Consider the following 57671-nt stretch of genomic DNA (forward strand, 5'->3'; position numbering starts at 1 on the left):
AATGAATAGTAAATTGATATTTTTGAAAAATTTTAAGGAAAACGGAAACAGATAAAGTTCCGACAAGCGTATAAATAAATGATTTTTTCCCAAGTAAGCGATAACCAATAATAAACATTGGAATATTTAATAGTAAATTCATTAAGGCAGGGTCCCAGCCTAGTGTAAAGTAAAGTATGAGTGTAATCCCACTTAAGCCACCTTCACCAAGTTGATTTTGCATGTTGAAGTGGACAAATCCAAAGCTAAAAATGGCAGCACCGAGCATTATTGCGATGATATTGCGGATTTTAATCTGTTTTAGCATATGACCTCCTGAAGTTTCAAACAAATGAAGTAGTGATATCTATTATCTGACATTTTATTGTTTTTGACAACAATGGTGTAAATTTTATACGATGGTATGTAGGAGTGTGATTTTGATGACTGAACAAGTGACAATGCAAGCTTTACAACAGCGTGTTGATGATTATATTGGACAATTTAAGGAAGGCTATTTCCCACCATTCGAGTTACTGGCACGTTTAACCGAAGAGCTTGGTGAATTGTCTCGCGAAGTGCAGGACGTTTACGGGCAAAAGAAGAAAAAGAGCACAGAGGAAGCGAATAGTATCGAAGAAGAATTGGGTGACTTTTTCTTTGTTTTAGTTTGCTTTGCAAATGCACAAGGTATTAAATTAGATGAAGCACTTTTACGTGTCATACATAAATTCGAAACAAGGGATAAAGGTCGCTGGACTAGAAAGGATGAAGAATAATGTCGATTCGTGTAGCAATAGCAGGACCTAGAGGTAAAATGGGAGCTGAAGCTGTACATACGATCATGAAACATGACAAAATGGAATTAGTAGCTGTACTTGATTATAAGGAAGTAGGAAAAACATTAGCTGATTTAGAAATGTTTCCAGCAAGTTATACAGCACCAATTTTTACAGATATGCATGATCTTGTAGAAGCAACTGCACCAGACGTATTAGTGGATTTAACGAACCCGCATGCAGTCTATAAGCATACTAAAGAGGCCTTGAATTTAAATGTACGACCTGTAATTGGTACAACAGGCTTTACAGATGCACAACTAGAAGAATTATCAGCAATTGCTAAAGAAAAAGACTTAGGCTGCATTATTGCACCAAACTTTGCAATCGGAGCAATTCTAATGATGAAATTTGCCAAGGAAGCAGCAAAATATTTACCTGATGTTGAAATTATTGAATTGCACCATGATCAAAAGTTAGATGCACCATCTGGGACAGCTGTTAAAACAGCACAATTGATTCAAGAGGTGCGAGCAACAAAAATGCAAGGACATCCAGAAGAAAAAGAAACAATTGAAGGTGCAAGAGGGGCAGAATTTGATGGCATGCGCATTCACTCTGTTCGCTTACCTGGTTTAGTAGCACACCAGCAAGTGCTATTTGGTGGAGACGGGCAACTATTAACAATTCGCCATGATTCATTAAATCGTAATTCTTTTATGTCCGGTGTTGCTTTTTGTGTAGAAGAGGTCATGAAAATGGATCAACTAGTATATGGTTTAGAAAACATCATCTAAAGATTGGGATGGAAGCATTATGAAAATCGCATTAATTGCACATGATCGCAAAAAAGATAATTTAGTACAGTTTGCTATTGCTTACCGAGATATACTAAATGAGCATACGCTGTTTGCTACAGGTACAACGGGGCAGCGTGTGATTGAAGCTACAGGTTTAGCAGTAACACGTTTTTGCTCAGGTCCACTTGGTGGCGACCAACAAATTGGCGCAATGATTGCCAATAATGATATGGACATGGTCATTTTTTTCCGTGATCCTTTAACAGCACAACCACATGAGCCAGATGTTTCTGCACTTATTCGTCTTTGTGATGTTTACCAAGTGCCACTGGCCACAAATATGGGAACGGCAGAAATATTACTTAAGGGCCTACAGGAAGGCTTTGTGGATTGGAGATTGATTCAAGAAAGACGAAATTAACAAAAGACGTGATTTAGAAAGGATGATAATCGAATGAGAAAGCTAAAAATCGGCATTACCTGTTATCCAACAGTTGGAGGCTCTGGTGTAATTGCAACAGAATTAGGAAAAATGCTTGCAGAGAGAGGACACGAAATTCATTTCATCACCTCAAGCGTACCATTTCGATTGAACAAAATTTATCCAACCGTCTTTTTCCATGAAGTAGAAGTTAATAATTATTCAGTATTTCAATATTCGCCATATGATATAGCATTAGCGAGTAAAATGGCGGACGTGATTAAGGATGAAGAACTAGATGTGCTTCATGTACATTATGCAATACCACATGCTGTTTGTGCGGTTTTAGCACGAGAAATGAGTGGTCGTGACATTGGTATTGTCACAACGTTACATGGTACAGATATTTCGGTGCTTGGGCAGGATTCTACCCTTTCACAGGCGATTAAGTATGGCATTAACAAATCTGATATTGTTACGACAGTGTCAGAGGCATTAAAGCAACAAACATACGAGCTTATTGATACAGTAAAACCAATAACTACGATTTACAACTTTGTTGATGAACGTGAATACTTCCCACGCAATCCAGGAATCTTAAAGGAACAATTTGGAATTGAGGAAGATGAAAAAGTGATTATTCACGTATCTAACTTCCGTAAAATTAAGAATCTTCCGCATATTATTGACGCCTTTATGAAAATTCGTGAAAACATGAAGGTAAAGCTATTGCTTGTAGGTGATGGTCCAGAAAAGCATCGTGTCATGGATCAAGTAAAGGAAAGTCCCTATATGAAAGATGTTCTATTTTTAGGTAAACAAGAAAACTTGGCTGAATTGTATGCTATAAGTGACCTTAAATTACTACTTTCACAGCAGGAATCATTCGGGCTAGTCTTACTTGAAGCAATGGCTTGTGGTGTACCTTGTATTGGAGCAGCTGTTGGCGGTATTCCAGAAGTCATTGATCACGAAGTAGACGGCTATATTGTGGAATTAGGAGATACAGATGCAGTGGCAGAATATGCAGTGAATCTATTGAATGATGAAGAGAAATTGCAACGGTTCCGAGAAGCGGCTATCCGTGCTGTTGATGAAAAATTCCACTCATCTAAAATTGTAGAACAATATGAAAAATTGTACGAAAAGGTTGCTGAAAGAAATCATGCAAAACAATAAAGAATGGCAAGCAGCCTATTCAGTTATTGAACAACTTGAAAACGCAGGCTTTGAAGCCGTGGTCGTTGGTGGTGCGGTACGAGATGCGATACTCGGTCGTCCTGCCCACGATGTAGATGTTGCAACAAATGCCATGCCAGAAGAGGTAAAGTCTGTTTTTAATCATACGGTTGATGTAGGAATTCAGCATGGAACGGTACTTGTAATCGTGCCAGCTGGACCTGTGGAGGTCACGACATATCGCACAGATGGAGATTATATTGATCATCGTAGACCAGAGGAAGTGCAATTTGTACGTTCGCTGAAAGAAGATTTACAGCGCCGTGATTTTACGATGAACGCCATAGCGATGCGCCGTGATGGTACTTTTATTGATTATTACGGAGGGCGCCAAGATATTGAGGCTGGTGTCATCCGTGCTGTTGGAAATGCACAGAGACGCTTTACAGAAGACGCTTTACGAATGCTACGAGCTGTGCGTTTTTCAGCACAGCTTGGTTTTGTGATTGAATCAGAAACGTTGGCAGCAATGCAGATCAAGGCTGCGGATATTTCTTGGATTGCGAAAGAGCGCATAAAGGCAGAGCTCGATAAGCTATGGATAGGGAAAGATGTTTTTAATGGCATTCAAAAGTTAGAGGAAAGTGGTTTAGCAGCCTATTTGAATGGTCATTTTCAAGCTGATCACTGGCGTGAGTTTAACGTTCAGGACAAGCTATTAGGCTGGGCATATTTTGCATTGTTACAGGGTGAGCAATGGCGAGAGGTGCTAGGCAGCTATCGTTTATCGAATAAGGAAATGGCGTTTGTAAAAGCTGTTTTAGCTGCTTTAGAAGCTTTAAAAAATGGCTGGACGAATATGGATTACTTTTTGTATGCACAACAGGAACTAGAGGTAGCTTGTTATTTTGCAGAGCTTAGACAGTTAGATGTTCAAATGCCACAGCAAAGTATTCAGGAAATACAGACAAATCTTCCAATTAGGCATAAGCAGGCGTTACTTGTAAACGGTACGGACTTGTTAAAATGGTCTGGAAAAAAGGGTGGACCTTGGGTAAAAGAAGCGTTGCAGGCAATGCTTGAAGCGGTTGTGAATGGCGAGCTTCAAAATGACCGACAAGCGATAAAGAATTGGATCGCACATGAATATTTCAACAAAGAATGAAAATTTCTGTATGACAAGGAGCCGTCTCAAAAAATGCATGAGACGGCTCCTTATTAATGGATGCTCTATTTTTTCGCCAAATATAAACAGCACAACATGTTAGTAGATGGAACAAAACTAACTAAGAGTAAAAACAAATACACTTCTCTCTGTGCATTTAACCTTAGTAACAAAGTTGGTTCTACTCAGCGAGCCTTTAACGGAACTTTATCTTTCGATGTAATGTTAAAATAGAGTTGAAAGTCTGGTGATTATATGAAATATCCTTGTCCGTGTTGTGGATATAAAACAATTGATAGCGATGGCCATTACGACATCTGTCCAATTTGTTTTTGGGAGGATGATCCTTTTCAGAAAGTAAATATAGATGAAGAAGGGGCTAATAAAATCTCTTTGGTAGAGGCACAAGCAAATTATTTTCGTTTGGGTGTCTCAGAAGAGCAATTTAGTCATCATGTTAGAAAGCCCAGAATTGAAGATAAAAGAAATCCTGATTGGAAACCGATTAAAGAATCTTTATGGGGGTTGTTATGAAGTACTTTGAAGAAGCTAAATATATTTGGGGAAATTATGTTCCAAATAGTGAGCAGGCAGATACAGTTGAAGGTGAACTAATAAGGGCGATTGAAAGACTTCAGTGCGAAATTGATTTGACAGAATAACCGACCATATTATTGAGTGGACTTTTACGCATAAAGGACCTAATAAAAGAGAAAACGATCTGACGCAATATAGGTGAAAAGTGAATAATTGGTAGCTGAAAGATATTTGATGATAGCTTGTAGTCAATTGTCATAATTTACAGTATGATTATTACTAATAAGAGGATGAGAATAGTAGAACTTACTAAAGGATTGATTTGAGCATGAGTATTTCCATGAAGGATGAAATTTTAAAAAGAATATTAGCTGCTAATGGTGAAGCAGTTTCAGGTCAGGAGCTAGCAGATTCTCTTGGCGTATCACGAACAGCTGTATGGAAACATATGCAGACGTTACAGGAGGAAGGCTATACATTTGAAACCGTAAAGAAAAAAGGCTATGTACTTACGGGTGTGCCAAATAGCTTAAGTCCAACACAAATTGAGCTTTTTTTAAATACAGAACGATTTGGGCGTGAAATTCACTATTTTGATGTTGTTGATTCAACACAAACAATTGCCCATAAGCTTGCACAGGAAGGTGCACCACATGGCACGATCATCATCGGTGAGGAGCAAACTGCTGGTCGTGGTCGTATGGCGCGTCCTTGGGAGTCTGCAAAAGGTACAGGTATTTGGATGACCATTATCGTGAGGCCGGATGTGAGTCCTCAGCAAGCTTCATCGTATACGCTTGTCGTAGCAGTTGCGGTTACAATGGCTATTAAAACATTATATAAACATGTTGAGCCAGCCATTAAATGGCCCAATGATTTACTCATTAAAGGCAAGAAATGCACAGGTATTTTAACGGAGATGCAGGCTGAGGCAGATCTTGTTCAAGCACTACTAGTAGGCATCGGTATTAATGCAAACCAAGTCGAATCAGATTTCTCACCTGAGATTGCGAATATTGCAACATCTTTACGCTTAGAAGCGGGTGAAGAAATTAATCGCGCAGCCCTTGTCGCATCTATTTTACAATACTTAGAACAATTTACGGAACTATACGTGAAAGAGGGCTTTGCTAGCATTAAAAAGCTATGGGAACAAATGTCATGTACCATTGGGCAACGTGTTGAAGTGACAACTTTACGTGGACGCTTTGAAGGCATTGCCAATGGAGTTACGGATGAAGGTGTACTACAGCTGATTCAAGATGATGGCACAGTCCGAACAATTTACGCTGGAGATATAAAAATTTTATAAACCAAAAGCTGCAAGAATCATTATGAATCTTGCAGCTTTCTTTTGTGTTCGATGCAATTTATAGTAAGAGTTTTTAGCGGCGCAAAAGCGAGCACAACCGGCGGAGCAACGGTTTTTAGCGGCGCAAAAGCGGGTCCAAGCGGCGGAGCAACGGTTTTTAGCGGCGCAAAAGCGGGTCCAAGCGGCGGAGCAACGGTTTTTAGCGGCGCAAAAGCGAGTCCAAGCGGCGGAAACCCCGACTTTAGCGGCGCAAATAAGAGTCCAACCGACGAACAACCGCTACTATCATCTAAATTGCCGATGCTCATTTTATTTCAACGTTAACTCTAAGTCACCATGTGAAATTGTTGCTTTTAGTTGGTGATCCCCTTTATATTCTTGTGATACATTGCCGTCTTGTTCTTTCTTATCAACTGTAAGATCCCCAAAGTCCGTGTTTAATTCATAGCCAATTTCACTTTTTTTGTTTTGCAAGTCAAGTGTAGTATCTCCAAAGTTAGACGTAATAGAAGATTGTCCATTTAATGTACCATCGATGTTAATATCACCATTCTCACTTTCGACAACGAAGCCATTACTTGAAAATTGCTGTAGCTTCATATCACCAAACGATTGAGTAATCTCTGTTTTATCACCAGTAGTGTTTTTAAGTATTATATCTCCATAATCTCCTGTCAGATTTAATTGCTGATAATTCAGATCATGAATGGTAGTATCCCCAAAATTACTATTAAGGACAACGGTATTCAATTTTACATCTGCAGGTACGTAGATTGTGATGGAAGGAGTATTAAAGCTACCAAACCCTAATTGTAGTTCATTTTTTTTCTTACCCTTCGTTTCGATAGTTAATGTTTTATCTTTAATACTGTACGTAATATCATCATCTTCCACAACATTCATTTCTAATGCATAACGATCGCTAGTAACAATTTCAACATCTCCATAGTCATTGACAATATTGATGCTAGTAAAATCATCTAGTTCATAAGAATTTTTTACTAGATTATTGTTCTTGGGTACCTGGATGCCTTCATCAGTTAACACAAAACTCCATTTTCCACCAGAGAAATAACCAACTAGCGCTAACAGTATGCCAAAAGCAATCATAGTCATAGCGATATGTGTATGTCGAGACATCATTAGTAACCCTCCTTCCGCTTTTTCGTTATTTTATGGAATAGTCTAGCTAGTGCTTCAACACAAATAACGACTATTTTTTTAATAAAACGAGCAACGACTGGGAACAGTAAGATGCCTAAACCTGTAACAATAAAGCCAACACCCATAAAGAGTAATGCTGTCGGCCAGTCCTCCGTTAAAATGAAGATGCCTGAAATAAGTGCAACGATTCCACCGAAAATGATACTAAGTACAGTTGCAATAATAGCAAAGACAACGCTGAAAATGACTACACCAAATGAAAAAATAAGTGCTATAGCAACTGCCAATAACGGTATTGAAAGTGGGGCAGATAATATTGCTAGAATGATGAGCCAAATAGCAGTCACATTCTTCTTAGTCGAAGTCGAGGTTTCATCTAAATCCCTTAATGCAGAGTCCGCCATTATTTGTGATGCAACATGAGAAGGGGAGCCTAGTTGTTGAATGACCTGCTGCTCGTTTTCTTCCCCTGCTTCATCGAAATATTCCTCATAATAGGCAAGCGCAGCATCAATCTCATGCGCTGGAAGACGTTGTAATTTCCCCCGTAGCTTTTTCAAATAGCTTGCTCTATTCATTATATTTCCCTCCTAAAAGTACACAATCAATATTTTCTTTATACAGTTGCCACTCTTTTAATAGCTCCAATAATCGAATTCGACCTTGCTCGGTAATTTGGTAATAGCGTCTATTTCTGCCTTGATAGGGCTGATCGTAAGTTGCTAAGTAGTTTGCTTTTTGTAAACGACGTAATACTGGATACAGCGTAGATTCTGATATATCCATCACAGATTGTACTTGCTGTGTTAATGAGTAGCCATAAGCATCCTCTTTTTCGACGATGGCGAGCACACAAGCGTCAAGTAAAGCTGAGCCAAGCTGAAATGTCATCTTTTCTCACCTCACATTTCATTACCTATACAAGAGTTCATATTATATGCTGTATAGTATGGTGATAGTATACGACGTATAGTATTGATTGTCAAATTTTATCAATAAGTACGCGCCGGAAATTAAACGTGACGATAATGTCTTTAAAATAGTAACAAAAACCAATTTTTTGATACTTTTTTAATGAACAATAAAATAATAGGCGTCATTTATTAGAAAATAATATTTGAAGATTAGTAGAGGAATCTGTTATAGTATGTGCTGAAGGGCAGTATCCTTTTGTGAACGGCACCTTCAAAAACGTAAGACCATTTACAATAAATATCTGCCTTGATCTTTTAAAGACAGGGACGGAAGAAAACAAGCGTTCAAAAATAGTACTTGATTCAATGGAATAGGCTATGCTCTCAAAGATATTGGATTGTGTATGCCTATGAAAAATCAAGATACGGCCTCTTATCAAAATTCAAGACAAGAGGTATTTTTGATGACGAACGAAACACTACCCTTCTGTCCATTTTAGGTGCAGAGGGGTTTTTCTGTTTTCTTCCCTTAAAAAAGGAGGACTACACAATGAAAACAACTTCAGATTTTTTAAAGATGAAGGCAGCAGGTGAGAAAATCGTTATGCTCACTGCCTATGATTACCCTGCTGCAAAATTTGCCGAGGATGCAGGCGTCGATATGATTCTAGTGGGAGATTCACTAGGGATGGTTGTACTAGGTTATGACTCTACAATGCCAGTAACAGTAGCGGACATGGTTCATCATGCAAAAGCAGTAAGGCGCGGAGCAAAGGACACATTTGTTGTTGTTGATATGCCATTTGGTTCGTATCACGGTGATGTAAACGAAACGTTGAAAACGGCTGTAACCATGATGCAAGAAACAGGAGCAGATGCACTAAAGTTAGAGGGTGCAGACGATGTTCTATCAGCAATTCGTAAATTAACGTCAGCTGGTATTCCCGTGGTAGCACATTTAGGTTTATTACCACAATCGGCAGGTGTGCTCGGTGGCTACAAAGTACAGGGCAAAACAGCTGAGCAGGCAACGAAGCTTATCGAAGATGCGAAACAATGCCAAGAGGCTGGTGCTTGTGCAGTTGTTTTAGAATGTATTCCACATCAGTTAACAGAAATGGTATCTGCTAATCTTATCATTCCAACGATTGGCATTGGTGCCGGTGTTGAGGCTGATGGACAAGTATTGGTTTATCATGACATGCTAAGCTACGGTTCACACCATGTACCGAAATTTGTGGAACAGTTTGCTAATATGGGCCGAGAAGCAAGCAGTGGAATTGCTAGTTACGTAGAAGCGGTAAAAGCAGGCACATTCCCAGCACCGAAGCATTCCTTCACGATGAAAGAGGAAGCATTGGATCAGCTATATGGGGGCGTAAAATAATGCAAGTCGTAACTACAATACAAGCATTACATGTGGAAATCCAAGCAGCGAAGCAAGCTCAAAAAACAATTGGACTCGTGCCAACAATGGGCTATTTACATGAGGGCCATTTAACGCTAGCAAAAACAGCTCGTTCTGAAAATGACTTAGTCGTTATGAGTATCTTTGTAAACCCAACACAATTTGGGCCAAATGAAGACTTTGAAAGCTATCCGCGTGATTTGCCACGAGATACTGCTTTGGCAGAGTCTGTTGGTGTAGATATTGTTTTCGCACCATGTGTTGAAGAAATGTATCCTCACGATGGCGGTATTCGTATCCATGCGGGTGAACAAGCAACAATCCTTTGCGGGGCGAGCCGTCCAGGCCATTTTGATGGCGTTTTACAGGTTGTATCAAAATTATTTCATCTAACACAGCCGACACGAGCTTATTTCGGCCAAAAGGATGCACAACAAGTTGCTATTATTGCTACGATGGTACGCGATTTTAATTTCCCTTTGGACATGCGAGTAGTGCCAATTGTGCGTGAAGAGGACGGCTTAGCCAAATCTTCTCGTAATGTCTATTTAAGTGAAGTAGAGCGTAAAGAGGCACCAGCAATTAATGAAGCACTGCAGCTTGCTCGTCACAGCTTTTTAGCGAATGGTGATGCAGTGAATGCACTTGCTAAAGCAAAGAATCACATTGCAGCACGTACACACGGAGAAATAGATTATTTTGAGCTATTAGCGTATCCAGACTTAACACCAATAACGGCTGAAACGGAGCAAGTACTGTTAGCAGCGGCTGTATATATGGGTAAAACTCGTTTAATTGATAATTGTATCTTTAATGTGAAAGAAGGATTATAATATGTTGCGAATGATGATGAATAGTAAAATCCACCGTGCTACAGTGACACAAGCAGATTTAAATTACGTTGGATCGATCACGATAGATGAGGATATTTTAGATGCAATAGGTATGCTCCCGAATGAAAAGGTGCATATCGTCAATAACAACAATGGGGCACGCTTTGAAACCTACATTATTGCAGGGGAGCGTGGATCAGGCGTTATTTGTGTGAACGGTGCAGCAGCACGTCTAGTACAATGTGGAGATATTGTGATTATTATATCTTATGTGTATGTAGACAACGAAGAGGCAAAAGATCATAAGCCTACGGTTGCAATTATGGGAGAAGGTAATACGATTAAAGAAATGATATCCTATGAGCCAGAAGCAACGGTGATGTAATAATGAGAAAGCATGTACAAATTGTACATGCTTTTTTTTATGTGCTGTCTAAAAGGCGAAGGGGTGCCGCTAAGCCAAATATATGTTAAAATTCATCTATCTAATGTGAACTGTGAGTTGAGATGTATGATGGAAAGTCAAAAGTATGCAATTGTAGATTTGGAGACGACTGGTCATTCACCGGCAAATGGGGACCGAATGATTCAAATAGCAATTGTTATTATGAAAGATTGGAAAATTGAGCGCACCTTTACGAAGTTTATTTATCCAGGTAAATCCATTCCAACTTTTATTCAGGATTTAACGCATATTACGGATGAGGATGTAAAGGATGCCTTGCCGTTCGAGGCACATGCCGACTACATATATGAATTACTTGCTGACTGTGTATTTGTCGCGCATAATGCGGATTTCGACTTATCTTTTTTACAAGCAGAATTCAAGCGTGCTGGTTTACCGAAATGGCAGGGTAATAAGATGGACACGGTTGAGCTTGCCAAAATATTGTTCCCGATGTCACTCAGCTTTAAGCTAGGTGATTTAGCGGCTGATTTAAATATAGAGCTAACAAATGCACACCGAGCAGACGATGATGCCCGTGCAACAGCTGAGCTCTTTATACGTTGCTGGAAGGAGCTACTCAGTCTCCCACAGCTAACGCTTGAACAAATGCATAAACGTTCATTCAGATTAAAATCAAATTTATCCCAGCTGTTCTTCGAGGCGCTTCAAATTAAACGACAGCATGTCACTACTAATGAAAATGTCTCCTATTACCGCAATTTGGCTGTTTGTGATGGACGAAAAAAGTATACAAATAATGCAGAGATTGTAGCGTACCCACAAACGGCAGCTGACAAAGTATCATTAATGACAAAGGCGATGCCGAATTTTGAGCAACGACCTGCACAATTCGAGATGATGGACACTATTTGGCAGGCGTTAAATGACAAAAGAGAGTGCGTTATTGAGGCTTCAACAGGTATTGGTAAAACAGCAGGCTATTTACTTCCTGCGATTTTGTATGCTCGAGCAGTCGATAAAAAAATTGCGATTAGCACATATACGTCACACTTGCAGGAGCAGCTTGTTGAAGAAGAGCTACCCAAGATCGAAAAAATCCTTGGCACTAAAGTAAATATTGCTGTTCTAAAGGGCATGCAGCACTATATTGACCTTACACGTTTTGAGCAATGTATGGCATATGCAGATGAATCCTATGACGATACCTTTACGATTTTACAGATTCTCGTTTGGCTTACTAAAACAGAAACAGGTGTGTTAAGTGAGCTCAATGTTTCTGGTGGCGGACAGTTATTTTTAGAGAAAATCCGCAAAATGCCTGATGAAAAACCTTCAAGGGGCTTTGATTTCTATGAGCAAGCGTTAAAAAATAGTGAATTTGCCGATTGTATTGTGACCAATCATTCTATGGTGCTCAGTGATTTAGTCCGCCAAACTCCGATTTTTACACAAATCGATGGATGGATTATTGATGAAGCACATCAATTTGTACAATCCGCCATGCAACAAGACGAAATTGTATTCTCTTATACGCAGTGGAAGTATATTTTCGGCCAAATCGGAACGATGGAGGAAACGGCTTTATTCCAACAATTCAGTCAGGCAGCTAAGAAAAAACAACGTGTTCCTATGCAAAGTTTACAACGACTAGATGCACAATTGATACGCCTACAACGGACATTCGATGAAACAATTCAGCGAGCTGTGCAAAAAATGCAGCAACAAATAAAAGGGAAACAAGCTAGTAGCAAAAGGACTTTGTTTTTAGAGGATGTATCGTTAGCAAAAGAACCGCTTTTGCAAGTGAGTAAGCTCACACAGCAGTGGCTTGATCTTGCGACAGAGGTAGGTCATACCTTTGAAAATAATATTGAGCAATTAGATAAAAACGAGCTCTATATATTATCAGAATGGCATTATTGGATCCGTGAATTGAAGGTGAAAATCGCTGAGTGGGAGGAAATTTTCCTATCGCAACAAGATGATAATTCAGTGTGGCTAGAATTTGATTTACGGAGTGTTCCTGGAAGCTTGCATGTCTTTAAAAAGCCTGTTTATGTCACGCCTATTATCGAAAAAGTACTTGCACCACTTCGTAAGCAGGCAAGTATTGTTTGGACTTCAGGGACTTTAACTGTGCCGGGCAATGAACGTTTTGTGACCCGTCAGCTTGGTATTTCTGATCGTGTGCAAGTAATAAAGCTTCAAGCACCACCAGCCTATTATGCAGGAGCGAAAGCATTTATTGTCACGGACATGCCTGATATTCAACATGTGTCACAGGATGAATATATTGAAGCGGTTGCCCAAGCCATTACCCGTACGGTGCGGATGACTGAAGGACGTTGTTTCGTATTATTTACGGCGCAGGACATGCTTCGCAAAACTGTAGAGCTTATTCAAGATAGTGAACTCCTGGATGACTATATGCTTTTTGCACAAGGCGTTACGGGTGGTAGCCGTATGCGAATTCTGAAATCATTCCAAAAGTTTAGCCATTCGGTACTCTTTGGTACAAACAGCTTTTGGGAAGGTGTGGACGTTCCAGGTGACGCACTGGCATCGGTTATTGTTGTTCGTTTACCGTTTTCTTCGCCAGAAGAGCCTGTATTTAAGGCGCGAGCGAAACATCTTACTGCTCAAGGTCTTAATTCCTTCAATGAGTTATCATTACCGGAAGCCATCATGCGTTTTAAACAAGGCTTTGGTCGTTTGATCCGTTCATCACAAGATAAAGGAGCCTTTATAGTTTTAGACCGCCGCATTTCAACAAAGTCGTACGGTAAGGAGTTTATCAAGGCATTACCACCGATTGCTGTAAAGAAATTGCAGCTACCTGAGTTGTTAAAGGAACTGAATAATTGGCAGAAATAGATGGAACCCCTTTTGGCAAAACTGCTAAAAGGGGTTTTTCGTAGAATAGAATCTAGCTAAAAAGTAACGGTTGGCCAAAGAGTGCAGGGAGAGGAGCGAAAAGCAAAAAGCGTCAAGACAAAATTACTGTCTTTGACGCGTCTTTATTTGATAGAGACAGGGACATCATCTATTAAAAATTCAACACAATTTCTGCCTTGTTCTTTTGCTTGATATAAAGCTTTATCACATCTAAATAATAAAGTATTTAGTGTATCACCATCTACATAGCTAGTTACACCAAAGCTACTAGTTTTTCGGTGCACGACAGGGAATTGATGATTTTCTAATTGTTGACGAAGCTTTTCAGAAAGCTTAACAGCATCATCTAGTGTAGTTTGTGGGCAAATAACTAAAAATTCCTCACCACCCCATCTTCCAATTGTATCTTGCGGTCGAATCGTATTTTGCAGGATCTCGGCTACGTTTATTAAAACTAAGTCGCCTACTTGATGGCCGAACTCATCATTTACTTCTTTAAAATAATCAATATCTAGTAGAATTATAGAGAACGGAGCGTCATGATGTTGGGCATGTTCTATAGCTTCCGCTAACACATAGTCTAACCTTACACGATTAGGGATTTGAGTAAGACGATCTGTATTTGCTAATTTTTCAAGGTCAAGTTTTGCACTTTCTAGCTCTTGTGTTCGTTCTTTGACTTTATGTTCGAGCGTTTCAGTGAGCAATTGTTGCATTTCCTGATGCTCTTTTTTTATTATATTGATTTTATCGCCTAAGGCTAATGACAAAAATATAGCTTCGACAATAGCACCCACTGCAGGAACAGCCTCAAATATAATTGGATGGAAAGGAATAATACTTAAAAAAGCGAATGCTTGTACAATGATGGAACCAAGCAGAACAGTCCAACCGACTATATAAAATCTAGCCATTTTGTGGCCTTTTAACCACACAAATATTCCTGATAACCAAAGGAAAATAAAGACAACTACAGCAAAAATACTTGTGAAATTATTTACAATCGTAACATCAGGGATGATAAATGAAGTAATTAAAGAAAATATAGTGATCCCTAATAGTATATTTCCTATTTTGTGGAATCGAGGTAAGTATTTTTTTAGTTCTAGAAACTCTTTACTAAATAGAATCATAAATAAAAATAATATATGGCCACTTATGGCTGCGGATTTGATAAACAACCATTTAGGCAAAAGTTGTCCTACTAGTTCAATATCTAAAGAATTCAAAGTAGCTTGATAGAGAATAAAACTAAACATATACAAAACATAGTAAAAGTAAGCTTTTTCTTTTAACGAAAAAAATAGAAATAAATTGTAGATTAATAATGCGGTTAAGAATCCATAAAAAATCCCTGTTAAAAATTTATAGTCAATAATCTTATTGGCAAAGCTATCCGTTGTGAAAAGATAAGAAATTGTATTTAATGGTAATTGTCCATCTAATTTTATATAAATTTCTTTGGCGGTTGGATCTTCGATTTCAAATAAATTAGAACGAAAATGAATTTTTTGTTCATCAATATTTGATATGCCTCGCTTTTGAACACTATAGGAGCCATCTTCTTTCACTAAAAACATTTCAATGCTATCTAATTTGTCTGTTACCTCTATCCAGTAAGACTCCTGTTTATCCTTTAATATTTCATCGGCATCTAAGCGTAGCCAAATCGTATCATTCGTATGCCCAAAAGATAAATAGTTGTCTTTACTAGCGACAAAGGAATTGTCATATGTACCACTTAATATATCTTCTATCGTAATTTTTTTTGACGGGTCACGAAAAATATCATAATGCTTACCCAATATTATAGGTTCTGATTGTTCTGCAGCATGACATGTTAAGTTGAATTGTGTAAAAGTAAATATAAGTACGATAAAAAAATAAAATAACAAGTTGATTTTTTTAATTTTATTTTTCATCATTCATTCTTTCTCCTATCCTACTCCCTCTCCTTCAGTTTTTAGTAAGCGTGTTGATGGAAAGGTTTAATAAGGTACTCTAAAAATAGGGCTCATCACCATAACGTGTGGTTGATTTCCGTTCCGACTGGGCGCTTTGTTGTTGCTGTCGTTGCACTTTCGCACAGATAAAACATTTGTTGCTGTCGCTACGCTTTCGCACAGATAAAACATTTGCTGACGCTTCGCTTTCGCACAGAGCAAAGCTTCCTGGGGGCGTCCGATGAGCCGCTTGGGCCAACACGATGTTGGTCACGAAGGTGTTATCACAGGATGTGATGCTCTTAGCCTTCGTTCCTCTGACGCTGATCCCCAAGGAGTCGCCCAGTCTCCACTCCAATCAACTTATATACAAGGCATACGTCTTAACAAATGTCACCCACAACTTTCGGCGATGAGCCAAAAATAGAGTATTATGTAAATATATCACACTTATATTCTATAATTAGGGTTTTTTCTGATAATATAAATAATATTTGAAAAAATTACGATAGTTGTTAACAAAAGAATTCGCAAAGACCATAAGAACAAGAATGAGGACGAAATGGATGTTTATTTCTTAAAATATGATGGCTCATCAACAATATGGAGGCATCATCATGTCAAAAATAAAGGAATTTAATGAACTATATTTAGCGGAAAAGCGATAGTCTATAGGAAATGTGCCAAGTCGGAACGGCAATCAGCTAATGCTACGGTGATGAGTCATTAAAGAGCGGCTCAATATCTGTGATTCACTAACATTTCCTTTGTTTGTAGTAAGACTTAGCCTAGTCAGCCTTTTGTATAAAAAAGCGGTTATTGCAAAAAATAAGACCGTCAAAATGGGCAATTTAATTACAATAAGTGTTTGTAGTTTTATCACTTGTTATGACAGGTTTTTCTGCAAATCGAACGCTTTATACATGTGAAAAATGGACCTGTATACTGGCTTCGTATTTACAAATGAAGGAGGTGTAAACATGAGCGTAGTTTATAGAATCGCTTTAGTGTTGGTCATCATTGGAGCAATCAACTGGGGATTCATTGGATTCTTTGGATTTGATATAGTCGCCTATTTGTTTGGTGGACAAACCGCGGTATTGTCGCGATGGATTTATGCATTCATTGGGTTAGCTGGACTAATATCGTTACCGATTCTTGTTATGCGATTTGATGAGGATGAAGATCTTGATACAACTGACCTGGATCCTTATACTCGTATAGACCGAAATCCTAGCTATGGTATGGAGGCTGGGGAAGAAGCGGATTTTATTGAAATAAAAACAACTGAAGTGAAAAAAGTGGAAAAAAAGGATTCACAAAACAAGAACGATTACTGATTTTCCCTCAAAAAAACGGGTGACCATTGATCTGACCCAAAAAAGTTAGACATATTTATTAAGCAACTTCTAAGGCCTGCGTTTACCCGATTGGTGAAGGCTAATAATCAGTGGGGAAGAAAAAACCCCACTGATTATTAGTTCATTTTATGGCTGTTGTAGAAGTGTGTTTAACGCAGTCGTAAATTTCTCCACAATAAAATCTTTTTCATCCGAAGAGATAATCAGTGGAGGAGACAGTGTTAGGATATTGTTAAAGCCCGCAACAGTGACTCCATTTTTGCCGATAATTAATCCCTGATCTTTACATAAGCTAATCACCTTGTTGACATCAGCTATATCAAGTGGCGCCTTACTATTTTTATCGCTTACAAGCTCAACGCCTATTAATAAGCCCTTGCCACGAATGTTACCTACATATGGGTGATCTTTTAACTGCGCTTGTAATTCAGATAGAAGAAGAGATCCCACTTCCGCAGAGCGTGTAAATAGATTTTCCCGTTCCATAATTTCAATGTTTTTCAATGCAACCGCACAGGCTGCTGGAGAGCCACCAAACGTGTTGACATGACGGAAAAAGTCATACTCCTCGCTACCTGCAAACGCCTCATAAAGTTCACGTCGTACAGCTGTGGCAGATAGAGGCATATAAGCGCTCGTTAAGCCTTTTGCCATTGTCACAATATCCGGTTGAATCCCATAGTTTTGGAAGCCAAATGCCTTTCCAGTACGTCCAAAACCACAAATTACCTCATCGACAATTAGCAAGGCACCATGTTTTTCACAGACAGCTTTTACTCCTCGTAAATAATTTTCATGTGGCATAATGACACCACCGCCTGTAATAATAGGTTCCATAATAACAGCGGCAATAGTATCTGCCATCTCCCAAGTCATCACATTGTCGATGGCCTGCACAGATGGTAATGAAGTCGGATTGTTATTTTTGATATGATCTTCATTAGCACGATAAGAGTCAGGTGGCGAAACATGAATAAATCCTGGAGCAAATGGTTCATATTTATATTTGCGCTGAGCTTGTCCCGTTGCAGCTAATGCGCCCATAGAGCTACCATGGTACGCACGATAACGAGAGATAATTTTTGTGCGGCTAGCATTGCCCTTTTGCTGATGATATTGTCGTGCAATTTTAAACGCAACTTCATTTGCTTCAGAGCCACTATTTGAGAAAAATACGACATAATCATCGCCTAGAAGTTCACTAATTTTTTCACTTAATTGGATGGCAGGTATATGACCTACCGATAAAGGTGTATACGTATTTTCTAGTAATTGCTCATAAGCCACTTTTGCAATTTCCTCACGTCCATAACCAACATTTACGCACCATAAACCAGACATTGCATCGAGGTATCGTTTCCCACCAATGTCTGTAATCCAAGCTCCTTTTGACTTTTCAACAATCATCGTTGCATTCGGATTATAGGGCTTCATAGCATGCCAAACATATTGCTCATCTTTGACTTGCCAGTTTTGACCTGTTAAATTTGCCACTAAGATTCAATCCTCCTAAACAATTAGTTTTGCTAACATTCATTTATATGAGGCAACAAAATGCAAAGTCGACCCATTTGTACTTTATATGAATGCATAAAGTAATTTAGAAGGTGAATCTATTAATCGAAAATTCAGATAGATATAATTACGTTTATTGATGCGTCAACACATCTTCAATCAAAAATGCGATATAGAGATTTGTTTTTGTAAATGGGTTACTTAAGTCCATATCTAATAGTGTTTCTATTTTTTTTAGTTTATAAAGGACTGTGTTGCGATGAATAAATTGGCGTTCGCTAATCTTGCTAGTACTACCATTTTCCTCGAGAAAAATGCGTAAAAATTGTACATAATCTGTGTTATGCAATTCATCATAGCGGTAAAGCTGACCCAAGATGTCTTGATTATAGGATTTGATTAATGTTTGATTTTGCACGGCCATTATTATTTTATAGGCACCAATTTCTTTATATTTGTATAGGAAACGGTTGTTATGAAGTTTTGCTAATTGGATTACTGTTAATGATTCATCATAGCTTTTGCGAACATTTTCAAGTTCTTTATGATAATTCCCTTTACCAATGATAATATCCAAGTAACCATTTTTTTGCGTTATTTTGTCGTATATTTCTTCAACGATTTTTGAGAAGGGAGTATTTGGTGTATTGATTTGTGCTCTGTCGATTAAAAAGATGAGGTGATTTTTATGCTTTAGTTTTAAGAAGCGTTTATATCTATTTTGAAATGCAAATTGAATCATGACCTCATAACGGTCAATACTAGCTTGTGCACCATTTGTTGTGCATGAAATGATGGCAAACTCACTACCTTGTGGAAAACCTAAATGTGTTAATTGATCTTTAATATAGTGGGCGTTTTGTTTGTAGTGAAAAAGTAAGTTGTAGAGAATCTTTTCTTCGATGGAAAGCTCTTGATGGTGGTTGGAAATAAATTGAAATGTTGTTCTTAATAGATCTGCTATTCGAAAACTCCATGGCATTTGAAAAATAGGGAAATCATGTTTGTTGGCAAATGTGATGACTGATTCTGGTATTTCCGGAATATATGGACCAGTATTAATAATGAAACCTGCTACTTTTTTAGAGAAAGCTAGTTTAACAAGCTGCTCTAAGTCTCCTTGTGAAGATAAATTAATACCTGTAGTCACAACTAATTCATTAGGTCTACAAAACATAATTAAATCGATGCTCTCTACTACGTTAATCCCTGTAACTCTTCGATATGTTCCGCTTTGTCCAGCTACTAATGTTAGCATTGGGAATTGAACTCCCTCTACAATTTTGCGAATCGTCCCCATTTTTTCCCCCCTTATTATGAACATAACTTACCATATATTATGTGCGGATGCACATATTTTTTTAGTTTGCTATCCATATCTCATAATTTTTATCTCTTATAGAATGTGTATTAACTACTGTGAAAGAGAGGACTTGCATATGTATAAGTGTAATAGTAGACGATTGCAAGAGTTAATTGAACAATTTAGTCAATTTGGTGCTACTGAAAATGGTGGCGTAACCCGTTTGTCTCTTTCGAATGAAGATGTTTTAGCAAGAAACTATTTTTGTGAGTGTTGTGAAGAATTAGGGATGGATATTAAAGTCGATGATATGGGCAATATTTATGCCATTCTACCTGGGAAAAAGGATGTCCCGCCAATTGTCATGGGATCGCATTTAGATTCCGTTGAAAAGGGTGGGAAATTTGATGGTGTGTTGGGCATTTTAACAGCCATAGAGGCAATTAGAACGTTAAAGGAAAACGAGATTGAGCTAGATATACCGTTAATGATTGTTAATTTTACGAATGAAGAAGGTGCTCGTTTTGATCCAGCAATGATGAGCTCTGGCGTCATCTCATCCAAATTTGAAAAAGAAAAGATGCTGCAATCTGTCGACAAAAAGGGCACTAGTTTCGAAGAAGCACTGCAAGCAAGCGGCTATGAAGGGGATCAAGAAAATCGCTTAAAAGAAGCACTTGCTTATCTTGAATTGCATATCGAGCAAGGACCAGTTTTAGAGGCGAAACAACTGGAAATAGGAGTTGTTGAAGGTGTATTAGGCATGGTTTGTTATGAAATTACGGTTACAGGTCAATCCAATCACGCGGGGACAACTCCAATGTCCATGCGTCAAGATCCAATGATTGTGACTTCGAAAATCATGACGCATTTACATGAAGAGCTCGGAAAAATTGATGAACAGTTAGTGTTTACCTTTGGTCGAGTGAATGTTTCTCCAAATATTCATACAGTTATACCAAACAATGTGACTTTTACGATTGATTCACGTCATCAAAACCCACAAATTATGCAAAAGGTTGAGGACATACTGAATAATCTTCCTACAGAAGAAATGGGTTGTAGCATTAAGCCAGTTAAGCTGTGGGGTAGGGAAACAGTCTATTTTGATACAAAGATTTGTAATGAGGTGGAAAGGGCTTGTCAAAGCTTCGGCTATAGTGCTCATCGAATGTTTAGCGGAGCAGGACATGATGCGCAATATATTGCAAGTATCGTACCTTCAGCCATGATTTTTGTACCAAGTATTAATGGTAAGAGTCATTGTGAGGAAGAGGAAACAACATTTGAAGATTGTGCGAAAGGAGCAGACGTACTACTGGAAACAGTGTTAACGCTGCAAACAAAGTTCAGTATGGGCGAGACATACACGTTAAATTAAGACGGGTATTGTAAATTCTTCATTGTGAAGTACATTTTCCATTATTTTACGAAGGGTGAGGGGCAGCATGAAGAAGATTATTAAAGGTGGACGAGTAGCGACGGCTGCGGATATTTTTGAGGCAGATATTTTAATAGAGAACGGAAAAATTGTTCAAATTGGCAAAAACTTAACGGACGCAGGGGCAGAAATTATTGATGCTATTGGTAAATATGTGATGCCAGGAGGAATCGATCCGCATACACATTTAGATATGCCATTTAATAATACAGTGACAGATGATGATTGGAGATCTGGTACAATTGCGGCGGCTTTCGGTGGGACAACCACTATTCTAGACTTCTGCTTAACGGCTGGTGAGGAAAAACTTTCAGCTGCCGTTGAAAAGTGGCATGACAAGGCGAAAGGAAAATCAGCCATCGACTATGGATTCCATTTAATGATTGGTGATTTAACCCCTGAAACGGAAGCTGAATTACCGCAAATTTTAGAGCAAGAGGGTATTACTTCCGTAAAGGTTTTTATGGCTTATGCAAAAGAATTTCAAGCGACAGATCGCACGCTTTTCAAGGCGTTTAAAATAGCGAAAGACCTTGGTGCTGTTGTGATGGTGCATTGTGAAAATGGTTCTGTTATTGATGAGCTTGTAGAAGAGGCTAGACGTGCAGGTCATAAGGAGCCAATTTATCATGCACTCACTCGTCCAGCTGAGTTAGAGGGCGAAGCGACAAAACGTGCGATTGAGTTAGCCCATATCGCCGGCGCTACTCTTTATGTCGTTCATGTAACTTGTAAAGAGGCAGTAGACGAAATCATTGCAGCGCGTGAAAAGGGCTATAACGTCTATGGTGAAACTTGCCCACCTTATTTAACTTTAGATCAATCTGCTTTAGCACAACCAGGCTTTGAGGGTGCGAAATATGTTTGGTCCCCACCGCTTCGTCCAAAATATCATCAGGAACATTTATGGAATGCGCTAAAAGCGAAGCAGCTACAAACGATTGGCTCTGATCAATGCTCGTTTAGTTTTAAGGGCAAAAAGCAATTAGGATTAAATGATTTTTCTAAAATTCCTAACGGTGGGCCTTTTATTGAAGATCGCTTCAGTATTTTATATTCAGAAGGTGTAGCAAAAGGAAAAATTTCTATCAATGAGTTCGTCGATATGATTTCTACTAGTGCGGCAAAAATATTTGGTCTATTCCCACAAAAAGGAACGATTGCCATCGGTTCAGATGCCGATATCGTTATTTTTGATCCAGAGGCCAAACGAGAAATCTCGGCTAAAACGCACCATATGAATGTGGATTATAACCCATATGAAGGTTGGGAAGTAACAGGCGAACCAGTCAGTGTACTCGTACGCGGAGAGTATGTCATTAAAAATAAAGAATTTGTTGGTGTACTAGGTAGTGGGCAATATATAAAACGTCCATTAAAAACAGCAGCTGCAGAAGCACTAAACATTTAGCTTCTTCTTTCAGTTTATGACCGAATGGCCGATTGCTTTGGATGGAGAACAAAGCAATCGGTTTCGTAAATTACTTTACGGAAAAGATGAACACATGAGGGGGATGTGGAAATGGTTCCGATTCAAGAAAATCCAATGGCCTTACAGCTAAGACGTAATTTTGTGGAATTGACGAGCAAGATGACAAAGAATGAGGCAATGGAGGAAGCTAATCGATGCCTGTATTGCTATGATGCACCATGTATTAAAGCTTGCCCAACGAGTATTCAAATCCCAAATTTCATAAAAAAAATTGCTTCTGGTAATATGAAGGGCTCTGCTACGACTATATTAGAAGCAAATCCAATTGGTGCAAGCTGTGCAAGAGTTTGTCCAACAGAGGAACTATGTGAAGGGGCGTGTGTGCTAAATTCCTCAACAAAGCCAATTAAAATCGGAGAGTTACAGCGCTATGCAACAGATTGGGCAATGGAAACAAATGCTCAGCTATTTAAGCAAGGGCAAAGTAATGGTCAGAAGGTAGCGATTATTGGTGCAGGACCTGCTGGCTTATCTGCAGCTCGTGAACTTAGTCGTTTAGGCTATGCTGTCACAATCTATGAAGCTGAATCAAAAGCTGGTGGTTTAGGTAGCTATGGTATTGTGTCGTTCCGCCTACCAAACGAAGTCGTTGATTGGGAGGTCGAGCAAATTGAAAAGCTTGGTGTGGAAATCAAAACGAATACAGCTGTCGGTGTTGATATTTCTGCGGATGAGATTTTAGAGCAATATAATAGTATTATTTTGGCGGTTGGTATGGGAGCTGTACCGAATTTGGGCATTGAAGGGGAAGAGCTAGATGGCGTACATGATGCCATCGAGTTTGTTAGGAATACAAAAATGGGAACGCTTACAAAAGAAATAGTTGGGAAGCAAGTAGCTGTTATTGGAGCCGGAAATACCGCGATTGATGGTGCTACATGTGCTGTACGTTTAGGTGCTGACAATGTTCAAATTCTTTATAGAAGAACACAAAAAGAAATGACTGCATACAAATTCGAATATGAATTTGCCAAGCAGGATGGTGTTGAATTTAAGTGGCTAACAGCACCGAAAAAAATTATTGGTAATGAGGCAGGCAAGGTAGTAGGCATTGAATGTGTAAAAATGAAGCTCGGTGAAGCGGGGGCAGATGGTCGTCAAAGACCTGAGGAAGTTGAAGGCTCCAACTTTATTATTGAAGTGGACGCTGTCATTAAGGCAATTGGTCAAACACGTTTTGTGTCATTGATCGAAGCTTTTGGTTTACAGCATACAAATGGTGTTGTGGATATTGATGAAACGACAATGCAAACCTCGAATGACAAAGTATTTGCATGTGGAGATGTCGTCTTCGGAAATGGACAGGGCGAGGCGATGGTAGTTACAGCTGTACAGCAAGGAAAAGACGCAGCATATAAGATCCATGAACGTTTAACTTCTTTCAGCAAAGTGTCTTTTGTACCGAAAGCGTAGCGACAGGTACAGATGAGTTGCAGAAGTCTCCCACCTCTATAGGTGGTGAGGTGAATGCAAGTTTAAGTTACTTTCAGCAGGTGTCCCAATATCCGCTGAAATAGAGGAACTCAGTCTAAGAACGCCACGTCCTGTGGCAACGACTGAGTGACCAACATCATGTTGGCCCAATGCCTCCGGCGGATGTCACAGAATCGGAATGGAGTTCTTAGGGGATGTTAGCCTAAAATCATCGCATCCATGCGATAACGGCTAACTAACCTGCATCGTGCAGGCCTAAGCACAAAGCCGATTCTGGACGCAATTATGCCGAGGCATAATTGATGAAACCAAGTGAGATTGCATAAGGGAGGAACTAATATGGCTGACTTACGCATTGACTTAGCGGGCATCAAATCGCCCAATCCATTTTGGCTTGCCTCAGCACCACCAACGAATTCAGGTTATCAAGTACAACGCGCATTTGAAGCGGGGTGGGGTGGAGCTGTATGGAAAACATTAGGGGATCCGATTTTAAATGTTTCTTCACGCTTTGCAGCTGTTAGCTTTAACGGACAAAGAGTAGCTGGCTTCAATAATATTGAACTGATTACGGATCGACCGTTAGAGGTAAATTTACAAGAAATCTATGAAACTAAAAAAAGGTTTCCACATCACGCAATCATCGCTTCTTTAATGGTGGAGCCAAAACAAGAAAAATGGCATGAGATTGTTAAACGAGTAGAAGATGTGGGAGTCGATGGCCTTGAGCTTAACTTTGGTTGTCCACATGGGATGGCAGAACGAGGAATGGGCTCTGCCTCTGGTCAAGTGCCTGAGTTGGTGGAAAAGCAAACGTACTGGGTGAAAGAGGCAGCGAAAACACCAGTCATTGTGAAGTTAACGCCAAACATTACCGACATTACGGTAACAGCAGAAGCGGCCACAAGAGGTGGAGCAGATGCCGTTAGTATGATTAATACAATTAACAGTTTAGCCGGTGTCGATTTAGATACATGGAATACAGTTCCTCATGTAGCAGGAAAGGGTGCACATGGAGGCTATTGTGGTCCTGCCGTGAAACCAATTGCACTCAATATGGTTGCAGAGTGTGCACGTAATCCATTAGTCAATGTTCCAATTTCGGGCATTGGTGGTATATCCAACTGGCAAGATGCTGCCGAGTTTATCTTAATGGGAGCTACGGGCGTTCAAGTTTGTACAGCAGCGATGCATCATGGCTTTAGTATTGTTGAAGATATGATTGATGGACTTAATAACTATTTAGATGATAAAGGCATTGCCTCTGTCATGGATTTAGTGGGTCGCTCAGTTTCCAGATATTCTAATTGGGGTGACTTGGATTTAAATTATAAAATCGTGGCTGAAATTAATAACGATGTTTGTATTAACTGTAATAAGTGTCATATTGCATGTGAAGATACTTCGCATCAATGTATCGATTTATATTCAGAAGATGGTCGACCAATGCTGAAAGTTCGAGAGGAAGATTGTGTAGGCTGTAATTTATGCTCAATCGTCTGTCCTGTAGATGGTGCTATAACAATGGTTGAACGTAAATCTTCTGTTCCACCAATGACTTGGAATGAACGTCAAGCTCTAATTAGCAGTCTATCTAAGTAAATAAGCTTTCAAATAAACTGAAATTCCACCTTCCTGTTGAAATGTTGAAGGAAGGCGCCTCATGTAGTTGTCACGGAAATTGAACAAAAAAGGAGAGAGTATATGGAACGTGAAGGGAATTATTTAAAATCCCCAGATTTACTTCCAGTGACACATCAACAAAGAAATATTGGAACATTTGGTTTTGCAGTAATTTGGATAGGAATGGCCATTGTTTTAGCAGCTTTTGCAATTGGTGGTTCAGCAATCATGAGCTTACCATTACCAATGGTGATTTTAGCAACATTGATTGGCTCTTGTTTAATTGGTGTATTTATGACGTTAATTGGTGATATAGGGGTCGAACATGGTTTATCATTCCCAGTGTATATGCGTGCTCCATTCGGTACATTTGGTACACATATTCCGTCACTTGTCCGAGGGGTAACGGCTGCATGTTGGTTCGGTCTGAACACTTATTTTGGAGCACTTGCAATAAACGGCATTTTGAATTTACTTTTTGGTTATGATAATTGGTTTATCTGTTTCATTGTCTTTGCAGCACTCCAACTCTTTAATACGTCGCTAGGAATTAAATCGATTGAGCGATTTGCGGATTTAGCAGCGCCAATTATTATCTTAATTTCTTGCTGGATGTATTATACATTGGCAGATCATGCTGTAGCTCAAGGAAAGAATATTTGGACGTGGGTAGAGACGCCGACAACTGGTTTCGCTGCTTTTACCGCATTTATGGTAGTCATCATGGCAAATATGGGCTTTTGGTCCACGTTAGCAGCGGATATGCCTTCACTTTCACGTTACTTTAAAGCACCAAAAAATGAACGTAATTGGTTTAAACGCAATAAAACACAGTTAGTTGGTTCATTAATCGTCATGCCGATTACAAATACCTTTATCGTGACGATTGGTGCTGTGTGCTATATGGCAGTTGCCTCTGCGGATCCGATAAATGCATTACAGCAAAGTGCTAGTGGCTTTATTTTAGGAATCTTACTGTTAATGATTGTGTTAGCCCAATGGTCAACTAATACTTCTGCAAATGTTATCCCAGCGGCAACAATTTTCTCAAATATCGGCGGCCCCAAAGTACCGTTTTGGGTTGGGGTTGTTATTGCGGGGATAATTGGTATTCTTGCACAGCCATGGAGTTTATTTGGTGTATTAGTAAATGCACTATTAATTATCGGAGGTATTTTAACAGCGATTGTCGGTATTTTATTTGCTGATTATTATTTAATCCGTAAACGCCGTGTGCATGTAAGAGAACTGTATGAATTAGAAGGTCAATTTAAGTATTGGAATGGCTTTAACTTAGCTGGTTTAATCGCTTGGATTATTGGTGGGGCAGTTGCCAATGTTTTCGCCACTTATTCTTCCTTAGTAGGGTTCTTTGTAGGAGCATTTGTCTATTATGTATTAGCGAAGTATTGGTGGTTTAAAAAGTACCCTCAAGCTGAGCTAGAAGATCCAAGTGATGCAAAGTATTTAGGTATTACAGCTGGTCATAATTTGGACGAATTATTTGGGCAGCAACAAGTGCCTGTGCCAACTGAGGATGATATCATTGAGCAACCAGATCCGCTATTAGAAGTAAAAGGTGCCGATTAATGTAGACACCCTAAATCGAAAGGTGAGGTGATGGCATGTCAGAATACCAACAAAGCACAGAAGAAATAAAAAAGATAGATCAATATTTGGATAGCGGCTTTAAAATCCAATATGTTTATGAAAATTTAAGTGGAATGTTTGTAGAATTTGCGCGTCAAGAAGAGGTTATGCTATTGCAAATTTTAACAGCAGATGCACGCAAATACTTCTCTGCAAAGCTCCAAGAACAGACGTTATTGCAGTAACAAAGTAAACTCTATCCCATTCATCCTTAGATGATGCGATAGAGTTTTTTTTACGTAATGAAAATAGATAGCGGTTAGACCCTTTAAAGTGACGGATAGAATCTTCAAAGTGACGGATAGCCCCGTCAAAATGGTGGATAGGCCCGCTAAAGTCGTGGATAGAACCGTTAAAATGGTGGATAGCTCCGCTAAAGTCGTGGATAGAACCCTCAAAGTGACGGATAGCCCCGCTAAAGTGGTGGATAGAACCGTCAAAATGGTGGATAGGCCCGCTAAAGTGACGGATAGAATCTTCAAAGTGACGGATAGCCCCATCGAAGTCGTGGATAGCCCCGTCAAAATGGTGGATAGGCCCGCTAAAGTCGTGGATAGAACCGTTAAAATGGTGGATAGCTCCGCTAAAGTGGTGGATAGAACCTTCAAACTGATGGATAGAATTAATAGAATCCCACGAAAGAATGGATTTAAATCCTTGTTTTATAGCCCTCAAGCGTGTTTTTCCTAAAAATACAATTGTATTTTTCAAAATAATTTATTATTATTAAAAAATAATTCATCGTAGAAAGAACATCAGAGAAAGAGGCGTTATTTGAGTGGCAAATAAAGAATTAAAAAGAGGTTTAGAGGCACGTCATATCCAGATGATTGCTCTTGGAGGTACAATTGGCGTGGGTCTATTTATGGGTTCTGCAAGTGCTATTCAGTGGACAGGGCCTTCCGTGCTCCTTGCATATGCAATTGCAGGTATTTTTATTTTTTTCATTATGCGAGCTATGGGAGAGATGCTCTATATGGAGCCTAGTACAGGTTCCTTTGCAACATTTGGCTATAAATATATTCATCCATTAGCTGGTTATTTAACGGCGTGGAGTAATTGGTTCCAGTGGGTTATTGTTGGGATGTCAGAAATTATTGCAGTAGGAACATATATGCAATATTGGTATCCAGATTTACCAGCATGGATTCCGGGTTTAATTGCAATGGTAATTTTAGGTGTTGCCAACTTTATTTCTGTTAAATCTTTTGGAGAATTTGAATTTTGGTTTGCTATGATTAAGATTGTCACGATTATATTAATGATTGTTGCCGGTTTTGGTCTCATTTTCTTTGGGATTGGTAATGATGGCATTGCAATCGGATTATCGAATCTATGGAATCATGGAGGTTTCTTTACAGGCGGTTGGTCGGGCTTCTTCTTCGCTCTATCATTAGTCGTTGCCGCTTATCAAGGTGTTGAACTTATTGGGATTACAGCAGGGGAAGCGAAAAATCCTCAAAAAACGATTACTAACGCGATTCAAAGTATTATTTGGCGTATTTTAATATTTTATATTGGTGCAATCTTTGTCATTGTGACCGTTTATCCGTGGGATGAATTAGGTACGATTGGTAGCCCATTTGTTGCAACGTTTGCAAAGGTTGGCATTACTGCTGCGGCAGGGATTATTAATTTTGTTGTCATTACAGCTGCAATGTCAGGTTGTAATAGTGGAATTTATAGTGCGGGACGTATGCTATATACGCTTGCGATGAATGGACAAGCACCTCCATTTTTTGCGAAGCTTTCAAGTAATGGGATTCCGATATTTGGCACTGTAGGTGTGCTAGTTGGTTTGGTCATTGGGGTTATTTTAAGCTATATTGCACCAGAAAATTTATTTGTCTATGTTTACAGTGCTAGTGTGTTACCAGGGATGATTCCGTGGTTTATTATTTTAATAAGTCAAATACGATTTAGAAAAATAAAAGGAGAACAACTGTCGAAACATCCATTCAAAATGCCACTTTCGCCACTTACCAACTATATAACAATTGCTTTTTTAGTAATGGTGCTTATTGGTATGTGGTTTAATGAGGATACAAGAGTTTCTCTCATTGTAGGAATTATTTTCTTAGCGATCGTTACAATGAGCTACTTTGTTTTTGGTATTGGAAAAAATCGTTATGAAAATGATAAAAACTAATAGCGGTTTAATAAGAGGAACAAATACGAGCGCGATGTAAGAGAATATCCGTGAAAAAGACACATCGAAAAGGGACAATCCATTGAGAATTTTATTAAAAGTCAAGTTTTAAGCTGAAACTATTTTGAATAGTGAATTCTTATTTAATGTCACACATTATATGTATAGAAATTAAAAGGATAGAAGAGCTTAAATAAAATTCGCTCAATCTATCCTCTTTTTTAACACAAATGACCCTATTTACTACAACAATTAAATCAATCTAATGTTGCAGTAATTTAAAAGGAACTTATATTGTAGTTTTATATAAACGATTGATCATTTATAAAAAAGATTGATTAAAGATCCTGTGTTGATATGCGGGATCTTTTCTTATTCAACAATCGGGCCATTTTATGGAATAACACCTTTAAAATTTGGATATTTGTGTTAAAATCTCTCTGTATTGTTTTCCATCTAAACTTGATAAGAGAGGTATTTGAAATTTATGGGAGTAGCTTGTAATTTGAACTGCGGACATTGCTCTTACAATCAAAATGTCTTTTTAGGAATTGGATTTAGGTTTATAAACTTGAGTTCGATTTTTGAATGGTATGAGGAAGAAGAAGGTCGGCAATACATCAGAGAGTTTATTAATAACAAGGAAACGTCTTTTGAATGCTACAACGGTCTATATGTTTGTCAGAAGTGTTGTTACCTATTAAATAAAGTACATTTACATATGAAGTCAGGAACTCAATCTTACACGAACACTCATACTTGTCCTCGATGTAATACACAAATGCCGTCAAAGCCTTTAGACGAAATTAATCAAAGTGATGTTCTAAATTGTCCAGATTGTGGGCAAGAAAAGCTAAAGGTGAGTTTTTATATGGATTGGGACTAGGAAGTTGGCTCTTAAAATTTCTTATTAAGCTAAAAGAGGCTTTAGCAAAATGACTGTGGAGTTATTTTACAGTCATCGTGTTTTTTAATATTCAACAATCGGGCGCTTTAACGGAGCAATGAAAAAAACCTAATTTCTCAAATAAAATAAATGTTGAGAAATTGGTTTTTTTAATATGGGAATTTCCTTAACGTTGTAAATCCGCATTTTCCTGACGCTACCCGAAATAAAAGTGGAGGATCTACTGAACACTTTGAGTATATTGTTCAATAACTAAATCAACAATGTACTAAAAAAGCACAGACTCACTGTTTATATAGAAACAGTGAACTGTGCTTTAAGAATAATATAAATAGGTGTTACCAAGAAAGATCAAATTGATGAGTTAAAATTGAACCGCTCCCACGTCTATAAGAAAACTTACCTGTAACTCCTGATGAGGCAATAACATCGCTATTAATAGGTGTATATTTCACAAAATTAGTTGTATGAGACATTGGTGAATTATAGACAATAGATGTAATTTGTTGTTTTGGCATATATTCAGAAGCAACATACATAGTTCCGTCTGCTTTCCATCCAGTTCCAAAATTAGCTGCTTGATATTCTAAACTAGTCATACTAAATGCAATGTCTGATCTAAGTGGTGTCACTGTGTATCTAGTAAGTTTTCTTGTAGAGAACCCTCCTAATGACTGTCCATCATAATCTAGCTTAATTCTCACTCCAACACTCGAAGAAGCTGGATACTTGTCTTCACTTAATGAACCAGCTGCTAATAAAGTTACTTCACTTTCGCCTTTAGAAATTACATCACCATTTGGAAAGGCTTCTTCACTAAGTACCTTATGGATTTCTACTTTTGTAATTTCTACTTTATCTTCTTCGGTTGTTGATAATAGTCCTTGTGGCTGCTCACTGTCGCTTTCAGTAACAGTTACATATACTTGAGTATGCTCATTGTTAACTAATTCACCAGCTAAGGCTTTTTGAAACAATTCCTCATTGGATAATTGAGACGATTCATAGTCAATAACTGTAGAACTTCCTTCATTTTCGTTAGCTAAAGCAACTTTACTTACAGACAGAACAAAAAAGGCGCTAAAAACAAACATGAGTAATCGAAACTTCATTACTTACTTCATCTTTTTTATAAGTACTACTATGAGAATATGTGCTAATAGACTGTTTATAATAGTTTTATTCTTTCATCTCCTTTGCAGCAAATTTATAAATGTTTATAGCAACTATATTCATCTCTTATTATACATATTTTCTAAATATTGTATACTTTTAATGAATTATACATTGTAAAATATTTATAAATATGCTTAACTTTTGTTAAGAAACTAATAGAAATACACAATTATAGATTAAAAATATGTATTTGAAAGGGTGTTATCAATGATTAGCAAGAAAATTAAATTTTTAGTAATTTTCTTTAGTCTCTTACTTTTAACCGCTTGTGAAGGTGAGACATTTATATTATATGGAGAAAGCGAAAATTGGGCCGTACATTATGAAGTTGAGAAATCTGCTGACTGTCAACCAACAAGTGGGTATATTAAGTTTATAGGAAATCAACCTATTCCAGAAAAAGTAGAGTATGCCATTAGTAATTCATCAGGAGATGTGCCAATAGAGGAAAATGGAACTTTCACGTTGCCGAACGGATGTACAAATGCTACAGAGGATTCGAAGATTGAAGCGGTAATTAAATGGGATAATCAATCAGAAACTATACCCTTAACTAATAAATCCAAATAAATAACCATTGTGTTATAGTTTGGGTACTTTATTACATTAAAAATTAATCCATATTGAAAATGTTGCATCATTTTTTGTAACATCTTTCAATATGGATTTTATTTTATATGAAAATGTGACCAATAATTATAACGATGATATGATGCAATCAAACATAACCAGATAGGAGGGTGTTAATTGGATTACATTATCGATTTTGTAAGGAAACAATCTATTTAAATGCTATTCAGAAATTAATAAATGGCAGCAGTCTGGACTTGAAGAGGGTAGTTGTGGTAGTTGGTGAGTTCATTTAGAGGTCTAACAAACAAAAAAGTACATCACTATATATGAGTGATGTACTAATATAATGTGTGACATTAAAGACAACCTCTTGATATTACTGTTTTATAATACATTCACTTGTCTTTAATTTTACAGAGAACTGGATTGTCCCTTTCTTTTACTGTTCTTTTCGCATAATAAAGCTTAAATGTCTGCCAGCCTGTTTATCTTGACGGTAGGAAAAACCATCTGGGCTAAGGAATGTGCACGTTGAATCAATCAAAATCTGCTTAGAAGGAATACCTGCAAGCTCACATTGTTTTTTGACAGTTTGCTGATTATCGATATGATATTTATTCGTTTGTGCATTGAAATACATAAAGTCCTCAGCGTAGCCAAGGTTGTTGAATTTTTCATAAACATCTGCATCCACTTCAAATTTCTGCTGACTGAGTGCCATACCGATTTGTACATGAAAATCTTGTGGGTTACAATGCTCATGCTCCATTAAATGTTGGAAAAGCTTTAATGTCACTTCTTTGACAGTCCCTTGCCAGCCTGAATGAACCACGCCAATAAGACCATTCACTTCATTATAAAAAATAACAGGTACGCAATCTGCTGTAAAACTACATAAAAATAAATTCGGCTCTAATGTGTAAAGGGCATCGGTATTAGCAATAGCAGTGTCCATTTGCTCAGCGCCACGTCCTTTATCAGACATCGTGACTTTATGGAAATTAGCACTATGTGTTTGTTGAGTACAAATAAAATTATCCAAGTCACAATGCAAAGTAGCAGCCAATTTTTTTCGATTTTCTAGTACATCCGTTTCATTCACACATATATGCAGTGCCATATTGTTTTGTTCTAGCTCGATGTTATCCTTTAAGGTAGTACCCGCGATCAATCGGTCGTTATCAAAATAAATCTTTGTTTTCATATCATCACCTCTTTTTACTATATATGATTGATTAATGAAAGTATAGGCGCTTCCTCTTACTCTTTTTTTAAAGCCTTGAATATTTACATACCCTTCTTTAGATCTTTTAGACATAAAAAATAGAATTCTTCACATATAGTATCGAAGAATCATTAATAGAGGGAAGGAGTATGTATAGATGACGCAAGAGAAATTCCTACTGATTTGTCAATTAGGCATGGGGCTATTTTGGATTATTACTTACATACTAATTATCAAACGAGGATTTCAGGATAAGAAATACGGCATGCCAATGGCCGCAATTTGTGCCAATATTTCTTGGGAGTTTATCTTTGCCTTTATGTATCCACAAAATGATCTGCAAAGGATCATTACTTTCTTATGGTTTATGTTAGACGTCGTTATTATGATGCAATTTTTGCTTTATGGTTATAAAGAATATAAAAAAATGATTCCAAGAAAGATATTTTACTCATCTTTTTTCATTACGCTCGCGGTAAGTTTTTTTATTATTTTAGCGATGATCCATGAATTCAATGATATAGCAGGTAAATATGCTGCATTTTCACAAAATCTGATGATGTCAGGGCTGTTTATCGCTTTATTTATCCAAAGAGGGAATTTGAGTGGCCAATCAATGGGCATAGCAGTGTGTAAAATGATTGGTACTATGTTTGCAGCAGTAGGCTTCTATATGTACTTTAGAACACCATTGATCACTATTATTTCACTTGCCACCCTTATATATGATTGGATTTATATAGTATTAATCTATAGGTTCTATGTGAAATATGCTAAATAAGATTTTTCTTTTTACTTTACGATTTTATTAGCATTAAAAGTGGATGACATTTGTTAAGATATATGCCTTGTAAATAAGTCCTAGCCGGAACGGAAATCAACCACACGTGATGGTGATGAGCCATTAAAAACATGTATTGGTAATAATAACTATCATTCTGCTTGTGAAAACTATAGTAATATATCCCAGTTACAATAGTGTTGCAACTATATTACAAGATTAGAACTTAAGAATAGCGCTATATTGGTAATTGTTTAGTCTACTGTATCTCTTGTAATACAACTGTAAAAATCCTTCCAAATATTTAGTGATGAATATTGCTCTAAAACTATTTACGATGTTTATAGAGCGAATCAGGAAGGAATGAATTATATGTTTAACAAAGTAAAAAAAGTAGCATTAGCTTCAGTATTATCAGCTTCATTATTAGTTCCAGTAGCGGCGATGGCAGCCGATTCATATACAGTAGAAACTGGGGATACTCTTTGGAAAATAGCCTCAAAAACACAAACAGGTGTACAAGAGCTAATTGATGCGAATCCGCAACTTGCCAATCCAAATCAAATTAATCCAGGAGAAAAAATTAATATTCCTACAAACGAACAAGTAAGCGTGGAGCAAGAGGTTGTGAAACTTGTCAATGCTGAACGAGTGAAGGCAGGTCTTCCAGCATTTAAAGAAGATTGGGAGCTTTCACGAGTAGCAAAATATAAATCTCAAGACATGCATGATAAAAAATACTTTGATCACACAAGCCCAACTTACGGTACACCATTTACGATGATGAAAAACTTCGGTATTTCTTATAAATCAGCCGGCGAAAATATTGCAATGGGTCAACCCTCAGCAGAAGAAGTTGTGAAAGCATGGATGAACAGTTCAGGTCACAGAGCGAATATTCTGAGCGAAAGCTATACACATATTGGTGTAGGATATGTGAAGGATGGCAATTACTGGACACAAATGTTTATCCAAAAATAAGAGCAATGAACTGTTCCAAAATCAGTTGAAACTGATGGGGCAGTTCTTTTTTTATGCTAAGAATTCTAGTGGAGGAATCGAAATTTTATCGGCAAGTGAACTACCGATAATTATTACATTTCCTTTATAGGTAAGATATGACATGATAGCTGTTCAATACAAACTCCGTCACTCAATTTTGTAAAGTGTTTTCATTTAATAAACAAATAAAAATGATAAAAAGAAACACACTATCAACAATACACGAATAAGATGTCTCTGTAGTATTACGATAGAGGTAGGTGTTTGATGTTGAAGAAAAAGTGGATGGCCATACTGTGTATGATCGGCACAATTACACTAGTTGGCTGTCAGGAGAAAACGGATGATGAGAAAAAACTAGAACAACAAATTCAAGAGTCAGAGCGAGAAGTTGGGGAAATAAAAAAGCCTGTTAACTTTGAACAACAAACAGAGCCCGTTGTTGTTGAAATTGTGGACCCTTCTACCAAAGCAATCATACACACAATTTCACCGAAAGAAATGGACTATGAGCGTGATGTACAATCCTATACAAAACAAATTGAGCAATTAGCAAAAGAGTTAGCGAGAGGAAATGAACAAACAGCCGGCTATGATAAGCGTATGATCCTCGATAAACTGGATGATCAAGGAAAAGTAATGGAAGGGAGTCCATTAATTGTTTTAAAAGAAAGTGAATTAGTAGAGAGAATATTAGAAGCATCAGCGACCGGTGGTAAAGTGGAGTTGCCTCTTTATATTACCGAAAGCGGTTATTCTTTTGAAGATATTCCTTATTTAGAAGAAGTAGTTGTCGCATCTTATACAACTTACTTCGGTACCACTGATATAGGAAGAAATAAAAATATTGAACTTTCTGCGGAGGCCATCAATAATGTGATCGTTGGGAGTGGAGATAATTTCTCCTTTAATACAGTCGTTGGACCTAGAGACGAAGCGAATGGTTATCAGCCCGCACCAGAAATCATTAACAAAAAGGTTGTGATGGGCATTGGGGGAGGCATTTGTCAAACGTCTTCAACCCTGTTTAACGCGGTTGATCAAGTACTAGTAAAATTTGTAGAACGTCATCACCATTCCTTAGATGTTGGGTATGTTCCAAAAGGAAGAGATGCTACGGTTTCCTATGGTGGTTTAGATTTTAGATTCCAAAATACAAGTGATGTACCATTTTTAATAAAAGCTAACTATAGTAAAAATTCTCTTACTGTTGAGATAAGAACAGCAGAAAAATATGTAGAAATCTTGAAAAAGTCATAGTGTTTTTTTAAAGGAACTTATCAAGGTTTGCGCGAAGAAAATGAAGTGACAGCGGTATTTTAGGACACCTTAATTTCATTGCCACATTCATTCTTTCAACAACAAGAGGGTCATAGCGATTCTTTAATCGCTATGATCCTTTTAGTTTATATGATGTTTAAAATTTCCTGTGGTGTAGCAACTTTGTACTCGGGTTCCTCTTGTTGAACAACTTCAATAGCGTCATATCCCCAACCAACCCAAATAATAGGCACTCCCACTTTTTTGCAGGCCACAATGTCTCTTTGTTCATCACCAATATATATAACTTCTGATGGTGTAATGTTTGAGTCCTTTAAAAACTTTTTAATTACTTTATCTTTACCAAAAATACGGTTTGAACAAAGAACATTTGACACACAATGAATGCCGTTCATATTTAGAAATTCTAAAATGTTCTCCTGTGAATTGGAGGAAATGATAAGGATTTTATAGCCCCTTTTATCAATTTCCATTAGAACTTCCTTCATACCGTTATAAAGATGAACATCATTTAATGACTGGCGATATAAGCGATAAAACTGAGGTAATATCATGGGCAATTTATACAGAGGAAAGTCGAATAATTTACTTCGTTCCGCTATAGATAATTTTTTCAATGATTCAATTTCCTTTAACTCTATTCCTTTAAATTTATATTTTTGCGCAATTGTATTCCAAGCTGATGCTAACACTGCCGTAGAATCTGCCAATGTTCCATCAAAATCAAAGATAATATATTTCATGTAAACTTTCTCCTTTATAATCTAGTTGTAAAGACGTTTTTGTTTTGAAAATGTTACTGCCTATTCTTAAAAAAATGACATGATTATACAGGATATGAAACAACGGATTGTAAATAACTCTAAACGCGCATTTTTTATTACTAATAATGAATTATTTTGGATCATCACCATAACGTGTGGTTGATTTCCGTTCCGACTGGGCGCTTTGTTGTTGCTGTCGCTACGCTTTCGCACAGATAAAACATTTGCTGCCGCTGTGCTTTCGCACAGATAAAACATTTGCCGCTGACGCTTCGCTTTCGCGCAGAGCAGAGCTTCCTGGGGGCGTCCGATGAGCCGCTTCACTCGCGTTCCTCTGACGCTGTGCCCCAAGGAGTCGCCCAGTCGCCACTCCAATCAACTTATATACAAGGATACGTCTTAACAAATGTCACCCACAACTTTTGGTGATGAGCCATTATTTTTTAGCTATAGAGGGCAAGAAACTTTCATTGGTAAACATTGTACCTGAGAATACGTTGATTTCAATAACGAAAAGAAGAATTTTAATTGTAAAATCAGGCGTGTTGATTAGGGAAAAATAGGTTTATTATTGAGCGATGAAAAGATTTTTTTGTTACAGATTTGCCAATATATTACCATTTTAACTGATTGTAGTGTAGGGCTACTCGACTCCCGCGGGAAAGCGAGACAGACGAGACCCTGCACGGAGCGAAGCGGAGGAAGCGGCTCGACGCTCGCCCGCAGGAAAGCGAGTAGCCCGTAACGGAAATCAGCCTCTTCGAATGTATAAAAATGGTTAATCAACACATCTGTTGTAAAATAATAAATCAAAGTCTTTGAATATAAAAGCGCTATGGTGTTGTGTTTAAAACTGGCAATTGATCAATCATCTATAAAATTTTTATATAGTTGAATGAATGAAAAAGTACCTGTCACCCTAAATTTCAGCCACCACATCAAGAGGTACAGCCAGGATTAGAGTATATAATTTTGACTAAGAAATTTGTGTTCTTTATAGAATTGTGATAGATTAGTGGGAATTATTGAATTCGAAAGGAGGTAAAAGTAATGGAAACTGTATTCGCGAAAGGCTTAGTAGAAAAAGAGGTAAAATCTTACATGCTTCTTGGGGATTTGCTGTCAAAGGGAGAAGTCTGCCCTTTTTTAAGCAAATTTCATATCGAAAACAGATCCCGGAAGCTTTTGCCTTCTTATTTTAACAATTGTAGTCAGTAATCTTGATGAATTTGTATAAATATATTTACGCATTGTGGCGCCGGTTCTGTACGGCGCTTTTTTACGTTCTTTTGTGACATATAAGAAATATACCCCCTGCTTGTAGGGTTTTTTCGCACTTTTAAGGCGCCGTTCTTTCGGCGCCTTTTTTGTTTTAACTTCTTTCATCAGGTGTCCAAACACCTGCTGAAATAGAGGAACTCAGTCTAAGAACGCCACGTCCTGTGGCAACGACTGAGTGACCAACATCATGTTGGCCCAAAGCCTCCGGCGGATGTCACGAAATCGGAAAGGAGTTCACAAAGGATGTTAGCCTAAAATCATCGCATCCATGCGATAACGGCTAACTGACCTGCATCGGTAAAAACGCCGCGTCCTGTGGCATTACCGAAATGACCGACATCGTGTCGGCCCTCGTGCAGGCCTAAGCACAAAGCCGATTCCGGACGAAACTATGCCGAGGCATAATTGATAGGAGTGAAAAGAGATGTGTAACCTTATATGTCCATTCATCTGTTAAGCGTCTTTAGCTTTGCAAAAGAGATGGCCAAAATTTATAAGGAGATTAAGTAAATGATACTTCAATTAAATGGAATTAGTAAAAGCTATTTGGGAGATCCAATTCTCTCAAATATAACGATGAAAATTGAGCGGGGAGACAAAATTGGCTTAATTGGTGTTAATGGGGCAGGTAAATCAACATTATTAAAGATCATTGCGGGAGACCTTCCGTATGATCATGGCGAGCTTTACATCAGGAAAGGTATTAAAATTGGTTATTTGCGCCAAGACAGTGGATTGAATCTAGATAATACAATTTGGGCTGAAATGTTAGAAGTGTTATCTGACCTTCTTAAGGTTGAAAAAGAACTTCGAGAGCTTGAAAAGAAGATGAGCGAACCGTTGTTCATAGACAATCCTAAAAAATTTGAAAAAATTATGGATCGATATGCAATAAAATCAGAATGGTTTATGCAGCATGGTGGCTATGAAATAGAAGCTAAAATAAACAGCATTCTTAATGGCATGGGCTTTGAAAGTACGTCTAAAAATACCCCAATTCATCAGCTAAGTGGAGGACAAAAAACTCGACTTGCACTGGCGAAAATTTTACTAGAACAGCCAGATTTATTATTGCTAGATGAACCGACGAATCATTTGGATTTGACAACTTTAAATTGGCTTGAAACGTATTTAAGCTCATACCAAGGTTCCATTCTTGTCATTTCGCATGATCGATATTTTTTAGATGCACTTGTTAATGTAATCTATGAGATTGAGCGAACAGAAGTTAGAAAATATGTCGGCAATTACTCTAAGTATGTAGAAAATAAAGAAAAAAATCGGAAATTGCTTGGAAAAAAATACGCCTTGCAACAGCAAGAAATATCAAAAATGGAAGACTATATACAACGCAATATTGCTATGGCTACTTCTTCTAGAAGTGCAAAAAACAAAAGAAAACAGCTTGAGAGAATAGAACGAATTGAGATGCCTCTAAAGGATTTAAAACATACACAGATGGCATTTTCAATGGAAAAAAACTCGCATAAGGAAGTGTTAAAGGTAAGAGACTTATCCATCTCTTTTGCCACAGAATGCGAGCAGCAACCGCTATTAAAAAATATTAGTTTTCAGCTACATCGTGGTGAAAAGGTTGCATTAATTGGTCCGAATGGTGTCGGAAAATCAACATTATTAAAGACACTGTTAAAGGAAATTAGACCAAATAGTGGTGTTATTACTTGGGGGAACGGTGTAACGATAGGTTATTACGATCAAGAGCAGTCGGACTTACATCCAAATAACACTATTTTACAGGAGGTCTGGAATATATTCCCGCACGTTGAAGAAGCGAGAGTTCGTACTGTTTTAGGGAATTTCTTATTTACTGGTGAAGATGTGTTTAAAAAGATATCTGCCCTCAGCGGAGGTGAGAGAGCACGAGTAGCTTTATCGAAACTCGTATTGCAAAAAGCTAATGTGCTTATTATGGATGAACCAACTAATCATCTTGATTTATATAGTAAAGAAGTATTGGAACAGGCTCTTTTGAATTTTGAGGGAACACTTTTCTTTATTTCGCATGATCGATATTTTCTCAATAAGCTAGCGTACAAAATGGTGGAGCTTTCCCCAACTGGTACGAGTATCTTTGACGGTAATTACAATGATTATATGAAAATGAAATTAAACTAAGGGCCATAAGCATGGAAAAGCAAAGATGGCCACCAATTGAGAAAATATTTGTGAATACGTAATAAATATAAAAGCGAAAAGAGGAAGAGAATATGACAAATAATCAAATTGCAGTTATTACAGGTTCAGGTAGTGGAATTGGTAGAGCAACTAGTATTAAATTTGCTGAGAATGGCTATAAAGTCGTGTTAGTTGATTTTAACGAGAAAACTGGAGAAGAGACTCTTAAACTAATTCAACAAAATGGCGGTGAAGGGATATTCGTTAAAGCGGATGTTTCCAAAGTAGAGGATGTTCAGAATTATGTAAAGCAAGCTATAAACACATATGGCCGTATCGATGTATTCTTCAATAACGCTGGCATCATTCAAAAGTTTGCACCATTTACAATGGTTGAATTGGAAGAATACGATCGTCTTATGGATATCAATGTAAAAGGTATTTTTCTAGGTATGAAATATGTCATTCCAGTAATGGAGAAGCAGGGGAAAGGGTCAATTATAAATACTGCTTCATCTGCAGGTATTCGTCCAGAACACAGTATTGCTGTATACTCCGCGAGTAAACATGCAGTAATCGGTTTAACGAAAGGTGTAGCGATCGAGTATGCAAATAAAGGTATTCGTGTTAATGCTGTGTGTCCAGGTGGTATTGTTACACCATTATTCCATAGTGTTGGTGAAACACTTGAAAAAACAGGATACGTACCAGAAGAAATGTCACGTGTACGTATGGGACGCCATGGTGAACCAGAAGAAGTAGCAGAAGCGGTCCTATTTTTAGCTTCAGATAAAGCAAGCTTTATGGCTGGTGCTGTTGTCTCTGTAGACGGTAGTTTAACTGTATAATCTTTTTGAACAGCCACGCCGTTGGTCTTTATTAATGACCAAAGGTGGTGGCTGTTTTTATTTTCATTTAAGTAGTGACATTGAAAACGCAACGACAGTGCAACTTGTGAAAAGAAATGAATTAGAGAAAAGATTTTTATTAAGAATTATCTGGATAATATAATAAAATAGTGTTATCGTAAGAAATAGCTAAATAAAAAAATCCTTCGGGGTAGGGTGAAATTCCCAATCGGCGGTGATGAAGTAATTCAAAGTCCGTGAGCGCAAGCTGATTTGGTGCAAATCCAAAACCGACAGTTATAGTCTGGATGGGAGAAGGGTAAAAGTATGAGCTTTTTAAATTCGGTTGAATTTACAAGGTTTATTTGAGTATGCTTTTGTTAACTACTTCCCATCATTTAAGTTGGGAAGTTTTTTTATTTTCATTCAGTAGGTGTTTGGACACCCACTAAAATGAAGATAAAGCCTCCGGACACAATTACGCCAAGGCGAAATTGATTTATTATTTAGCTAACGAATTGAATAGTAGTATGTTCTTCGGGGTAGGGTGAAATTCCCAATCGGCGGTGATGAAGTAATTCAAAGTCCGTGAGCGCAAGCTGATTTGGTGCAAATCCAAAACCGACAGTGACAGTCTGGATGGGAGAAGAACAATGAGATGATAGCCTATGGAAAAAAATTGTATCCATTAGGTTTGTTTGTTGACGTCTTATTTATATGAACTCCCAAACCCCTTTGATGAAAGGGGTTTTTTGTTTGAATGAAATTTTTTTAATGCTGGGAGGAGGGACAACCGCAAAAAATCGGAACTCTCAAAGCATAGGAAGTAGGTGGAAAATTGTTTACAGGGATTGTTGAAGATATTGGTACAGTAAAAACTTTGCAAAGCAATCGACAAAGTATGAAAATCACCGTTATTTCATCGAAAATGGTGGAGGATGTAAAGCTCGGGGACAGTATAGCGGTCAATGGTGTTTGTTTAACGGTGATACATTTTAATGAACAGGAGCTGACGATGGATGTGATGCCTGAATCGGTGAAAGCAACAAATTTACAGCAGCTTGCTGTAGGAGATCCGGTAAATTTAGAGCGCGCCATGTCTGCTAATGGACGTTTCGGTGGACATTTTGTATCAGGACATGTAGACGGAGTAGGAAAAATATTGCGTAAGCGAGCATTAGCAAATGCAGTCTATATTGATTTTGAGTTGTCAGAGGAGTTAACGGGCTATTGTATTCCAAAGGGTTCCATCACCATTGACGGTACGAGCTTAACACTTTTTCAAGTCGAGAAGAATAGTGTCACAGTAGCACTGATACCGCACACTTACAAGGAAACAATTTTAGGTATGAAGAAAATTGGAGATCTCGTCAATATAGAAACCGATTTAGTTGGGAAATATATTTTGCATCAACTGAAGCGTGGACAGGAAATGCCGACCATTACGAGAGACTTCTTAGCACAAAACGGGTTTTAACTAACACTGAACAGGAGGTGGCGATATTGCTACATTCAATTGAAGAAGCAATAGAGGATTTAAAACAAGGTAAGATGATTGTTGTTGTAGATGATGAGGACCGAGAAAATGAAGGAGACTTACTGGCGCTCGCGGAGTTTATGACACCTGAAACGATTAACTTTATGGCGACCTATGGAAGAGGTCTTATTTGTACACCGATTTCACAGCAACTTGCACTGAAATTAGGCTTGCACCCAATGGTCCGTCATAATACAGATAATCATCAAACGGCATTTACAGTTAGCATAGATCATGTGAATACAACGACAGGAATCAGCGCATTTGAACGAGCGATGACTATAGAAAAAATGATAGAACCACAAGCAAAGGCTGAGGATTTTCGTAGACCTGGCCATATATTTCCATTAATAGCGAAGGATAATGGTGTCTTAGAGCGTAGAGGTCATACCGAAGCAACAATTGATTTAGCCAAACTTTGTAATAGTATCCCTGTGGGCATTATTTGTGAAATTATGGGCGACGATGGTAGAATGCTACGCTTTAATGACCTTATCAAGTATGCAGCTCAACATCATTTAAAAATGATTTCAGTAGAAGCATTGGCAACCTATCGACGTCAACAAATAATTGAAGAAAACAAACTGACGATATAAAAGAGGAGAGAAGAAAAATGGGTAGAACATTTGAAGCACAATTAATTGGTACGGATTTAAAAATAGCAGTAGTAGTAGGACGTTTCAATGAATTTATTACAAGCAAATTATTGGACGGGGCGTTAGATGGTTTAAAGCGTCATGGTGTGGATGAAAACTCGATCGATGTAGCATGGGTTCCTGGTGCATTTGAAGTTCCTTTCATCGCAAAACAGTTGGCTGAAACAAATACCTATGACGCAATTATTGGATTAGGTACGGTGATTCGTGGTTCAACAACACACTATGACTATGTATGTAATGAATCGGCAAAAGGTATTGCAAGTGTGTCATTATCTACAAATGTACCTGTTATTTTTGGCATTGTTACAACTGAAAATATCGAGCAAGCAATTGAACGTGCGGGCACTAAATCAGGCAATAAAGGCTATGATGCGGCAATGTCTGCTATCGAAATGGCAAACTTAAGGAAGATGATTGGATAAAGCATTTTGTTCAACATCCTGTATTCTTGAATATTTTTAAATAGTAAGGGAAAAATATGCATAAGTGTATTGATTAATGTACTAATTTGGAGCTGGCTCAGTAGGAGATGAGGAATATTTCGTCAATGAAACAAGAGTTAAACTTGAAATCTTTGAAGGCACTATTTCAACGCTCTGCTGATGTGGTATTCCAAGAATATGTCTTTCAGCAACATAAGGTACATGTGATAAAATGTGAAGGAATCATTAATGAGCGGTTACTACACACCGTTATTGTGCAACGAGTTCAATCACTATTTACTGCATCGCAGGATGAAATGTTAGAAGAACATATACAAAATAATTTACACATTCCTCAACTTCAGAAAATTTCAAGTAAAGATGATGCCATTACAAAAGTCTATAGAGGACATGTATTACTGTATTTTGAAGATATGAATTTGTTGTATTCAAGTAATATTGCTAAAAAACCTAATCGGGACATTAAAGAAACAACCCTGGAATTAGTTGTCAAAGGCCCGAGAGATGATTTTATTGAGGATGTTTTTATTAATATTGCTTTATTACGAAAACGATTACCTACTAATTCATTAAGTGTTGAAACTTATGAACTTGGTAAACGTTCCAAAACAACGGTAGCTGTGCTTTATTTAGAAGATGTCGTAAATCAAAAGATGCTCGAGCAAATAAAATTACAGCTGCAGCGAGTGGATACGGATGTTGTATTTAGTGGAGATTTATTGATGGAAAGAATGGAGCAGAGTGCAAAAATTCTACCTAGACATGATTATACTGGACGTCCTGATTTTGCCTTACAAGCTTTAAGTAGTGGGCGTATTCTCATCATTGTTGATGGTGTATCATATGTCATTATTACTCCTGCTAATTCAATGTTACTATTTAAATCAGCTGAGGATAATGAATATCCGGTTATTGTAAGTTCTATGGAGCGTTCATTACGAAGATTAGCTATCTTTTTAAGTGTACTTTTACCAGGTTTTTGGCTAGCGCTAACGACTCATCATCAAGAGCAATTGCCATTGATTCTTTTAGCGACGGTTGTTGAATCAAGAACGGGGCTCCCATTTCCAACGATTCTTGAAATATTAATGATGCTTTTTATGTTTGAATTATTTCGAGAAGCAAATATACATCTACCCAATGTGATCAGTGGTTCAATAAGTGTTGTTGGGGGATTAGTTATTGGAGATGCAGCAATTAAAGCAGGTGTTACGAGTCCTTCCATGATTGTAGTTATTGCGACTTCAAGTATTGCAGCTTTTACACTCATCAATCAATCTATTGTATCCGCAATGAGTATTTTCAGGATAATTATTATTGTAGCATCTGCTTTTTTGGGGTTATTTGGATTCTTTATTTCGATGTTCTTCATACTTCTTTATATGGCAAATTTACGAGTATTAGGTGTTCCATATTTAAGTATAGGAGCAGATTTAGATTGGCAGGATATTAAAAAGTCTTTATTTCGTTTATCTATAGACGGATACGGTAAGCGGCCAACATTTTTAAAAGTACAGGATAAGTCAAGAACATCTAGCAAAGAAAAATAAATACTTACTTATACAAAGATCAGGTATTATATGCCTGGTCTTTTCAGTTTGGGATAGCCCAATAGGTAAGTGGGTGATGAATGTCAGTTGGTGGTAGCCAAAATCTTCTTGTAATGTTAAACTAGGAACAAATATTCTCTTTCGGGAGCCGAAGAATCCTTGGTTGTGAAAAAAGAGTAAAATAGTATTTATCTAAGTGAATGGGAACGATGCTAATAAGCCGAAAGTACAAATCCGCTTGTTTCACTCAATTAGCACGATGAAAGAAAGTGATTGAAGTGGATAACAATGTGCGTCCAAATCTTTCTAAAACATCTTGCGAAATTTTTCAATGGGTACGAACCACTAAGAAAATGGCTAAAAAAAACGAATCGAAACAACTATAAAAAATAAAGTTTACTATAGTATAATAGTATTGTTGGTTTGAATTGTTGCAATAGTAAAAAGTATGACAACATGTCATTTTCAGCTATCAATTTTTGTGTTTAATGCGAAAGTCAGCTCAAACTAAATGAATGCATCATTATATTTCTATAGATGAGGAAGTACCAGTTTGTATGAAAAACCGAAAAATAAAATTAATTTTAATATTATCAACGATCTTATTATTATTGTTTACTAGTTTAAATATCTATACATCTTATTTAAAAATGAAGAAGACAGTTGAAGAGTCGATAGCAAACCAAAGTTTGGAAGCGGCGATTTCTATTGCCTCTTCAATGGATGTCGAGGCGTACAAACAATTTTTAAATAACCCGCAAAAAAACGATTATTATTGGGAAATACGAGACTACTTAAATGATGCAAGAGAAAAAATTGGAGCATTATTTGTTTATACATTGGAGGTTGAAAATCCAAAGGTTTCTACAGCAATGATTATGGGGTTACCTCCCAATATGACGAACAGTTTCGATATTGGAGGAGTCTGTACGGTTCCTGAGTCGGAAGTACAAAAAGCTTATAGGGGAGAAACCTATGTAACGGAAGTAATACATGATTCTGTTCATGGTGCCTATGTATCTGTTGGTGCACCGATAGAGGATGATGGAGGAAATGTTATTGGATACCTAGGGATCGATATAAGTGCAGATAAACTGAATGGCATTAAAGGGAAAGTGATAGAGGATAATCTTTTTACCTTGATTTTTAATGGTGTTTTTATTCTAATCGTTATTGGTTCTTTTTTATTTTTACAAAGATGGTATCAAAAAGAAGTGGCGAAGGAAGTTGGAGCAACAGAAGATACATACCAAGCAGAAATTAAAGCTTTAATTACTTCGGTGTCTTCTATAAGGCATGATTTCACAAATCATATACAAGTATTACATGGACTTCTTCAATTAGATAAACCTGAGCAAGCAAAACAATATTTATCTTCTCTTTCTAAAGAGGTTCAAGCTATTGAGTCACTTAAATTAGATATTGATCACCCAGGCTTATCAATATTGTTGCAAACGAAAAAACTAACAGCTCAAAATCATACTATCGATATGGATTTTACAATTTCGGATGATGCATTTAATAAAATTAAAACAACAGATTTAATTAAAATTTTGTCGAATTTAATTGATAATGCCATTGACGCGGCAATAGAATTACCAGAGTGTCAACGAAAAATAACGATTTACTGTAATGCAGATGAAACACAGTATGAGTTCAAAATTACAAATACTGGTCCTAATATTGGAAATGTCTCACAAATATTTAAGCAAGGATTTTCTACAAAGAAACCAGAAAATGAAAAAATTAGAGGGCAAGGCTTATTTATTGTGAATGAAATTGTCAATAAATACAACGGACAAATTTCTATCGACTCATCAAAACATTTAGAGACAACAGTAATCGTAAACATTCCGATAAAGTAAATTTCTAAGCTTCCTACAAAAAATTGTAGGAAGCTTTTTTATCTTTATCGATCGAAGTCCGCTACCGGCGAAGTAAAGGGATTTACTGGATAATATAGCTGTTCTACCTGTGAAGTACTGGTTCACAATACGAAAAGTTGTTGCGACTTTCACTTTTACATTTTTTGAGCAATTCATGTCATATAGTACTAATAATTAGAATGGGATTATTGGGAGGAGATGAAGGATTTGGATAAAATCCTTGATTTATTGAAAAAAGGTGGATATATTTTGTATGCAAGGCATGGAGAAGCAACGGTCGGTGTAGATCAGCCATATTTAAATTTTCAAGATTGTTTTACTCAAAGAAATTTGTCTGAAGTCGGGCGAAGAGGGGCAATTTACTTTGGACAAATGCTACGCTATTTCCAAATTCCGATTAGTTCACCAATTGTCGTAAGTCCTTTTTGTCGCACACTTGAAACGGCACAGCTCGCATTTCCTTATGCGTATGTAAGAATGGATCCCTTCTGGTATGAGATCTATAAATTGGGTGGGAAAATCTCTATCAATGAACAAACGAAAATATTATCAAATTTGCAATCCGTGTTAGAAAGAAAGCCGCCACAAGGAATGAATCAAGTAATTATTGCCCATAGCTTTCCTGAAGGTGTTGGATTAGGGAAAATTTCAAACATGGGAATGGTTATTGTTAAGCCAAAAGGTCCTGGAAAGGGCTATGAAATAGTAAAAAAATTAAATTTAGAAGATTTAGCGCATTTAGATAGTGGCTCAAGTCAAAGCTGAATGAGGTGAAAAAAATTAACACAGTCTTACAGTGTATAGATAGAGGAAACTTTGAAAACTTGGATGGAATTTGTTAATTATGATATTGGCGACTAACGAAAAGCGAGATATTACATCGAGCTTTCACAAATGAAAAGCGGGGGAAGATGTAACTAAGCTGGATGAGCGTTATCACTAGGAGATTGAATCGCCCAATACTGAACTGTGCGTACGGTGGTGGGAAAGTCTTCTACTCGATTTTGTTTTCACAAAAAAAGCCACTAATGTGACTTCATTTTATTATTTATTTACTTCAATAGTATGAGTAACGTCTTCACCTTGCTGATCAAAATTAGAATTCGTAGGAGCACTCACACGAATTTCAATATTTTTTAAATCCTCAACCTTGGAATTTTTTAAAACATATACATTATAGCCTTCATGTTTTACTTTCCCAAGATAGTTACCCTCTATATGTTCAGATAAAATCATATCAGGCTCTAATTGTTCTTTTGTATTTGTTATAATCACGGCTTGCCCAAGATAAAAATTCATATCTTCAGTAGATGTATTTTCACCACTCATAGAAATAGTTAAAGCATCTACTTCTTCTCCTACAGCTACATCAAATAAATTAGCGGCTTCTTCAGTTTTGGGTTTAATTTTCTTTAATTGAACAGCTTCGATATTGTAGAGTATCGGTCCAGATTGTCCACTGATGCCTACTTCTTTGTTAGTATAAGTATTAATGGCTTTTAAATTTGCATTCTCTTGTACGTCATCTTTTTTCGATGAATCATTAGTTTTATCTGTTGACACAGATTTTTGTGTTTCCTCTTTTGGCTGTTCTTTTTTGGCGGCATCATCTCCACAACCAGCCAATCCTAAACTTAATACGAATGCTGCACTAAAAATTAATTTTTTCATTTTATAATTCCTCCTATATATATTTCCATTTTAGGTAATATGAAGTAAAAAGTATATACAAAAAACAGATAATTGTGATTTGTTCTGTTAAATTAGTACCTGTCCTAAATATTCAATGGCAATGCTACTGGCAAAGTAATAAACAAGGAGAAGCTGAAATTTGTTAAAACGAGAAAAATGAAACGATTGGAGAATGGCAACGTAGAAGATCGTCCACACTTTATCGTAAGCATCACAGTTATCTTTTTAGTAAGCAATTCAGCCCTCAAGCAATTTGATGGTCAATGGGGCTAACAGTGGCGATGGAGCAGCTGCAAATGAAGAAAAAAATAGATTCCTACATGCTAAAAAGAAATTTAAGCTATATAATTATTTTTTTTATAGTAAAATTATTATGGATAGTTGCTAAGTATTTGATAAAAAAGGATGAGTGTTATATGAAGTTTGAAGAAATATTACCACGCTTAAAAGCAGGAGAAAAAGTAATTCGTAAAGGTTGGGGCGGCGCAGAATTATATGTGAAGCTTGTTGGGCAAAGCGAGCATGATGGTGAAACTTTAAATCCGTATTTTTTAATTAATGTACGTGGTGAGGGCTACACAATGTTTACACCAACAGTCTGTGATTTGTTAGCGGAAGATTGGATCATTGTCAATTAATCCAAAGAGAAGCCATCTCAAATGAGGTGGCTTCTTGTTTATTTTTTGAGGAGAGATGTTATGAAGTTTGAAGAATATAAAGGTAAGACGGTATTTGTAACGGGGGCTGCTTCAGGTATTGGACAGGCTCAAGCTAGTGCATTTTTAGAGAATGGAGCAAACGTATTCGGTTTTGATTTGGATGAGCAAGGGTTAATAACACTACATCAGCAATATCCTCATCATTTTGCATATAGGGTAGGTAGTGTATGTAATAGGAACGATGTTGAGCAAGCGTTTGAAGCCGTAGTTTCAATATTTAAGCAAGTAGATATTTTATTAAATACTGCAGGCATTTTAGATGGCTTTGCAAAGACGCTTGATACAGATGAAGCGCTTTGGGATAAAATCATGAATACGAATGTAAAGGGCACTTTTTATGTGACGAATACGGTATTACCTCATATGGTAAAACGAAAATCAGGCATAATCGTCAATATGGCATCTATTGCAGGGCTTGTGGCTGGTGGTGGTGGAGCTGCATACACAGCGTCCAAACATGCAATTGTTGGCTATACGAAGCAAGTAGATTTAGATTACTGTCGGGAAGGGATTCGTGCCAATGCCATCGCACCAGGAGCCATTCAAACACCGATGAACAAGGCTGACTTTGAAGGAGACGGGGAAATGGCGAAATGGGTAGCAAATGAAACGCCTGCAGGTCGCTGGGCCCAACCAAGTGAAGTGGCGAATCTCACACTTTATTTAGCTAGTCAATCGGCTGATTATATACATGGTGCAATTATACCGTTTGATGGTGGCTGGCTAACAAAATAAGATTGTTCATTATTAAATTCTTCTGCTATAATACGCAAGTAAGCAAAAAATTAGCTTGCACTACGGCACTTCAGATAGGGCGAAATGCTCTCTTCCTTTGGTCGTAGTTATGACTAAAATAGCGGATGTGCTATTTTACAAAGGAGAATAAAATTGAATACATCTATTGTAAAAGATTCAAGCCGTACTTCTGTAACTGAACTAACAAAGACGGCACTTGTTGCAGCTTTATATGTGGCTGTAACTGTTTTATTGTCAATTATTAGTTTTGGGGCAGTACAGCTACGTTTGTCAGAGATGTTCAACTATTTGGCATTGTACAACAAGCGCTATGTAGTAGCTGTGACATTAGGAGTAGTACTTGCAAATTTCATGTCACCAACATGGATGTTAGATGTACCTATTGGTGGTATTGCGACATTTCTTGTATTAATTCTTTGCCGAAGAGTAACGAAAAATATAACGAATGATATTATGAAAATGGTTATAACTGCATTGATTTTTGCTGTATCAATGTTCACTGTTGCAGGACAATTAACAATCCTCTATGATCTTCCGTTTTGGGCAACTTGGTTTACGGTTGGGGTTGGGGAATTGCTGTCAATGACTGTTGGTGGTGTGACTATTTATTTATTAAATAAAAAAATCGATTTATCGAAATAATTTAAATGCAAAAAAAGCAAGTCACCTTGTAATAAAAGGGGACTTGCTTTTTTACATTATTCAACTGTTACAGATAGTTCCTTCACAAGGAGGGATGAGGAGCCATACCCATTTGGCAGGAAGTAAAGCTCTGAGCTAGTTTCTTCGATATTGTTTAAGAAATCAAAGAAGTTTCCGGCTATTGTCATTTGCTTCACAGGTGAGGCAATTTTGCCATCTTGAATATGGAATCCTTGTGCCGCGACAGAAAAATCGCCAGAAATCGTATTCGTGCCGGAGTGAAGTCCAGATAATTCAGTAATAAGTACGCCTTCAGATAGCGAGGCAATTAACGCCTCCTGTGATCGCTTACCTGGTGAAATATATAAATTTTGGGGTGCGATTGATAAAGTGTCCTTGTAAGAATCTTTATGTGCATGCCCACTCGTTTCGCAGCCCTCCTTCTTTGCCGTTTTTCTGTTATGCAATAGTGTTTGCAGTGTTCCATCTAAAATTACTGTCTGCTCTTTTGTTGCAACACCTTCACCATCAAAGCTTGCTCCAGACAAAGCTTCAGGGTGGAATGGGGCATTAAGCAATGTAAAAGTATCTGACGCCACTTTTTGCCCAACTTTGCCTTTTAACAAAGACTGGTTCTTTTGTGCATTCTCAGCTGACAGTACAGGCATAAAAGTACTTAGTAAAGAAGCAGTCGCATCAGAACGTAAGATGATTGGATATTTTCCGGATGGAATCGACTTTTCACCTAGATTCGCAAGTGCTTCCTCAGCGGCTGCTTTTGCAATTTCATCTGCATTGAGAGAATGAAAATCACGTGTCATTTTTAAATAACTACCCGTTTTCAGTTCCTCGCCTTCTTTGACAACTGTGGACAGGAAGATAACTAAGCCATTCTCCTTATGTGATAAGGAAAGGTCTTTACTATTCGCTAATGAACGTTCAGTACCATATTCTTGAAGAAAACAGTAATCAAGCGTTACAATGCGCGAATCGTACGCACGAATTTTTTGTTCTATTAAACGAAGTAGCTCTATTTTTTCAGGAATTCCGATCGTCTCTAATTCTTCATTGTAAAATTCATAGGACGTGTATTCATTACTGCCTTCAAAAATATCTATGCCCTCATCCTCATCTAGAACATCTGCATTTGTTTTTGCACTGTTGATTAAAAAGGAAATTGAATCATCGTCTAATTTTTCCGTATAAGCATAACCCATTTTTCCGTTATACAGCCCACGTAGACTTAGACCCGCATCCTCAGACGTTTCGTAGCTATCAATCTGTCCTTCGTAAAGCATGCACTGGAAAGAATTTTTTCGTTCATAATAAACTTCAGCCTCTTTAAAACCAGCTTCTATCGCATTGTTTAGTAGTTTTTCCTGGTATTCAGCAATGTTCATAAATTATTCCCCCTTCGTTCCTCCAACTGTCATTTCACTAACACGGATCATCGGTTGGCCAACATTGACAGGAAGACTACCACTAATTGATCCACACATACCTGCACCATGCGCAAGATTATTTCCAACACGATCAACGAGCTGCAATGTTTTTGCCCCGTTGCCTATAAGTGTTGCACCACGTACAGGACGATCGATTTTTCCATCCTTAACAATATAAGCTTCCATAACCGCAAAGTTATAGTCACCAGTCGAAGGATTTACTTGACCGCCACCCATATATTTTGCATAAATACCATATTCGGTAGATGCAATAATTTCTTCAGGTGTAGAACTGCCTGGAGCGATATATGTGTTTGTCATTCGGGATGTTGGATTGAAGCGATAGGATTGGCGACGAGAAGAGCCGGTTGGTTCAGCATTCATACGGCGCGCATTAAATTTATCAATCAAGTAGCCTTTTAAAATACCATTTTCAATTAAGATGTTTTTTCGTGTTTTTTCCCCTTCATCATCAATGTTAAGGGAACCCCATTCGTTTGGAAGTGTGCCATCATCAATATATGTAACAATTTCAGGGGCAACTTTTTCACCAATACGATTTGCAAAAACGGAATTGTTTTTCGCGACGGCTGTTGCTTCAAGACCATGACCACATGCCTCGTGAAATATAACACCACCAAATTCATTATCAATGATGACTGGGAATTTACCGCTAGGACATTCATCGGCATGAAGCATAGTGACTGCAATACGTGCAGCTTCACCAGCATAGTGCTCCAGATCTAGATTTTCGATAAATTCAAAGCCTGCATGTGCACCAGGACCATAGAAGCCCGTTTGCATTTCTTTGCCCTCGGAGGCGGTTGCCTGGATGGCAAGTCGACTATGAATGCGCGTATCTTCTACAAACTTCCCTTCTGAGTTGGCGATTAAAATATGCTGCTCTTCGTCAAGATATCTTACTTTAACTTGATTGATGCGTTCATCATAATTTCTAGCAATGTCATTAGCCTGTCGCATGATTGTTGCTTTTCTAGCATGCTCCACACTGTTTGGTAGAATGATAATGTTATGAATTGGCGTAATAATGTCTTTTTTCAGTGGTTGGATCGTTCCGGTAGCACCTCCGTTAATGGCAAGTGCTGCTCGTTTTGCTGCTGCCAGTAAGCCTTCCTCTGAAAAATCGTTTGTGTACGTGTAGATGCTTTGAAGACCAGAAAAAATGCGTATACCAATGCCAAAATCACGTCCTGAAATACTTTGTTCAATTTTTCCGCTTTGCAATGCTAATTCATTGACAAACTTATCCTCGATGAAAATTTCCGAAAAATCGCCACCTGTCGAAAGGGCAGCTTCAAGTACATTTTCAATAACTGATTGTTTAATCATATTTCTCCCTCCTTTTCTTGAGTATACCAAATAATTAAAAAATTCTGCATTTGTGAAGTGTATCACATGATATATATATTCTATTTGTGACATTTTATGTTAGGGGGTGTTGTTAGAAGGGGAATATTTTCAATAAAAATCTACTTAAGAATCAAAAATTAATTATATTTAACATCTTCTTACACCAAACTAGTGGAAAGGCATAGGAAGGTGATGGAATGAAGCAACAGCAATATAGTGCAGGGGATATTGTTTATATTTTTTATCGACATCCGTCAATAGAGGAAGTAGCAAACATACAGAAGGTTACAGTAGTGAACAATCCGGATCATCCTCAGGAGTTGGCGCTATTCCTCTTTGAGACGTATTACCCGCTAACAAACGATATGTTAATATTTACTAGCGAAATGGATGCTGAGCAAGCTTATCATCAGTATTTTCATTGAAGGTGGAAGAAGAGGATATTAAGGAGCACTTGTACAGCTATATGCAAAAAAAAATTTCCCTAAAAACAAAACATGAATTTTTCCTTAAAGGCACATCTTTTAGAAAGGTGTGTTTTACTTTTTTAGGTGCTGTATAATCCCATACTCGCTGGTAACGCTAACAGAGAAAAGTAATCCAAGGAGGGGAGAAACATTATGTACTCATTTCAACCGAATTGTTGGTCGGAGCATGATGAACTTAAAGTTGTTATGCTTTGTGCACCTTCAAAATTAGATGTACCAGATTTAACAACAGCTGAAAATGTAGGATGGAGTGCAACTGTCAATCATGTAAAAGCAATGGAGAATTTCATGGAATTTAAGACAGCCCTAGAAAAAGAGGGTGTCCATGTTATTGATTATTCGAAGGAGCTAACAAATGAAGAGAATACAGTAAGTGAGCAGCTTATTAATCGGTACTTTGTGCGCGATCTTGCCTGTGTTATAGGAAATAGTATTTTCCTTGGAGAGGCAGGTAGTTCGCTAAGGCGTCCAGAGTATCCACATGCGCACTCATTATTAGAAAAGTGGTTTCCAGAAAAAAATTTAAAAGTTCAACAACCTTCTACTGCTTTAGAATGTGGGGACGTGCTCATTTTAAATAAGGATGCTGTACTTATTAATATTGGGATGAGAACAACGTTAGAGGCTGTGGAGAGTATCAAGGATCGTATCTTCCAAGAAGAATTTTCGGAAATTGCAATCATTGATTTGCCAAGACGCTCCGATACACTTCATTTAGATATGAATTGTAATGTAACGAACGCTAATCTGCTAATAGCTAAAAACTTTATGCGTTATTTTCCTGTACACGTCTTCACAGCTCAAACTAGTCGTTTTGAAATGACCGAGCAATTTTTAAATCGCCATGGTTTCGACGTTTACTGGCTTGAAAAATATAATACAATCCCTGATATCAATTTTATTAATCTTAATCCCGAGACACTGTTGATTAGTAAGCGAGCAACGAAGCAACACTGGACGAGGCATCCATTATTGCAAAAAAAGAATTTGATAGAAGTTGATGTCACAGAGCTTGAAAAAGGCGGTGGTGGCATTCGTTGTATGACATTGCCATTGTTAAGAAAGTAAAGGAGGGTTAATCAAAATGACATCTAAAACAAGTAAAGGGAAGTTGTCTTGGTGGCAGCTTTCGCTTCTTGGTATAGGTTGTACACTTGGAACAGGATTTTTTCTTGGGACTAGTATGGCCATTCATAAAAGTGGTCCTGCTGTTGTAATCCCCTTCTTGTTAGCAGCGATTTGTACCTACATTGTTTATGATGCACTTGTTAAAATGTCTGTTGCTAACCCTGATAAAGGCTCATTCCGTACCTATGCAAAGCAAGCTTTTGGAAGATGGGCAGGATTTAGTAATGGTTGGGTTTACTTGATTTCTGAAATGCTTATTATGGGGAGTCAATTGATGGCACTTGGTATTTTTACAAAGCTTTGGGTCCCAACGCTTCCATTATGGGTGGCTGCGTCCATTTATGCTGCACTTGGGTTAGTCGTTATTCTTACTGGTATGAAGGGCTTTGAAAACTTTCAAAATATCTTTGGTGCGTTAAAGACAGCGGCGGTTGTGATGTTTATTGTAGTGGCGGTTGTGTTAATTATAAAAGGGATCAACACGGATTCAGCAACGCTTGATTCTTTGCATGCAAATTATGAAGAATTTTTCTCTCAAGGTGTTAAAGGAATTTGGCTTGGTTTGCTATATGCTTTTTATGCATTTGGTGGAATTGAGGTAATGGGTAACTAAACTGTTACGACAAATTTAGACAAAACTATACAAACCTGTATAGAAGTATAGATTTATAACAGAATACCCTTCGTATCAAGCGATTGGTGCGAACTCCACGTTAATTGCTTTTAACTCCTAAAGCCTTGTGACCAAAGCGGAGCTGGAAACGGCAGACGTAACGGTGCGAAAGCAAAAAAAACAACAAGGATGGCATAAGCTGAAAAAAATTACTCAGTGTCCGTAAAGGATCATCGTGACAACGGAAAACGGTGGCGCTAAGTGCTTTGGCAATGGATGTTTAGCAGCGAACTCCTAAATCTCTAATGAGACAAGGAAGACGTTCAACGACTATCTCCTTGAGGGAGAGTAAAACCGCAAGCGAATGGCGGAAGAAAAATGTGGCTCTTATCAGAAGATAAGATGAAGATATAGTCTGCGCTTATGTGAAAGCATAAGAGGTCTACTCGTGAGAGAAAGACTGCATTAAGGGTTGCGCCATAATGTGAACAAGAAAAATATATACAAATATAAAAATGTTAACAACCTCTCTAAATAGGGTAAAGTGATTTTATCATAGCGAAAGAGAGGTGGTACACATGGAATTAATGTCCATTGGGAAATTTGCTAAACGTGTTGGGGTAAATGTTGTCACTTATTGTCACGGTCTTTGCACATAGATTATACGGTCAACGGTCGAAGAAAACTAAACGATTGATTGACGAGGTGAAAAACAATGATCCTGGCGACAAAGATCAGACTAAAACCAACTAAAGAACAAGAGGTTTTGTTTTGGAAGTCTGCGGGGACTGCGAGATGGGCTTACAATTATTTCTTGGCTGAAAGCGAACGTATTTATAACAACGAGAAGCGAACAGTCAAAGAGAGCGATGTTCGTAAGAAAATCAATAATGAACTGAAACCAACAACACATAAATGGCTAAAGGAAGTCGGAAGCAATGTGATGAAACAGGCGGTGAAAGATGCCGATATTGCTAGAAAGCGTTGGTTCGAAGGCTTGACTGAAAAGCCAAGGTTCAAAAGCAGACGAAGAAGTAAAGTTAGTTTTTATGTAAATTATGAAAG

The 57671-nt window shown here is 37.6% G+C and carries 55 protein-coding genes, 3 pseudogenes and 2 riboswitches (2 of these 60 cut by a window edge); of the genes and pseudogenes, 41 read left to right on the forward strand and 17 right to left on the reverse strand.

Annotation, left to right across the window (positions count from 1 at the left end):
- On the reverse strand, nt 1-307 hold the start of the coding sequence (locus tag ACVWXS_RS08270) for a YitT family protein (RefSeq protein ID WP_368637955.1). 563 nt of this gene lie to the left of the window's left edge; the window shows 307 of its 870 coding nt (coding positions 1-307); it begins with the start codon at nt 305-307; the stop codon falls past the left edge of the window.
- A gap of 115 nt (nt 308-422) precedes the next feature.
- Here ACVWXS_RS08270 and ACVWXS_RS08275 point away from each other — a divergent pair, with 115 nt between their 5' ends.
- The 9 genes from ACVWXS_RS08275 to ACVWXS_RS08315 all read left to right on the forward strand — a co-directional run bounded on the left by ACVWXS_RS08275 (nt 423) and on the right by ACVWXS_RS08315 (nt 6496).
- On the forward strand, nt 423-758 hold the full coding sequence (locus ACVWXS_RS08275) for a nucleotide pyrophosphohydrolase (RefSeq protein WP_053593555.1): 336 nt from the start codon (nt 423-425) through the stop codon (nt 756-758).
- Nucleotides 758-1555 (forward strand): 4-hydroxy-tetrahydrodipicolinate reductase, encoded by a 798-nt coding sequence (dapB, locus tag ACVWXS_RS08280; RefSeq protein ID WP_368637954.1) that lies wholly within the window; start codon nt 758-760, stop codon nt 1553-1555. Before ACVWXS_RS08275 ends, dapB begins: the two co-directional genes overlap by 1 nt.
- A 19-nt stretch (nt 1556-1574) precedes the next feature.
- Nucleotides 1575-1979, forward strand: coding sequence for a methylglyoxal synthase (gene mgsA, locus ACVWXS_RS08285; protein WP_068982826.1), 405 nt, complete (start codon nt 1575-1577; stop codon nt 1977-1979).
- A gap of 33 nt (nt 1980-2012) precedes the next feature.
- The gene (gene bshA / locus ACVWXS_RS08290) at nt 2013-3158 is read left to right on the forward strand and encodes an N-acetyl-alpha-D-glucosaminyl L-malate synthase BshA (RefSeq protein WP_402984961.1); all 1146 of its coding nucleotides are present in this window, start codon (nt 2013-2015) and stop codon (nt 3156-3158) included.
- Entirely contained in the window at nt 3145-4323 is a 1179-nt protein-coding gene (locus ACVWXS_RS08295) for a CCA tRNA nucleotidyltransferase (RefSeq protein WP_456957518.1), read from the forward strand. Before bshA ends, ACVWXS_RS08295 begins: the two co-directional genes overlap by 14 nt.
- A gap of 255 nt (nt 4324-4578) precedes the next feature.
- Nucleotides 4579-4857, forward strand: coding sequence for a CPCC family cysteine-rich protein (locus tag ACVWXS_RS08300; protein ID WP_427420250.1), 279 nt, complete (start codon nt 4579-4581; stop codon nt 4855-4857).
- Entirely contained in the window at nt 4854-4985 is a 132-nt protein-coding gene (locus ACVWXS_RS08305) for a hypothetical protein (RefSeq protein WP_374967480.1), read from the forward strand. Before ACVWXS_RS08300 ends, ACVWXS_RS08305 begins: the two co-directional genes overlap by 4 nt.
- A gap of 203 nt (nt 4986-5188) precedes the next feature.
- Nucleotides 5189-6172: a biotin--[acetyl-CoA-carboxylase] ligase gene (locus tag ACVWXS_RS08310; RefSeq protein ID WP_456957521.1), complete on the forward strand. Its 984-nt coding sequence runs from the start codon at nt 5189-5191 to the stop codon at nt 6170-6172.
- A gap of 51 nt (nt 6173-6223) precedes the next feature.
- Nucleotides 6224-6496: a hypothetical protein gene (locus tag ACVWXS_RS08315; RefSeq protein ID WP_456957523.1), complete on the forward strand. Its 273-nt coding sequence runs from the start codon at nt 6224-6226 to the stop codon at nt 6494-6496.
- On the opposite strand, the gene ACVWXS_RS08320 is transcribed toward ACVWXS_RS08315, so the two are convergent.
- The 3 genes from ACVWXS_RS08320 to ACVWXS_RS08330 are packed head-to-tail and all read right to left on the reverse strand — an operon-like array spanning nt 6482 to nt 8227.
- The gene (locus tag ACVWXS_RS08320; RefSeq protein ID WP_456957525.1) at nt 6482-7315 is read right to left on the reverse strand and encodes a DUF4097 family beta strand repeat-containing protein; all 834 of its coding nucleotides are present in this window, start codon (nt 7313-7315) and stop codon (nt 6482-6484) included. The two genes, ACVWXS_RS08315 and ACVWXS_RS08320, sit on opposite strands and share 15 nt — an antisense overlap.
- A complete protein-coding gene (locus ACVWXS_RS08325; RefSeq protein ID WP_456957527.1) occupies nt 7315-7914 on the reverse strand; it encodes a DUF1700 domain-containing protein in 600 nt (199 codons plus the stop codon). The genes ACVWXS_RS08320 and ACVWXS_RS08325 overlap by 1 nt, the downstream gene beginning before the upstream one ends.
- Entirely contained in the window at nt 7907-8227 is a 321-nt protein-coding gene (locus ACVWXS_RS08330) for a PadR family transcriptional regulator (RefSeq protein WP_456957529.1), read from the reverse strand. The genes ACVWXS_RS08325 and ACVWXS_RS08330 overlap by 8 nt, the downstream gene beginning before the upstream one ends.
- Before the next feature lie 573 nt (nt 8228-8800).
- Between ACVWXS_RS08330 and panB the strand changes: the two genes are divergently transcribed.
- From panB to dinG, 4 genes are all read left to right on the forward strand, one after another.
- Entirely contained in the window at nt 8801-9637 is an 837-nt protein-coding gene (gene panB, locus ACVWXS_RS08335; RefSeq protein ID WP_456957531.1) for a 3-methyl-2-oxobutanoate hydroxymethyltransferase, read from the forward strand.
- Nucleotides 9637-10491 carry a pantoate--beta-alanine ligase gene (panC, locus tag ACVWXS_RS08340; RefSeq protein ID WP_456957533.1) on the forward strand — a complete coding sequence of 285 codons (855 nt, stop codon included), beginning with the start codon at nt 9637-9639 and terminating at the stop codon, nt 10489-10491. The genes panB and panC overlap by 1 nt, the downstream gene beginning before the upstream one ends.
- 1 nt (nt 10492) lies before the next feature.
- Nucleotides 10493-10876 (forward strand): aspartate 1-decarboxylase, encoded by a 384-nt coding sequence (gene panD, locus ACVWXS_RS08345; RefSeq protein WP_456957535.1) that lies wholly within the window; start codon nt 10493-10495, stop codon nt 10874-10876.
- Between the two features lie 126 nt (nt 10877-11002).
- Nucleotides 11003-13774, forward strand: a complete 2772-nt coding sequence (dinG, locus tag ACVWXS_RS08350) for an ATP-dependent DNA helicase DinG (RefSeq protein ID WP_456957537.1) — start codon at nt 11003-11005, stop codon at nt 13772-13774.
- 143 nt (nt 13775-13917) lie between these two features.
- Here dinG and ACVWXS_RS08355 read toward each other — a convergent pair whose 3' ends face one another.
- Together ACVWXS_RS08355 and ACVWXS_RS08360 are read right to left on the reverse strand one after the other, a co-directional pair.
- A complete protein-coding gene (locus tag ACVWXS_RS08355; protein WP_456957539.1) occupies nt 13918-15720 on the reverse strand; it encodes a sensor domain-containing diguanylate cyclase in 1803 nt (600 codons plus the stop codon).
- 76 nt (nt 15721-15796) lie between these two features.
- Nucleotides 15797-16096, reverse strand: a complete 300-nt coding sequence (locus tag ACVWXS_RS08360; RefSeq protein ID WP_456957541.1) for a hypothetical protein — start codon at nt 16094-16096, stop codon at nt 15797-15799.
- Between the two features lie 622 nt (nt 16097-16718).
- Here ACVWXS_RS08360 and ACVWXS_RS08365 point away from each other — a divergent pair.
- The gene (locus ACVWXS_RS08365) at nt 16719-17078 is read left to right on the forward strand and encodes a DUF378 domain-containing protein (RefSeq protein ID WP_456957543.1); all 360 of its coding nucleotides are present in this window, start codon (nt 16719-16721) and stop codon (nt 17076-17078) included.
- A gap of 147 nt (nt 17079-17225) precedes the next feature.
- Here ACVWXS_RS08365 and ACVWXS_RS08370 read toward each other — a convergent pair whose 3' ends face one another.
- A complete protein-coding gene (locus ACVWXS_RS08370; RefSeq protein ID WP_456957663.1) occupies nt 17226-18599 on the reverse strand; it encodes an aminotransferase in 1374 nt (457 codons plus the stop codon).
- A 148-nt stretch (nt 18600-18747) separates the two neighbouring features.
- Complete coding sequence (locus ACVWXS_RS08375) at nt 18748-19914, reverse strand: PucR family transcriptional regulator (RefSeq protein ID WP_456957545.1); 1167 nt, start codon at nt 19912-19914, stop codon at nt 18748-18750.
- A 139-nt stretch (nt 19915-20053) separates the two neighbouring features.
- Here ACVWXS_RS08375 and ACVWXS_RS08380 point away from each other — a divergent pair, with 139 nt between their 5' ends.
- The 6 genes from ACVWXS_RS08380 (at nt 20054) to ACVWXS_RS08405 (ending at nt 27742) form a co-directional block, all read left to right on the forward strand.
- Nucleotides 20054-21298, forward strand: a complete 1245-nt coding sequence (locus ACVWXS_RS08380) for an allantoate amidohydrolase (RefSeq protein ID WP_456957547.1) — start codon at nt 20054-20056, stop codon at nt 21296-21298.
- Between the two features lie 67 nt (nt 21299-21365).
- Nucleotides 21366-22769 carry a dihydropyrimidinase gene (gene hydA / locus ACVWXS_RS08385; protein ID WP_456957549.1) on the forward strand — a complete coding sequence of 468 codons (1404 nt, stop codon included), beginning with the start codon at nt 21366-21368 and terminating at the stop codon, nt 22767-22769.
- Between the two features lie 111 nt (nt 22770-22880).
- Complete coding sequence (locus ACVWXS_RS08390) at nt 22881-24263, forward strand: NAD(P)-dependent oxidoreductase (RefSeq protein ID WP_456957551.1); 1383 nt, start codon at nt 22881-22883, stop codon at nt 24261-24263.
- A gap of 360 nt (nt 24264-24623) precedes the next feature.
- Nucleotides 24624-25886, forward strand: coding sequence for an NAD-dependent dihydropyrimidine dehydrogenase subunit PreA (gene preA, locus ACVWXS_RS08395; protein WP_456957553.1), 1263 nt, complete (start codon nt 24624-24626; stop codon nt 25884-25886).
- Between the two features lie 102 nt (nt 25887-25988).
- Entirely contained in the window at nt 25989-27497 is a 1509-nt protein-coding gene (locus tag ACVWXS_RS08400; protein WP_456957555.1) for an NCS1 family transporter, read from the forward strand.
- Nucleotides 27498-27532: 35 nt separating this feature from the next.
- Entirely contained in the window at nt 27533-27742 is a 210-nt protein-coding gene (locus tag ACVWXS_RS08405; RefSeq protein ID WP_456957557.1) for a hypothetical protein, read from the forward strand.
- Here the strand turns inward: ACVWXS_RS08405 and ACVWXS_RS08410 are convergent.
- Nucleotides 27663-28268: a hypothetical protein gene (locus ACVWXS_RS08410; RefSeq protein ID WP_456957558.1), complete on the reverse strand. Its 606-nt coding sequence runs from the start codon at nt 28266-28268 to the stop codon at nt 27663-27665. The genes ACVWXS_RS08405 and ACVWXS_RS08410 overlap by 80 nt on opposite strands.
- A 67-nt stretch (nt 28269-28335) precedes the next feature.
- On the opposite strand from ACVWXS_RS08410, the gene ACVWXS_RS08415 reads away from it, so the two are divergent.
- Nucleotides 28336-29706, forward strand: coding sequence for an amino acid permease (locus ACVWXS_RS08415; RefSeq protein WP_456957560.1), 1371 nt, complete (start codon nt 28336-28338; stop codon nt 29704-29706).
- Between the two features lie 1245 nt (nt 29707-30951).
- Here ACVWXS_RS08415 and ACVWXS_RS08420 read toward each other — a convergent pair.
- Nucleotides 30952-31725, reverse strand: a complete 774-nt coding sequence (locus tag ACVWXS_RS08420) for a hypothetical protein (RefSeq protein WP_456957562.1) — start codon at nt 31723-31725, stop codon at nt 30952-30954.
- A gap of 271 nt (nt 31726-31996) precedes the next feature.
- Between ACVWXS_RS08420 and ACVWXS_RS08425 the strand changes: the two genes are divergently transcribed.
- Complete coding sequence (locus ACVWXS_RS08425) at nt 31997-32359, forward strand: hypothetical protein (protein ID WP_423472196.1); 363 nt, start codon at nt 31997-31999, stop codon at nt 32357-32359.
- 442 nt (nt 32360-32801) lie between these two features.
- Here the strand turns inward: ACVWXS_RS08425 and pgeF are convergent, their stop codons facing one another.
- Entirely contained in the window at nt 32802-33566 is a 765-nt protein-coding gene (gene pgeF, locus ACVWXS_RS08430) for a peptidoglycan editing factor PgeF (RefSeq protein ID WP_456957564.1), read from the reverse strand.
- Nucleotides 33567-33744: 178 nt separating this feature from the next.
- Between pgeF and ACVWXS_RS08435 the strand changes: the two genes are divergently transcribed.
- The 3 genes from ACVWXS_RS08435 (at nt 33745) to ACVWXS_RS08445 (ending at nt 36630) form a co-directional block, all read left to right on the forward strand.
- Entirely contained in the window at nt 33745-34368 is a 624-nt protein-coding gene (locus ACVWXS_RS08435) for a transmembrane-type terpene cyclase (protein ID WP_456957566.1), read from the forward strand.
- A gap of 372 nt (nt 34369-34740) precedes the next feature.
- Nucleotides 34741-35349 carry a SafA/ExsA family spore coat assembly protein gene (gene safA / locus ACVWXS_RS08440; RefSeq protein ID WP_456957568.1) on the forward strand — a complete coding sequence of 203 codons (609 nt, stop codon included), beginning with the start codon at nt 34741-34743 and terminating at the stop codon, nt 35347-35349.
- A 288-nt stretch (nt 35350-35637) separates the two neighbouring features.
- A complete protein-coding gene (locus tag ACVWXS_RS08445; RefSeq protein WP_456957570.1) occupies nt 35638-36630 on the forward strand; it encodes a VanW family protein in 993 nt (330 codons plus the stop codon).
- A gap of 146 nt (nt 36631-36776) precedes the next feature.
- Here ACVWXS_RS08445 and ACVWXS_RS08450 read toward each other — a convergent pair whose 3' ends face one another.
- From ACVWXS_RS08450 to ACVWXS_RS08460, 3 genes are all read right to left on the reverse strand, one after another.
- On the reverse strand, nt 36777-37394 hold the full coding sequence (locus ACVWXS_RS08450) for an HAD hydrolase-like protein (RefSeq protein WP_456957572.1): 618 nt from the start codon (nt 37392-37394) through the stop codon (nt 36777-36779).
- A gap of 66 nt (nt 37395-37460) precedes the next feature.
- A complete protein-coding gene (locus tag ACVWXS_RS08455; RefSeq protein ID WP_456957574.1) occupies nt 37461-37790 on the reverse strand; it encodes a hypothetical protein in 330 nt (109 codons plus the stop codon).
- Between the two features lie 771 nt (nt 37791-38561).
- Nucleotides 38562-38801, reverse strand: coding sequence for a hypothetical protein (locus tag ACVWXS_RS08460; protein WP_456957576.1), 240 nt, complete (start codon nt 38799-38801; stop codon nt 38562-38564).
- Between the two features lie 405 nt (nt 38802-39206).
- On the opposite strand from ACVWXS_RS08460, the gene abc-f reads away from it, so the two are divergent.
- From abc-f to ACVWXS_RS08500, 8 genes and pseudogenes are all read left to right on the forward strand, one after another.
- A complete protein-coding gene (abc-f, locus tag ACVWXS_RS08465; RefSeq protein ID WP_456957578.1) occupies nt 39207-40832 on the forward strand; it encodes a ribosomal protection-like ABC-F family protein in 1626 nt (541 codons plus the stop codon).
- 92 nt (nt 40833-40924) lie between these two features.
- On the forward strand, nt 40925-41680 hold the full coding sequence (locus ACVWXS_RS08470; RefSeq protein ID WP_456957580.1) for an SDR family NAD(P)-dependent oxidoreductase: 756 nt from the start codon (nt 40925-40927) through the stop codon (nt 41678-41680).
- Nucleotides 41681-41878: 198 nt separating this feature from the next.
- Nucleotides 41879-42004: riboswitch (FMN riboswitch) on the forward strand.
- A gap of 205 nt (nt 42005-42209) precedes the next feature.
- Nucleotides 42210-42335: riboswitch (FMN riboswitch) on the forward strand.
- Nucleotides 42336-42518: 183 nt separating this feature from the next.
- The gene (gene ribE / locus ACVWXS_RS08475; RefSeq protein WP_368637911.1) at nt 42519-43157 is read left to right on the forward strand and encodes a riboflavin synthase; all 639 of its coding nucleotides are present in this window, start codon (nt 42519-42521) and stop codon (nt 43155-43157) included.
- Between the two features lie 26 nt (nt 43158-43183).
- Nucleotides 43184-43777: pseudogene (gene ribB / locus ACVWXS_RS08480) on the forward strand (3,4-dihydroxy-2-butanone-4-phosphate synthase); the annotation flags it as partial.
- A 53-nt stretch (nt 43778-43830) separates the two neighbouring features.
- Complete coding sequence (gene ribH / locus ACVWXS_RS08485; protein WP_368637910.1) at nt 43831-44298, forward strand: 6,7-dimethyl-8-ribityllumazine synthase; 468 nt, start codon at nt 43831-43833, stop codon at nt 44296-44298.
- A 125-nt stretch (nt 44299-44423) separates the two neighbouring features.
- Complete coding sequence (locus tag ACVWXS_RS08490) at nt 44424-45869, forward strand: spore germination protein (RefSeq protein WP_456957583.1); 1446 nt, start codon at nt 44424-44426, stop codon at nt 45867-45869.
- Between the two features lie 557 nt (nt 45870-46426).
- On the forward strand, nt 46427-47734 hold the full coding sequence (locus tag ACVWXS_RS08495) for a sensor histidine kinase (RefSeq protein WP_456957585.1): 1308 nt from the start codon (nt 46427-46429) through the stop codon (nt 47732-47734).
- A 219-nt stretch (nt 47735-47953) separates the two neighbouring features.
- Nucleotides 47954-48520 carry a histidine phosphatase family protein gene (locus ACVWXS_RS08500; protein ID WP_456957587.1) on the forward strand — a complete coding sequence of 189 codons (567 nt, stop codon included), beginning with the start codon at nt 47954-47956 and terminating at the stop codon, nt 48518-48520.
- A gap of 279 nt (nt 48521-48799) precedes the next feature.
- Here the strand turns inward: ACVWXS_RS08500 and ACVWXS_RS08505 are convergent, their stop codons facing one another.
- Complete coding sequence (locus ACVWXS_RS08505) at nt 48800-49426, reverse strand: hypothetical protein (protein WP_456957589.1); 627 nt, start codon at nt 49424-49426, stop codon at nt 48800-48802.
- A gap of 437 nt (nt 49427-49863) precedes the next feature.
- On the opposite strand from ACVWXS_RS08505, the gene ACVWXS_RS08510 reads away from it, so the two are divergent.
- The 3 genes from ACVWXS_RS08510 to ACVWXS_RS08520 all read left to right on the forward strand — a co-directional run bounded on the left by ACVWXS_RS08510 (nt 49864) and on the right by ACVWXS_RS08520 (nt 51564).
- Nucleotides 49864-50085, forward strand: coding sequence for a DUF2829 domain-containing protein (locus ACVWXS_RS08510; protein WP_402984883.1), 222 nt, complete (start codon nt 49864-49866; stop codon nt 50083-50085).
- 60 nt (nt 50086-50145) lie between these two features.
- Nucleotides 50146-50901 carry a 3-oxoacyl-ACP reductase gene (locus ACVWXS_RS08515; protein ID WP_456957591.1) on the forward strand — a complete coding sequence of 252 codons (756 nt, stop codon included), beginning with the start codon at nt 50146-50148 and terminating at the stop codon, nt 50899-50901.
- 153 nt (nt 50902-51054) lie between these two features.
- Nucleotides 51055-51564, forward strand: coding sequence for a QueT transporter family protein (locus ACVWXS_RS08520; protein ID WP_456957593.1), 510 nt, complete (start codon nt 51055-51057; stop codon nt 51562-51564).
- A 56-nt stretch (nt 51565-51620) separates the two neighbouring features.
- Here ACVWXS_RS08520 and ACVWXS_RS08525 read toward each other — a convergent pair whose 3' ends face one another.
- Together ACVWXS_RS08525 and ACVWXS_RS08530 are read right to left on the reverse strand one after the other, a co-directional pair.
- Nucleotides 51621-52964 carry a TldD/PmbA family protein gene (locus ACVWXS_RS08525; RefSeq protein ID WP_456957595.1) on the reverse strand — a complete coding sequence of 448 codons (1344 nt, stop codon included), beginning with the start codon at nt 52962-52964 and terminating at the stop codon, nt 51621-51623.
- 3 nt (nt 52965-52967) lie between these two features.
- Nucleotides 52968-54356, reverse strand: coding sequence for a TldD/PmbA family protein (locus ACVWXS_RS08530; protein WP_402989561.1), 1389 nt, complete (start codon nt 54354-54356; stop codon nt 52968-52970).
- Between the two features lie 218 nt (nt 54357-54574).
- Here ACVWXS_RS08530 and ACVWXS_RS08535 point away from each other — a divergent pair, with 218 nt between their 5' ends.
- From ACVWXS_RS08535 to ACVWXS_RS08555, 5 genes and pseudogenes are all read left to right on the forward strand, one after another.
- The gene (locus ACVWXS_RS08535; RefSeq protein ID WP_368637901.1) at nt 54575-54802 is read left to right on the forward strand and encodes a transcriptional regulator SplA domain-containing protein; all 228 of its coding nucleotides are present in this window, start codon (nt 54575-54577) and stop codon (nt 54800-54802) included.
- Between the two features lie 195 nt (nt 54803-54997).
- The gene (locus ACVWXS_RS08540) at nt 54998-55933 is read left to right on the forward strand and encodes an arginine deiminase family protein (protein ID WP_456957598.1); all 936 of its coding nucleotides are present in this window, start codon (nt 54998-55000) and stop codon (nt 55931-55933) included.
- A gap of 16 nt (nt 55934-55949) precedes the next feature.
- Nucleotides 55950-56600: pseudogene (locus tag ACVWXS_RS08545) on the forward strand (amino acid permease); the annotation flags it as partial.
- A gap of 642 nt (nt 56601-57242) precedes the next feature.
- Nucleotides 57243-57359 (forward strand): annotated as a pseudogene (locus ACVWXS_RS08550) (IS607 family transposase); the annotation flags it as partial.
- Nucleotides 57322-57671, forward strand: the beginning of a protein-coding gene (locus ACVWXS_RS08555; RefSeq protein WP_456957600.1) for an RNA-guided endonuclease InsQ/TnpB family protein. It continues 802 nt past the right edge of the window; 350 of the gene's 1152 nt are visible here — the first part of the coding sequence; its start codon is at nt 57322-57324; its stop codon lies beyond the right edge, outside the window. The pseudogene ACVWXS_RS08550 and the gene ACVWXS_RS08555, both read left to right, overlap by 38 nt.

This window comes from Lysinibacillus sp. TE18511 (genome assembly GCF_054062295.1).

Coding starts and splice junctions, on each gene's coding strand:
- ACVWXS_RS08275 (WP_053593555.1), top strand. CDS start 423: ATGACTGAACAAGTGACAATGCAAGCTTTACAACAGCGTGTTGATGAT.
- dapB (WP_368637954.1), top strand. CDS start 758: ATGTCGATTCGTGTAGCAATAGCAGGACCTAGAGGTAAAATGGGAGCT.
- mgsA (WP_068982826.1), top strand. CDS start 1,575: ATGAAAATCGCATTAATTGCACATGATCGCAAAAAAGATAATTTAGTA.
- bshA (WP_402984961.1), top strand. CDS start 2,013: ATGAGAAAGCTAAAAATCGGCATTACCTGTTATCCAACAGTTGGAGGC.
- ACVWXS_RS08295 (WP_456957518.1), top strand. CDS start 3,145: ATGCAAAACAATAAAGAATGGCAAGCAGCCTATTCAGTTATTGAACAA.
- ACVWXS_RS08300 (WP_427420250.1), top strand. CDS start 4,579: ATGAAATATCCTTGTCCGTGTTGTGGATATAAAACAATTGATAGCGAT.
- ACVWXS_RS08305 (WP_374967480.1), top strand. CDS start 4,854: ATGAAGTACTTTGAAGAAGCTAAATATATTTGGGGAAATTATGTTCCA.
- ACVWXS_RS08310 (WP_456957521.1), top strand. CDS start 5,189: ATGAGTATTTCCATGAAGGATGAAATTTTAAAAAGAATATTAGCTGCT.
- ACVWXS_RS08315 (WP_456957523.1), top strand. CDS start 6,224: ATGCAATTTATAGTAAGAGTTTTTAGCGGCGCAAAAGCGAGCACAACC.
- ACVWXS_RS08320 (WP_456957525.1), bottom strand. CDS start 7,315: ATGATGTCTCGACATACACATATCGCTATGACTATGATTGCTTTTGGC.
- ACVWXS_RS08325 (WP_456957527.1), bottom strand. CDS start 7,914: ATGAATAGAGCAAGCTATTTGAAAAAGCTACGGGGGAAATTACAACGT.
- ACVWXS_RS08330 (WP_456957529.1), bottom strand. CDS start 8,227: ATGACATTTCAGCTTGGCTCAGCTTTACTTGACGCTTGTGTGCTCGCC.
- panB (WP_456957531.1), top strand. CDS start 8,801: ATGAAAACAACTTCAGATTTTTTAAAGATGAAGGCAGCAGGTGAGAAA.
- panC (WP_456957533.1), top strand. CDS start 9,637: ATGCAAGTCGTAACTACAATACAAGCATTACATGTGGAAATCCAAGCA.
- panD (WP_456957535.1), top strand. CDS start 10,493: ATGTTGCGAATGATGATGAATAGTAAAATCCACCGTGCTACAGTGACA.
- dinG (WP_456957537.1), top strand. CDS start 11,003: ATGATGGAAAGTCAAAAGTATGCAATTGTAGATTTGGAGACGACTGGT.
- ACVWXS_RS08355 (WP_456957539.1), bottom strand. CDS start 15,720: ATGATGAAAAATAAAATTAAAAAAATCAACTTGTTATTTTATTTTTTT.
- ACVWXS_RS08365 (WP_456957543.1), top strand. CDS start 16,719: ATGAGCGTAGTTTATAGAATCGCTTTAGTGTTGGTCATCATTGGAGCA.
- ACVWXS_RS08375 (WP_456957545.1), bottom strand. CDS start 19,914: ATGGGGACGATTCGCAAAATTGTAGAGGGAGTTCAATTCCCAATGCTA.
- ACVWXS_RS08380 (WP_456957547.1), top strand. CDS start 20,054: ATGTATAAGTGTAATAGTAGACGATTGCAAGAGTTAATTGAACAATTT.
- hydA (WP_456957549.1), top strand. CDS start 21,366: ATGAAGAAGATTATTAAAGGTGGACGAGTAGCGACGGCTGCGGATATT.
- ACVWXS_RS08390 (WP_456957551.1), top strand. CDS start 22,881: ATGGTTCCGATTCAAGAAAATCCAATGGCCTTACAGCTAAGACGTAAT.
- preA (WP_456957553.1), top strand. CDS start 24,624: ATGGCTGACTTACGCATTGACTTAGCGGGCATCAAATCGCCCAATCCA.
- ACVWXS_RS08400 (WP_456957555.1), top strand. CDS start 25,989: ATGGAACGTGAAGGGAATTATTTAAAATCCCCAGATTTACTTCCAGTG.
- ACVWXS_RS08405 (WP_456957557.1), top strand. CDS start 27,533: ATGTCAGAATACCAACAAAGCACAGAAGAAATAAAAAAGATAGATCAA.
- ACVWXS_RS08420 (WP_456957562.1), bottom strand. CDS start 31,725: ATGAAGTTTCGATTACTCATGTTTGTTTTTAGCGCCTTTTTTGTTCTG.
- ACVWXS_RS08425 (WP_423472196.1), top strand. CDS start 31,997: ATGATTAGCAAGAAAATTAAATTTTTAGTAATTTTCTTTAGTCTCTTA.
- pgeF (WP_456957564.1), bottom strand. CDS start 33,566: ATGAAAACAAAGATTTATTTTGATAACGACCGATTGATCGCGGGTACT.
- ACVWXS_RS08435 (WP_456957566.1), top strand. CDS start 33,745: ATGACGCAAGAGAAATTCCTACTGATTTGTCAATTAGGCATGGGGCTA.
- safA (WP_456957568.1), top strand. CDS start 34,741: ATGTTTAACAAAGTAAAAAAAGTAGCATTAGCTTCAGTATTATCAGCT.
- ACVWXS_RS08445 (WP_456957570.1), top strand. CDS start 35,638: ATGTTGAAGAAAAAGTGGATGGCCATACTGTGTATGATCGGCACAATT.
- ACVWXS_RS08450 (WP_456957572.1), bottom strand. CDS start 37,394: ATGAAATATATTATCTTTGATTTTGATGGAACATTGGCAGATTCTACG.
- ACVWXS_RS08460 (WP_456957576.1), bottom strand. CDS start 38,801: ATGAAAGAAGTTAAAACAAAAAAGGCGCCGAAAGAACGGCGCCTTAAA.
- abc-f (WP_456957578.1), top strand. CDS start 39,207: ATGATACTTCAATTAAATGGAATTAGTAAAAGCTATTTGGGAGATCCA.
- ACVWXS_RS08470 (WP_456957580.1), top strand. CDS start 40,925: ATGACAAATAATCAAATTGCAGTTATTACAGGTTCAGGTAGTGGAATT.
- ribH (WP_368637910.1), top strand. CDS start 43,831: ATGGGTAGAACATTTGAAGCACAATTAATTGGTACGGATTTAAAAATA.
- ACVWXS_RS08490 (WP_456957583.1), top strand. CDS start 44,424: ATGAAACAAGAGTTAAACTTGAAATCTTTGAAGGCACTATTTCAACGC.
- ACVWXS_RS08495 (WP_456957585.1), top strand. CDS start 46,427: ATGAAAAACCGAAAAATAAAATTAATTTTAATATTATCAACGATCTTA.
- ACVWXS_RS08500 (WP_456957587.1), top strand. CDS start 47,954: ATGAAGGATTTGGATAAAATCCTTGATTTATTGAAAAAAGGTGGATAT.
- ACVWXS_RS08505 (WP_456957589.1), bottom strand. CDS start 49,426: ATGAAAAAATTAATTTTTAGTGCAGCATTCGTATTAAGTTTAGGATTG.
- ACVWXS_RS08510 (WP_402984883.1), top strand. CDS start 49,864: ATGAAGTTTGAAGAAATATTACCACGCTTAAAAGCAGGAGAAAAAGTA.
- ACVWXS_RS08515 (WP_456957591.1), top strand. CDS start 50,146: ATGAAGTTTGAAGAATATAAAGGTAAGACGGTATTTGTAACGGGGGCT.
- ACVWXS_RS08525 (WP_456957595.1), bottom strand. CDS start 52,964: ATGAACATTGCTGAATACCAGGAAAAACTACTAAACAATGCGATAGAA.
- ACVWXS_RS08530 (WP_402989561.1), bottom strand. CDS start 54,356: ATGATTAAACAATCAGTTATTGAAAATGTACTTGAAGCTGCCCTTTCG.
- ACVWXS_RS08535 (WP_368637901.1), top strand. CDS start 54,575: ATGAAGCAACAGCAATATAGTGCAGGGGATATTGTTTATATTTTTTAT.
- ACVWXS_RS08540 (WP_456957598.1), top strand. CDS start 54,998: ATGTACTCATTTCAACCGAATTGTTGGTCGGAGCATGATGAACTTAAA.